This is a genomic window from Pseudomonas floridensis (assembly GCF_002087235.1).
Classification (GTDB): Bacteria; Pseudomonadota; Gammaproteobacteria; order Pseudomonadales; family Pseudomonadaceae; genus Aquipseudomonas; species Aquipseudomonas floridensis.
In genome coordinates, this window is sequence record NZ_MUIO01000021.1 from 55,931 (window position 1) to 111,121 (window position 55,191).

Sequence of the window (55,191 nt, forward strand, 5' to 3'; positions counted from 1 at the left end):
CCCTATATAGGTAGGGGGGGTATAGCGTGGGTCATATCGCATCACACAAAGACGATCTTCTTAAACGTGTAAAACGTATTGCCGGGCAAATTCAAGCTGTTGAACGAGCATTGGAATCGGACTTCGACTGCGCCAAGACACTACATCTTGTTGCGGCCACTCGGGGTGCCATCAACGGGCTGATGGAGGAGATCATCGAGGATCACGCACGAGCACATGTCGCGAACCCCGCGCTCAGCGAAGAAGAGCGTAACAAGGGCGTCGAAGAGCTTCTTGAAGCTATCCGCCGGTACTCCAAGTGAATGCATCCAGGTAAACACGTATGAGCAGGACCGACATCGATTACACACACGACCACGTGTTTCTAGGCTCAGCGCACGATGAGAATGCCAAGCGTACGCTTTGGGTTGTAGCACTCACGGTGGTAATGATGATCGGGGAGATCACCGCCGGCTATATCACGGGTTCGATGGCGTTACTGGCCGATGGCTTCCACATGGCAACCCATGCCGGCGCATTGGGCATCGCGGCGGCCGCTTACGGATACGCAAAACGCCACGCTACCAGCCAGCGCTACAGTTTCGGTACAGGAAAGGTTGGAGACTTGGGCGGGTTCGCCTCGGCGCTGATTCTTGGCATGATTTCGTTGGGCATTGGCGTTGAATCGTTCATGCGTTTGTTGCAGCCAACACCGGTTCAGTTTGGCACCGCGACCCTCATCGCCGTTGTCGGTTTGCTCGTCAACATTGTCAGTGCCCTGCTGCTGGGTCATGGGCATGGGCATGGGCATGGACATGGACATGGGCACGACCACGATCACCCTCATGCCCACAACGGAAACGACAACAACTTGAGGTCCGCCTATGTCCACGTCGTTGCAGACGCGCTGACGTCGATTCTGGCCATCGCTGCCTTGCTTGCCGGTCGATATCTGGGTTGGGTGTGGCTCGACCCGGTCATGGGTATCGTCGGCGCTATCGTTATCGCGCGTTGGGCCTGGACCTTGGTGGGGGTAACTGCGGGCGTGTTGCTCGATCAGACCGACGCGCACGTTGCCGAGGAAATCCGCGAACTCGTTGAGAAACCTGGTGGCGCTACCATTACAGACTTGCACGTTTGGAGGGTGGGACCTCAAGCGTGCGCGGCGATCGTCAGCGTTCTAGGTGAAGCCACTGTGAACGCCGAGAGCATTCGTGAGCGTCTCAAAACAGTTCACGAAGTCAGCCACCTGACCGTCGAGTTCCGGCAGACATGACTCAGCGCCTGTCCAGCACAACCTCTATAGGACACACCGATGCCGCCCGGTAAACGTGAACTGGCTCGGATCGAGCGCCAGTTGATCGTCACGCTCACCGACGCGTGCGAAACAGCAAAGGACGAGATAAAGGGGTTTATTTGGCTCACTCACACCGCTGACCTAAGTGCGTTGGCTGAAACCCTGAAGGTCATCTGGGTGTTCGAAACCCTGGCTGACAGGAAGCGGGCCGAGATTGACGCGAAGGCCCGCATCTTTGAGTTGACGGCGATCGCCTTGAAAGAGGCCAATCTTGACCTGCCTGTTTCAGACCGCAATGTCCGCTTTGACTCGGAGCAAGAGTGCCAACGCACGCACATAGGCGACTGGAAACGTCGCGTGGCTCAACTACATAAAGCTAAGGGGGACTGACCATGGCAAAAGAAATCGAGAATCCTTGTATCTCGGTTTGCCAACTCAGTGGTGATCTGTGTGTGAGCTGCGGGCGGAATAAGGAAGACATCAGAAAGTGGAAGCGCATGAAGCGGCCCGAAAAAATGGCCGCTGTGCAAAGGGCGAATGCGCGCTTAAAGGGATTGAAGAAAGCACATGGATCGCCATTCCCCCCGAGTTAAAACCGCTGCAATTTTGAAGGTCAGTCAACTCGGGTATTCCTCAGCCTCAATGCATTGAAAACTACCGACGCGGAACTGACGCTCATGGCTATGGCAGCGATCATTGGCGACAGGAGGTGCCCCGTCAATGGATAGAGCAAACCAGCGGCAAGAGGTATACCCATTGAGTTGTAGAGAAAAGCAAAGCCCAAATTCTGGCGCATGTTTTTAACTGTGGCGACCGAAAGAGCTCGTGCTCGTAAGATCCCCATCAGGTCACCTTTGACCAGCGTGAGTTGCGCGCTATTCATCGCCACGTCAGTCCCCGTTCCCATGGCTATCCCCACATCTGCTCGCGCCAGGGCCGGAGCATCGTTGATACCGTCACCTGCCATGGCCACTTTTCGCCCGTGTTGCTGTAGGTCTGCCACCAGACGTTCCTTGTCTTGGGGTTTGACTTCACCGTGGACCTCTTCAATCCCCATCTCCCTGGCGACAGCCCGAGCGGTAGTAAGCCCGTCCCCAGTAGCCATGATGATTTTCACGTTGTGAGCCTTAAGCTTGGTGACGGCCTCTTTTGAGGTTGGCTTGATCGGATCTGATACGGCCAACAAACCTGCCAATGCGCCGTCGACGGCGAGGTAGATAATACTGATGCCGTCAAGTCGCAACACCTCAGCGCGCTCTTGTAGGGAGTTGGTGCTCACGCCTGCGGCTTCCATCAACGCTGTGTTCCCCAGCTGGAGCTTCTTGCCATCGACAACGCCACTGACGCCGATACCCGAATCCGACTCAAAGGATTCGGGCTTGGTGAGCTTTATGTTCTCGGCTCGGGCGTGATCGACGATCGCATGTGCTAAAGGATGCTCGCTGCCCTGATCAAGGCTGGCAGCCAGGTGAAGGACGTCGTCGGGATTGAAGGTGGGAGTGGCCTCCACGCTGTGAAACACGGGCCGTCCCTCTGTCAGGGTGCCTGTCTTGTCGACAATCAGCGTGTCGATTCTGCAAAGGCTTTCAATTGCACTGGCATCTCTGAACAAAACACCCATGCTGGCTGCTTTACCTGTCGACACCATGATCGACATAGGCGTAGCAAGTCCCAACGCACAGGGACAAGCGATGATCAGCACGGCGACAGCGTTGATTAGACCAAACACCCAACTGGGCTCAGGGCCGAAAAGCCCCCAACCGATAAATGTCATTATCGCAATCGCGATAACACCCATCACGAAGTAGCCGGCAATCGAGTCGGCCATTCGTTGCATCGGCGCCTTGGAACGCTGAGCTCTCGCGACCATCTGTACGATCTGGGACAGCATGGTTTCGGCACCGACCTTCTGGGCCTCCATCACCAGGCTCCCATGCGTATTCAGCGTGGCGCCGATCAGGCTATCTCCAGCTTTCTTCATTACCGGGACTGGCTCGCCAGTGAGCATCGACTCATCCACCGCACTTTCACCCTCAAGTACCGAACCATCAACTGGCACCTTTTCACCCGGTCTGACCCGTAAGTGGTCTCCCAGGTGCACATGTGTGAGAGGAATGTCTTCCTCCTGGCCATCGGCATTGATCCGGCGTGCAGTTTTGGGCGAAAGGCCGAGAAGAGACTTAATGGCGGCGGAAGTTTGTGATCGGGCTTTGAGCTCAAGGATCTGGCCAAGCAACGTGAGCGAGATGATGACCGCTGCCGCTTCGAAGTAAACGCCGATACGTCCATCTTGCATGAAATTGGAGGGAAAACTTTGGGGGAAGAGCGTTGCTATGACGCTGTACAGATAAGCTGCGGCGGTGCCCAACCCAATCAGAGTCCACATGTTGGGACTGCGATTTTTAACCGAGGCCAGTCCCCTTACAAAAAAAGGCCATCCTGCCCATAAGGTCACGGGTGTCGCCAGAGCGAACTCGATCCAGTTTTGAGCCGAACCATGAAGAAGTTGTAACGAGTGACCCGCCATCGCGAGCACGGTTACGACCACGGTTAAGGGCAGCGACCACCAGAAGCGGCGATTGAAATCCCGGAGTTCAGGATTTTCTTCTTCATCAAGCGCCGGCATGACAGGCTCTAGTGCCATGCCACATTTAGGACAGTTACCGGGGCCGGTCTGCCGTATTTCAGGATGCATCGGGCACGTAAATTCAGTGCCCGTTTGTACCGCAGACTCCGGCGTTGTGCTGCCTGACTCGTTGCGCACCACGTGGCCACTGTAGCGCTCAGGGTCCGCTCGAAACTTCTCCTGACATTTCAGGCTACAGAACCGATACGTCTGTCCCTGGTAAGTCTCAGCAAATTTACTCGACGAAGTGACTGCCATTCCACACACCGGGTCATGTAGATCAGCATCATCCCGGGAAGCAGCATGGGTGTGATTATGGTCGTGATGGCCAGAGGTGGTAGGCATGTCTATTCCCCTTGTAAGGTGCTACTAGAAATGAGCATATTCAGTACAACGCTGATTTGCGGCTCCACAGTGGTGCGGTGATGTTTCCGCACGGACCCCGTCTGAGAAGCGTTGCTATGTTACTTGCGACTTAGCGTAGCCAACTCTTGCGTCGGGCCGGCAGAAACAGCCGACTCCGGTTTATTTCAGATCAAATTCGCCGACCATTCCCGATTGGTAATGCCCCGGCACGTTGCAGGCAAACTGAAGCCCTGCACTGTCGTTGAAGGTCCAGATCAGCTCTTGGGTTGAGCCAGGCTCAATCAGGACACTGTTAGGGTCGTCATGCTCCATTGCGACCATCTTCATTCCGCCCATGCCGTGGCTCATGCCGCTCATCTTCCCGGTACCGGTAGGGCTTAATGTTCCGTTCTTGAACATGCTTGCCATTTCTTTCTGGTGTGCTGCATGAGCAGCGGCTTTGCCGATGTTGAACTCATGCAGCAGCGAACCCTCGTTGCGAAGGACAAAGCGGATTGTTTCACCAGGTTTTACGTCAATGCTTTTAGGCTTGAAAAAAATGTCGCCCACCTCGACCTCTACAGTGCGGGTAACGTCAGAGGCCACACCAGGCTGGCCTATGTCGTCTTGTCCATGCCCAGCATTAGCCATAGCCGTAGCAGCGAAAAAAAGGGTCATTGCTGCGATGAACGGGGTAGCGAGCGTAGTTTTCATGGTGACCTCAGGAATACGTGGGAACATTGGCTATGCTAATGATGCTCAGCTGCCAGCTAACTGACTTGGGCATTACTTCTTTGTCAGTTTTCTAAATAGATACGGCGTCCAATTGACGCCGCAACAAGATGCTGACAAGTACTTATCCTGGGGGCGTTTATTGATGGTTTTCTGAAAGCATCAATTTGTGCTCGCGCTGCATCTGGCGCAAAACGTCGTCAACAATTTTGTCGTGCTTCTCCATCCAGGCTAGATGCTGTTGGGGTGACATTGAGGCATCTGGGTGATCGTTGTGGAGCTGGCTCATGATGTCGCCAAGCATCTTCATGTGTTCTGCCATGTGGACGTGACGCTCTCCTTCAGGGGCTTGTTCAGCTTTCATCAACGTGGCCTCGGCCTTGTCGCGCAAACCTTCCATACGCTCAATCACACGATCTCCGCCGCTTTCAGCCCACACAGAAGCCGAGACCAGTATCGAGCTTACAAAAAACAGCATTTTCAGGTGGTTCATCGGGGTAGCTCCTCATGAGGGAATCCGACTTCCATACGATTCATCGCTCAGAGGTCGGTCGAGCACCAATGAAGTGCTCATGTCTGAACCCTAGCCAGCACTCGCTGACATCTACCTGAAGCCAAGATTACTTTTCTGTCAGTTGCTGGTTGGCTGCCAGTTTTCGTTGCAGACTCCGCTTAACCTTTATCTGAGAACGACCTCATGAGACTTCTTGTCGCTGAAGACGAACCAAAAATAGGTATCTATTTGCAGCAAGGGCTCAACGAGGCCGGGTTCAATGTCGACCGTTTCACGAATGGAAAAGAGGCGCTTCAGCACGCTTTGAGCGAAGCCTATGATCTGCTGATTCTCGACGTCATGATGCCGGGTTTGGATGGCTGGGAAGTCCTGCAGAAGGTGCGCGCTTCCGGGAAAGACGTCCCGGTGCTTTTTCTCACCGCCAGAGACCGCGTTGAAGACCGAGTGAAGGGACTTGAACTCGGTGCGGATGACTATCTGATCAAACCCTTCGCGTTTTCTGAATTGCTTGCTCGAGTCAGAACGCTGCTGCGTCGCGGTAGCAGCGCACCTTCGCAAACCTTTATGAAACTGGCTGACCTTGAAGTGGACCTGCTCAAGCGTCGAGCCATCCGAGGAGGCAAACGCATAGACCTTACGGCCAAAGAGTTCGCGTTGCTTGAGCTTCTGCTGCGTCGTCGAGGGGAGGTGCTGCCAAAGTCTCTTATCGCCTCCCAGGTTTGGGATATGAACTTCGACAGCGATACCAACGTTATCGAGGTTGCAGTGAGACGGCTCAGGGCCAAGATAGACGACGATTTTGAGGTCAAGTTGATTCATACCTCAAGGGGAATGGGTTACATGCTCGATGCACCAGATTCGGAGTCGTGATGAACCGGATGTCCCTGACGACTCGTATGAGTCTGATGTTTATGCTCGCGGTAACGGCCGTGCTCACGGTCGCCGGACTCAGTTTCAATAACCTCAGCCGGCATCATTTCAAGATGCTGGATCAGCAGGCATTGTACGAAAAACTCCACTCGACCCAGCGGATCTTGTCCGGGCTGAGCAACATCGATCAATTCAGCGAGGCTAAACCGGAGTTAGAAGCGCTGCTGGGCGCACACCGTGATTTGACTGCGCTTATCATCGATGGCGACGGCAAGGTGCTGTTTGCGGATCCCGGCCCGGTCGACGTTCCGAAGGCGTTTCGAACAACCACAAACACAACCGTCTGGGAATGGCGGGAGCAAGAGCAGATGTTCCGTGGTGTGACTGCGCAATCCGTAGTGACGGGACAAGAAAGGCCATTAACTGTCATGTTGATTTTTGACGTTACGCAGCATATGTCCTTTTTCGAGACGCTCGAACGATGGTTTTGGATAGGGTTGGTGATCAGCGCATTGGTCAGTGCTGCACTCGGCTGGATGGTAGCTAGCAGTGGCATGCGGCCTATCCGCCAGGTCACACGGGTTGCTGCCTCCATGTCAGCAAAATCACTCAAGGAGCGTATTCCCCTGGCACCCGTTCCGAAAGAGCTTCAACAGATGGTGTTGTCGTTCAACGCCATGTTATCCAGGCTCGACGATGCATTTGTCCGGTTATCCAACTTTTCGGCAGACATTGCCCACGAACTACGGACCCCCGTGAGCAACTTGATGACCCACACTGAAGTGGTGCTTTCGAGAAAAAGAAACATCGAGGACTACGAAGACAATTTGTACTCCAATCTTGATGACTTGAAGCGCATGAGCCGGATGATTGATGACATGCTTTTTCTGGCGAAATCTGACAATGGTCTAATTACGCACGAGAGCAAGCCAATAGACCTGGTGGCTGTCGTGGAAAAATTGCTTGAGTACTACCGCCTGTTGGCTGATGAACGAGGGATCGAGCTCAAGGTTTCAGGACGGGGGAGCGTGCGAGGTGATGTTCTTATGCTCCACCGAGCGATTTCCAATCTGCTCTCAAATGCGCTGCGCTACACCTATGAAGGGACGTCAATCAGTGTCGATATTCAGCACAAGGATGCGTCGGTAACGGTTGTCGTGGAAAACCATGGTGAGCCCATTGCCCCCGAACACCTTGAAAAGCTGTTTGATCGTTTTTATCGCGTGGACCCAGCGCGGCGAGAAGGAAGTCCAAGCAACGCAGGGCTAGGTCTGTCGATTACCCGATCAATTGTCGAAGCGCACGATGGCAAGATCTGGTGTACGTCAGGCGACGGGAAAACGGCTTTTCATCTTGAGTTTCCGGCCGTCGATTCGACGGTTAGCTGAGCGACAAAACATTTGGGACCAACGGCGTCTTGGCGTTGTGCGTTTAGCTACGCCTCTGCGGATTTTTCAGAGTGATTGAGCTCCCCGGTCCTGCGGTACGCCGTCTCTTTTCAGGCCTTGCTACGCTCAACGATTAGATGCCAAACATCGGATCAAGCTGACTGAAATGTAATCGAACAGTTTGTGATCGTGTGGCATCGTGTTCTCGCACTGTGACGTTAGGGCTAGCGAGTTTCTCCTGTTCAACCTGGCGAAGAGGACGGGGGCTCCGAGTTAATCAACAGTGGTTTTTAAAGAAATTAAAAACTAGTTCCTCCCAAAAAACCTCGAATCAACAGCGCTTGCTGTGAGGAGTCTTGCATGTCATTCCTTAAAACTACGTCCGTGGCCGTTGCAATCACTGCTGGTTTGCTTCTGAGTGCAGTGGCCCAGGCACATCCAAAACTTCTTTCTTCCACTCCGGCAGAAGGCTCGGATGCGGCGGCTCCGTCGAAAATCGAACTGCATTTTTCTGAGAATCTCACCACTCAGTTTTCCGGTGCAAAGCTGATCATGACCGACATGCCTGGCATGCCTAACTCCCCCATGGGTGTAAAGGCCGCTGTCGCTGCTGGTGGTGATCCGAAAACGATGGTGATTACGCCGGCTGCACCGCTGACCACCGGTACCTACAAAGTTGAATGGCGTGCAGTGTCTTCGGACACCCACCCGATCACCGGCAACTTTTCATTCAAAGTGAAATGATCCATGAGCGACTCATTAAATATCGTGGTTCGCTTTGCTCTCTATTTTGACCTGATGTTGTTATTTGGACTGGCCATATTCGGCTTGTACAGTCTCAGGGGAAAGGAAAGGGTATCTGGCACGGTCTTGAACTTTGAGTCGCTTCTTTACGGTACTTCTATTGCAGGTGTAGCTCTGTCCCTTGCTGCGATGTTGTTGCTTGCAAAAGCAATGAGCGGTGTATCGGAGCTTATGGAGCTACATCACCACATTTTTGAAATGGTCATCATGGGCACCGATGTTGGGTTGACCTGGATGGTTCGGATAGCCGCCTTGGTGGGGGCAATTCTGGGCGTCGCGTTGAATAAACGATATCCGACACCCAGCCTCTGGATCGTCACCGCCTGTGGAGCAATCGCGTTGGCCACGCTAGCCTGGACAGGGCATGGTGCCATGGACGAAGGCAGCCGCCGCTACTGGCATTTTCTCAGCGACATTTTCCATTTATTAGCGGCAGGTGGCTGGTTGGGTGCTCTAGCGGCCTTCGCTCTACTGCTGCGGTTGAAATCGCTGAAGGGTGAGGAGGAAGCACGTATTCTTGCCCGCGTGCTGACTGGCTTTGAGTCGGCCGGCGGTGTGATTGTTGCGATCATAAGCGTTACGGGAGTAGTAAATTACCTTTTCATCGTCGGTCCCAACCTTGATGAGGTCATGCTCAGTACCTATGGCCAGTTGCTGTTTTTGAAGATCCTGCTCTTTGCCGGGATGATCGTTTTAGCGACGCTGAACCGCTTTCACTTAAGCCCGCTATTGGAGCGCTCGGTTCGCAATGGTCAATACTCTGTAGCGGTCAATGCCTTGCGCCGCAGCATGAAATTCGAATTCCTGATGGCAATCCTCATCATCTGTCTTGTCGCATGGTTAGGCACGCTAAGTCCTGAAATGGAAATGAGCGCGCAATAGAGGTTTCTGGCAGCTAACCAAGAAGCCTAGAACGTGATTGTTAGCACCATTTCTACTGGCTACACTTCAGCCCATGACACGCTATCTACGGCTTTGCCTGATTTTCCTGATTAGCCTGGCGCTTCCCTTCAGCGGGATGGCGGGTGTTCAGGCGCCGACAGAGCCGTGCCCGATGCAAACCATGGGCATGGCGATGATGGACGGCATGGGCCAAGACTGCTGCCATGACATGAAAAGCCCAACCGAGCACGGTAAACCCTGTAAGCCGGGCCAGGAGTGCAAGACCGGCGGCATGCTGCAAGTCTCCATCATCAAGCCTCCGGTGACCCTGTCGAGCCCCCTCGCAGCGTCCATCTCCATAGATTCCCATCCTGTCCAAACTCCATCAGGGGTATGGCGACCTCCCCGCATTTGATTCCTGTACCACACTGAGCCTCATTCCGCGTCAGGCGGTATGGGATATCTGCGTGCATCTCTCATGAAGCACGCAGTGGATCATCACAGGAATCGTGAACATGAAATCCAAGTGCTATTGCACAGGGCGGCCCCTCGTGGCCATCTTGGCGGCAAGCGTATTGGCCACGCCGAGTTTCGCTGCTGCGTTGACACTCGATGATGCTTTGCAGCTGGCTGAAACCAATGCGCCGTCGCTGACTGCACAAGATGCAAAAATTCGTGCCGCCACTAGTGCAGCCATCCCAGCCGGGGAACTACCCGATCCCAAGTTGCTGGTAGGTATACAGAACTATCCCATTGGGGGGCCGGATCGCTGGAGCATCGATCAGGACTTCATGACCATGCAAATGGTCGGTGTCAGTCAGGAAATGCCGAACAGCGCCAAACGAAAAGCCCGAATCGAGGTTGCTGATGCAGCCATTGACCGCGCTGCCGCTGAGCGTCTGGTCGAACGTCTAAAGGTTCGTCAGGCCACGGCGCTGGCCTGGATCAGCAGCTATTCCGTTGAGCGTAAAGACGCGCTGTTCCAGGACTTCTATAGGGAAAACCGCCTGCTGGCCGATACCGTCCGCGCGCAGATTGCCGGTGGCCGCGCTCAACCTGCTGATGCCGTCACGCCCAAACAGGAGGCGGCACAACTGGAAGAGCAGCAGGACGATCTGATTCGCCAGAGATCGCAAGCCCGAGCAGCTTTGAAGAGCTGGATTGGACCAGCCGCAAACGATAAACCTGTGGGCAGCTTGCCTGAATGGCCTGTAGAAGCCTCTGGGTACTCTCACAACGTTCAACATCACCCAGAATTGGCAGCGTTTGCCCCAATGACCCGCGAAGCGCAGGCCAAGGTGCGCGAGGCCGAAGCGGAAAAGCGGTCTGATTGGAGCTGGGAAGTCGACTATCAGCATCGCGGCCGAGAGTTCGGCGACATGGTCAGCGTGCAGTTTTCATGGGATCTACCACTGTTTCCTGACTCGCGACAAAACCCAAAAATCGCAGCCAAGCATGCGGAACTCAATCAGCTTGAGGCTGAGCGTGAGGTCCTTTCACGCGAGCACACCCAGCAATTGGAGGATGACTTAGCGGACTATGAGCGCCTGAACCGCGCCGTTCATCGAGCCCAGACCAGCCTGCTCCCTTTGGCTAAGGAAAAGGTCGAGCTCACTATGGCCAGCTATCGCGCCGGCAAAGGCGATCTGAACTCCGTCGTGGCCGCTCGGCGCGAGCTTATCGAAGCCCGTCTCAAGCAGATTGATGTTGAAGAGCAGCGTGCTCTCACCAGCGCTCGCCTGTATTTCGCCTATGGGGAGTCCGCTCAATGATCTCTCGAACATGGAAAGGGGTTTTTGTTGTCAGCATCTCAATTGCTTTGGGAGTCGCCGGTGGTTACTGGTTGGCTCAACCGAGGGTGAGCGCAGTACCGGATGCAGCATCGGAGCCGAAGCCGGAGTCCTCAGTCGATCGCAAGGTTCTGTATTGGTACGACCCCATGTACCCACAACAGAAATTCGATAAGCCGGGTAAGTCGCCCTTCATGGACATGGAGATGGTCCCTCAGTACGCGGATAGCAAGGGGGACAGCGCCACTGTTCGCATTGATCCAAGCCTGACCCAGAATCTTGGTGTGCGACTGGCTACGGTCAATCGAGGTGTGTTTGCTTCGAGTCTGGACGTTGTAGGTGTATTGACCTTCAACGAGCGTGACGTCGCCGTCATCCAGGCCCGTACGGCGGGTTTCGTCGAGCGCGTGTATGCCCATGCTCCTGGCGATGTGATCAAAGCCAACGCCGCCTTGGCGGATATTCTTGTCCCGGAGTGGTCTGCGGCTCAGGAGGAGTTTCTCGCACTTAAGCGTAGCGGCGATGCGGGCTTGCTGGCAGCGGCTCGCCAGCGTTTGCGGCTTACCGGGATGCCGGCGGCATCGATTACTCAAGTAGAGCGCAGTGGCAAAGTCCAACCGAACCTGACCCTCACCAGCCCTATCAGTGGGGTGTTGCAAGAACTCGATGTGCGCGAAGGTATGACAGTGGCTGCCGGCCAAACACTGGCACGCGTGAATGGGTTGAGTAACGTCTGGCTGGCTCTGGCGGTCCCGGAGACTGAATTCGGGTCGATACAGCTGGGACAAGTGGCTGAGGCGCGTTTGCCCGCGTTCCCAGGCGTCGTGCTCAACGGCGTGGTAAGCGCGATTCTTCCAGAAACCAATCCCGATAGTCGCACCCTTCGCGTGCGCGTCGAATTGCCTAACCCGCAAGGCCGTCTCAGGCCGGGTATGACCGCACGCGTGAGCCTTAATCGCGCGACGGAGCAAAGTGTGCTGTGGGTGCCGAGCGAGGCGGTCATTCGCACCGGTCTACGTGCCCTGGTGATGCTCGCTGAAGACGCCGGTCGCTATCGTCCCGTGGAGGTGCAACTTGGGCAGGAAAGCGATGGCAAGACGGCGATATTGAAAGGGTTGGAAGAGGGCCAAAAAGTGGTTAGCTCTGGCCAGTTCCTGCTCGACTCAGAGGCCAGTCTTAAAGGCATCGTTGCCAAATCAGAGGAACCTTCACCCACCAGTGCAGCCGCCGCCGGTTTGCATGAAGCGGATGGGCAAATCGTTGAGATCAACGATAAAGAAGTCACTCTCGCTCACGGCCCTTTTAAGACGCTGGGCATGCCTGGCATGACGATGACGTTCCCGCTCGCCAATCCCGCTCTGATGCAGGGTCTTAAAACGGGCGACAAGGTCCGGATAGGTGTGAATCAGACCGACGACGGCTTGCGTGTTGAGCGTCTGGACAAATCAGGGGGCCAGCCATGATTGCAGCCCTGATTCGTTGGTCCGTAACCAACCGATTCCTGGTGCTACTGGCGACGCTGTTTATCACGGCGTGGGGCATTTGGTCGGTGCAGAGCACGCCCATTGATGCGCTACCAGACTTGTCCGATGTGCAGGTGATCATCCGCACCCCGTATCCTGGACAAGCACCCCAGATTGTCGAGAACCAGGTCACCTATCCGTTGGCCACCACCATGCTCTCAGTACCAGGTGCCAAGACGGTGCGTGGTTATTCCTTTTTCGGTGACAGCTTTGTCTATGTGCTGTTCGAAGACGGCACTGACTTGTACTGGGCTCGCTCGCGGGTGTTGGAGTACTTGAGCCAAGTACAAAGCCGCTTGCCGGCCAGCGCCAAGCCAGCGTTGGGGCCAGATGCGACAGGCGTAGGATGGATCTTCCAGTACGCGCTGGTGGATCGCACTGGCGGGCATGATCTGGCGCAGCTACGCGCACTTCAGGACTGGTTCCTCAAGTTTGAACTCAAGACCCTGCCCAATGTGGCGGAAGTGGCCACTGTGGGCGGCATGGTCAAGCAGTACCAAGTGCAGCTTGATCCGCTCAAACTGGCCAGTCTTGGTATTACGCAGGCCGAGGTGACCGAAGCGATCGGCAAGGCCAATCAGGAAACGGGTGGCGCGGTGCTGGAGATGGCAGAGACCGAGTTCATCGTGCGTGCATCCGGCTACCTGAAGACGCTCAATGATTTTCGGGCGATCCCCCTCAAGCTGGGATCGGGCGGTGTGCCGGTGAACTTGGGCGATGTCGCCACGATCCAGTTGGGGCCGGAGATGCGCCGTGGCATCACCGAACTCGACGGCGAAGGCGAGACGGTTGGCGGCGTGGTGATTTTGCGCAGCGGTAAGAATGCTCGCGAGACCATTGCGGCGGTCAAAACCAAACTCGACGAACTCAAAAGCAGCCTGTCGGCCGGGGTGGAAATCGTCACCACCTACGATCGCAGCAAGCTGATCGACCGTGCTGTGGAAAATCTCAGCCACAAGCTCATCGAAGAGTTCATCGTTGTCGCATTGGTTTGCGGGATCTTTCTTTGGCACCTGCGCTCGTCCCTGGTGGCGATCATTTCCCTGCCGGTCGGTGTGCTGATGGCCTTTATTGTCATGCGCTACCAAGGGATTAACGCGAACATCATGTCCTTGGGCGGGATAGCCATCGCCATCGGCGCCATGGTCGATGCTGCTGTGGTAATGATCGAAAACGCACACAAGAAGATTGAGGCCTGGCACGTCGCCAATCCTGGTGAGGAACTGAAGGGTGAGCGTCATTGGCATGTAATGACCGAAGCAGCGGCTGAAGTTGGACCAGCTCTATTCTTCTGTTTGTTGATCATCACCCTTTCGTTCATTCCGGTGTTCACCCTGCAAGCGCAAGAGGGGCGGTTGTTCGGCCCGCTGGCTTTTACCAAAACCTACGCCATGGCCGCAGCAGCAGGATTGTCAGTGACCTTGGTGCCGGTGTTGATGGGCTATTGGATTCGGGGACGGATTCCTAGTGAAAAAAACAACCCGCTGAACCGCTGGCTCATCCGGATCTACCAGCCGGCTCTGGATGCAGTGCTGCGGCGACCGAGGGTCACGCTGCTGGTGGCGGCGTTGGTGTTTTTTAGTGCGCTATGGCCACTGTCGCGCTTGGGTGGCGAGTTTCTTCCGCCTTTGAATGAGGGCGACCTGCTCTATATGCCTTCGGCCCTGCCCGGATTATCCGCACAGAAAGCGGCGCAACTGCTGCAACAAACCGACCGTCTGATAAAAACCGTGCCGGAGGTCGAACATGTCTTCGGTAAAGCGGGACGTGCCGAAACTGCCACCGACCCGGCGCCGCTGGAGATGTTCGAAACCACTATCCAGTTCAAGCCGCAGGAGCAATGGCGCCCAGGCATGACTCAGGAAAAACTGGTGGAGGAGCTGGACCGAGTGGTGCGGGTTCCTGGGCTGACCAATATCTGGATACCACCGATTCGCAACCGAATCGACATGCTGGCTACGGGGATCAAAAGTCCAATTGGTGTAAAGATTGCCGGCACCAATCTGACGGAGATTGATTCCGCGACTCAAGCGGTCGAGCGAGTGGCCAAGGGCGTACCCGGTGTCAGTTCGGCTCTGGCCGAGCGATTAACCGGTGGACGTTACATCGATGTGGATATCGACCGAAAAGCCGCCGCCCGATACGGACTGAATATCGCCGATGTGCAGTCAATCGTGGCCGGCGCTATCGGCGGTGAAAATGTCGGCGAGACCATCGAAGGGCTTGCACGCTTCCCAATCAACGTCCGTTACCCTCGGGAATGGCGGGATTCGCTTGGCGCTTTGGAGCAGTTGCCAATTTACACCCCGCTAGGCAGCCAGATCACCCTTGGCACAGTGGCGAAGATCAAGGTCAACGACGGGCCGCCGATGCTCAAAAGTGAAAACGCACGGCCTTCAGGCTGGGTGTACATCGACGTGCGCGGCCGGGACATTGCCTCCGTAGTCGCCGATTTGCGCCGGCTCGTCAGCGAGCAGGTCAAGTTGCAGCCCGGCATGAGCCTGAGCTACTCAGGTCAGTTCGAATTTCTTGAGAGGGCCAACGCACGACTAAAACTGGTGGTCCCTGCCACGCTGCTGATCATCTTCGTGCTGCTTTACCTGACATTTGCCCGCTTTGACGAGGCCCTGCTGATTATGGCCACGCTGCCATTTGCCCTCACGGGCGGTGCATGGTTTCTTTATCTTTTGGGATTCAACCTGTCGGTTGCCACCGGGGTCGGCTTTATCGCCTTGGCCGGCGTTTCTGCCGAATTTGGCGTGATCATGCTGCTCTACCTGAAAAATGCCTGGGCCGAGCGTCAAGACCTCGGTGACAACACAGAACGCGGGTTAATGGCCGCGATTCGTGAAGGCGCTGTGCAGCGCGTTCGACCCAAGGCCATGACCGTGGCGGTGATTATCGCTGGTTTGTTACCTATACTTCTGGGAAGCGGTACCGGCAGCGAGGTGATGAGCCGCATTGCCGCCCCGATGATTGGCGGTATGGTCACGGCGCCCTTGCTGTCGCTGTTTGTCATTCCGGCGGCCTATCAGCTCATGCGCCGCCGAAACCTATCCGCTGAGCTTGGCAGGGACTGACGCGTAGAAAATGGACAAAAGGGGCTGCGCTTGCAGCCTCGTTTGCTCTGCACATCTCGTTTTCATCAGTCCTGTTCGCGATGTGTATTGAAATTAGCGAGTTTATGTCTTTTGCATAAACTCGCTAATTTCGATACATACGCTGTGGTCAGTGCCATGACCCACCAGCACTTGCCTGAAAACGAACGCTGCCACCACTGTGTTTCGATGACCCAGAAAAGCATTCTGACTCAAAGCCGACTCAGCATTCGTCACCCACAGATCTCTCTTGAAATTGAGGCAAATGACCTTAATATGATCTTATCTTGCCATCATCGTTTTCAATCATGGATGTTTCTCGGGGGTAGGTGGGAATGGCAGAACAAGAAGACGCTAAGCCCGCAAGCGGGCGCTTCAACACAAATGATGAGACGAAGCGGATCGTATGGACACAGACCGCTGGTCATTGTGAACTGTGCGGTACGGATCTGACGTTCGACTATCGTGCCGGCAAGCCAATGAGATGGGGCGAAGTGGCGCATATTCTGCCCGCCAGTCCCAAAGGCCCTCGGGGACGCGCCGATCATGATGCTGAGGCGCACACAAACGATACCGCTAATCTGATGCTCCTGTGCCCAGGTTGTCATGACAAAATCGATCGTGATGCAGATGGGTATCCTGAAAATGATTTGAGTGGTTTACACCAAGCGTACCTGGAACGCATCCGACTCGCCGCAACGACCCCCGATGGTGGTAGAGCCATTCCTCTCATCGTCCAAAGTCAGCATTTTCAGACAATCAACGATATTCCCGTTCGCGATCTGTTGACTGCGATGTCCGCCGAGGGATTAACCGCCTTCGATCAAGGCATCAAAATCACTTTTTCTGCGCCCGGACCACGCGGCCGCGACACTACCTATTGGCAGAACGTCAAAGACAGCATCCAGTATGAGCTGGAACAGCAACTCAAGCGTCGCGGCGGCACCTACGGCGACTCGCCCGCGCTGGCAGTAGTCGGCTTGGCCGACATTCCGGCTTTGATGATGCTGGGCCAGAGTATCGGCGACCGTTCCAAGCGCTTGATCTTCTCCTTTCACCGCGAACATCGTTTGCGCTGGCCCGATCAGTCCGCTGAGCCGCCCGCTTTTTTGTTTACACCTCCCCCCGAAGGCGACGGGCCACTGGCGCTAGTGCTTTCTATTTCTGCGCAAGTCCCAGTTCGCGACGTGACTGACGCTCTGCCCGGTGCACGTATTGCAGAGCTGGCGATCCCAGAACCAAGCTATGCGATGGTACAGAACCGTCGAGTGATTCATGCCTTTCGCGACGCACTGCAAATACGGCTGAGCCAGCTTGAAGCTCTGACTCCTGACCCTATCCACGTCTTCGCCGCTATTCCTGCGGCATTGGCCATCGAGTTTGGCGCGTTGCTCACAACGCAGCATCAACATACGTACCTGATCTTCGATCGGGACAAAGAAAACCATGATCGGTTTACGCAAACACTGCAATTGGGCTCGGTGGCCCAGGAGGCTAGGTAAATGCTATTGAGCAACGAACAGACCAAGCGCAGCAGTTGGGAATATTTTCTGCTTCGCGCCGCGCGGGAGATCTCGCTGTCGGAAGCGCAGTACGAAAAAATCAATGACCGCTACTCCCAACTGGAAAAAATCCTCTCGGCTTCCGACAACCCGCTGCTCGCAGAGGCCCACATCTTTGTTCAAGGCTCGATGCGGCTGAAAACGACCATCAAGCCAATCCCCGGCGCGCCTGCGGATCTGGACACCATTGATGCGGACGCGATTATCTGGCTCCCTCACGCTCAAGGCGCTAGTGCGAAGGAAGTTTTAGAAGCGATTGAGCAGCGTTTTAGGGAAGGCTCCCGCGTTCAGGAAGAAGTTAAACAGTTACGTCGTGGCATCCGCATCGTTTATGCCGACGAAAATCCAGGCTTCCACATCGACGTCACGCCTGCCCGCGCAATCAACGGAAATGGCGAAGCAAACGGCGAGGGAAAGCTGGAGGTTCCGGATCGGGTCACAGGGTGGAAAGCAAGCAGCCCTATCCCGTACTCGAATTGGTTACAGGTTGCCTCCGCCCAGGAAATCTCTCTGGAAAGCTTGGTAGTCGCCAAAAGCCAGCGAATGCTCGATGCCGCGACACAAGATCCTTTGCCGCATTATCAGGATTACATCGATCAAGATCCCCTGCGTGCAACCATTAAGCTGCTCAAGCGGCATCGCGATGAGTGGGCCATCAACACAAGGAGCGCTGATACACGCCCCATATCTGCGGTCATCACCACCCTGGCCACTCACGCATATCTGGATGTCGTGAAGGAATCGCAGTCGAAGCCTTTGGCTCCGCTTGATGCAATTTTGGAAATCGTCCGCAGAATGCCGCAGCACATCGCGCATAGAGGAAACGATTGCTTTGTCTGCAACCCTGCCGATAACGGCGAAAACTTTGCAGAAAAGTGGAATCGACCAGGCGAAGGGCAAGGCTATCGCCAAGCATTTGCCAAGTGGCATGCGGACGCCAGTGCATCCGTATCACTGGGTTTGGAAAGTTTTGAATCCAATGATTCCTTTGCCGAGGCAGTGAAAAAGAATTTCGGTATTGCACCGGCACTCATTACGGCAGTGAACAATGAGATCCCTGCGAATTGGACCATGCCCGGCCGACCGGATGGCACTACTCGAAACTCTGCTTCGATGGGTTCGCTCTTCGGAGGGGCCAGCGGTGGCGCAACCTCTCAGTCGAGCGTAAAGCCAGTTGGACGCCTTGGTTGATCCTATTACGACGCCATTGCAGCGCGGAATCGCCGCACTGCGAAATACCCTAGGTCAGGACGCTGCCGATGCATTGCTCCAGCCCGCACCCATGCGGGCTGACGAAGCGGCGTCCTTTTACTTTCCCTTGCCCATCGATTACACGGGGCAGGAGCGGCGACTGCGTATTGGTTTCCCCTCCAATTTTCCCCGTGGGCTCTTGCGGCTGAACGTCGAACCCTCTCCATGGCTGGTTTGGCCGCATGCCACCAGGTCGGGGCTTTGCCTTCATGGCTTTCAGGAACGCCCCATCATGGGCTCCCCGGAGGTTGTGGTAGAGGACAGCCTTGCTCGCTTGGCACAGATCGTTTCGTTGTCCAAGATGGGATCAAGCCAGGCAACGCGCGATATCGAATTTCAGAACGAGATCACTACCTACTGGTCTTTTCAGCACGGTCAGTCATTCCAGAACCTTTTACTGTTGGATCGACCTCAGGCTGCCTCGCAGTTGTTTGCACTCAGCGATCCGCGCCGGGCTGTGCCATCCGGTCAGGAAACGGTTTGGTTAGCATCGAACGTAGCTGCACTCAAAGGGCATTACCGACGGGTTGTCGGGCGTTCCGCTGTTATTCGCGCGGCCGAAACTCCCGGTTTTTACGTCAAGCTTCAGACTTATCCGGATATCCGCACCCCGGATCCAGAAGATTTATTGCCGTGGCTAACGCCCCACCTTAAACCCGACGATGCCGAGCAATTGCTGGCATGGTTTGAGCAGAATGGAACGTTGGCGAGTCGATGGATTGTTCTGGAGCTTCCAGGAGGGGCAGATGCTCCAACATATTGTCTGAATGTGCGCTCGCTCGGCGTACAGCAGGAGCGGGGGGCAAAGTTTGGCCTGCGTACAGCGCGGCGCCGGCCAGCTATCGCAAATGCACATCCACCGGCGCTCGTCCGGGCAACTACCCTGGACGTGCTTGATCGAGCGTCCATTCTGTCCCGCGATATAAGCGGCACAGCACAGCGCCTGGAAAATGCTCGGGTAGTTTGCGTTGGTGTTGGCTCGCTAGGCAGTGCGGTCGCAATACAGTTGGCACGATCCGGTGTCGGCCACCTTACTCTCATCGATCCTGACACCTTGGTGTCAGCCAATCTGGGGAGGCACGTTCTGGGAGCGGATATTCTAGGGAGACTGAAAGCGTCAGCGTTAAGGGACAAGATTCTGTTAGATCTTCCGACGACAGAATGCACCGCATATTCGACTTTTGCCGAAGTGGTAATGAGCAGCAAACCAGAAGTGTTCGATAACGCAGATCTGGTGGTGATCACGACAGCAGACTGGCAGTCGGAAGTCACTGTATGGCGAGTCAAATCCAGCGGTGCTCCTTGGGGGCTTGTACAAGCCTGGAGCGAACCGCATACCCAGGTAGGTCATGCGCTATTTGCACCAGCCGGCACCTTTGATGGCCGTCATCTATTCACGGACGTCGGCGATTTCGTGCATAGATTTACAGAGTGGCCGGGAGGAGGTGTTGTTCCGCTGCCCGCCTGTGGGGAGAGCTTCATCCCAGGCGGCTCACTGGGGATGACCAATATCGCCTCTATGGTGTCGCACACGGCCCTACGCGCATTAACTGGCAACATCGCCACTGCATCTTGGATCAGCAGCATTTACAGACCTGAAGATGTGCTGAGCCTGGGAGGCCAATACCAAGGGCCCAAACTGCCAGAGGGGGCGCAGCAAATCCTACTCGAGCGTGGATGGCCGGAAGATAAGGACGAAACGGTATGACGGATATCGCATGGCGCTGGCGATGGCCGGAGGTGAATTCCGAGCTATTGGTGTCCCAAGCTGTCGCGGACATCTTGGTTAGTCATCGGCAGGGCCTTTTTGGCGTGGAGCGAGGGGGACAGTTATTCGTCAACCCGGTTGATCCGAAAGGGTTGCTGCTGGCCTTGGCCACGGTGCCCCATCGCGCCGATCGATCAGGCTGGTCTTGGCTAGAGTTGGATGCGGAGCGGTGCCGCCAGGAGATCCAGGCTGCCAACGAACAAGGGTTACGTCTGGTAGGGTATTGGCATACGCATCCCCAATCCGTTCCGGTGATCTCTCCGGCAGACATCGGCAGCTTCTCCAAATTTGCTGCACGTTACACGCAGGATCTGCCGCGCCCGATAGCCGTTATTGTCGGCAAGTCCGAAAAACCCGAAGGTATCAAGGCGTGGTCGTTCAGGGACGGCAGATATGTTGAGGCCACCTGGGTCAGATGAGCTTTAAGTCCGTGAGGGTGGAAGGCAGGTCAGCGTTTACCTTTACCCGCTAGCATCAGAGCGAAGAGCTCTGCCTGAAAGCGGGCATCATCCAATGCGTTATGGTTCGGCTCGCTGAGTGGCTTCAGCGCAGCGGTCATTTTGGATGATTTTGTTTCCTGCCAGCTGCAACCTACAGCGCCCATAAAGAAGGCCTTCATGTCGATAGCGGTAAAACCAAAGGGGTTGGTTTCCAAGTATTTATGAAAGTAGTAGTTGACGAATGACCAGTCAAACGGTGCATTTAGTCCTACGAAAATGACCTTTTGCCCCGTTTTGCAGGACGACTTCAGCCACTTATCAAATGTCAGCATCGCCTGTTGCGGAGCGAGGCCATCGCGCTCCAGCTTCTCCAAACTCAGCCCCGATACTGCCAGCGCTTCGGGGTCGTGTTTCGGACTGTCAGGTCGTAGTTCAAGATAAATGGACGTTTCAGGTTGGGCTACAAGGCAAGCTCCAATGGAAAGCAGACTGTATTCGCCTGGTATAGGTCCAGAAGTCTCGACGTCGACCGAAACATAAAGCTCATCAGGGTTCATGTCATATCCTTTCGTGTAGTTGCTAGATCACGCTCAAGCTCTTAACCATGTGACGGTGGTAAGGCGGCGAAGCCATTGACCCATTTTGCTTTTATCCGGCGTTCGAGCAGCGGCAGTGCATGCCTCCTGGGGAATTGCACGTTCCTTTGGTCAGCTTTGCGCCCGAGCATAATGATGTGTGTCATTCTCTAATGGCGGATGAGGGCCGGACGATCATGAGCGAGCGTTGGATAGTCAAGTGCCAGAATACTGAGGACGGTACTGGCGACATCATCATTGATCTGCCTCAAGAGTTGCTTGACCAAATGGGGTTAGGTGTTGGGGACGACCTGGAACTAACGGTAGCGAATGACACATTAGTGCTGACGCCCGTGCACAGCGCAACATCCGTGCGGCCCATGTTTGCTGGCGTCCTGCGTCATGATGTCTATCATGCTTACCGCATGCGTCTGGAGGCGCTTCTTCATATCTCTGTCAATGCTTCGGATCTGGACATTCACGACATGATAGTAGCTGGCTTCTCGGTCAGCCTGATCAAAATGCTTTGTGATGATGGAACCCTAAGCGACGAAGAGCGCGACAGAATCATTCAACCCAAAACGCTGAAAACAAAACTGTCAGCCAACCAGCGCTTAACGCTGCATGAGAGCGATCGCCTGTTCCGGTTCGCACACATTACCGCCATGGCTGAGGTGATCTTCGGTGACAAAGGGAAGGCCAAACAATGGCTTTCCAAACCCAAAGCCCGTTTTTTGGGAGAAAGCCCATTGGCGATGGTCACTACAACCTTTGGCACACATTTAGTCGAAGAAATGCTGACTCAAGTGTCGGAGGGCATGTCATTTTAATCCAGCCGCAGCCGAGTAGAATCAACCCAAGCGAGTACGCGATCGCAGTTGGCATTATTAAGGCGGCGCGCCCCGTTAACTCGGGTGCCCACGGAATTGCTGAATATTTTTCTAACCTATCTTCAGATGGAACGCTGATTCACCCGTTTCGACAGCTCTTCAGCCGACTCTTTGCGTTCCGAGTAACGGTCTACCAGGTAATCCTGACGGTCACGCAGTAGCAGGGTGAACTTCATCAGTTCCTCCATCACGTCGACCAGGCGATCGTAGTAGGACGAAGGCTTCATACGCCCACCCTCGTCGAATTCGGTAAACGCCTTGGGCACTGAGGACTGATTAGGGATTGTCACCATCCGCATCCAGCGACCCAGTACCCGTAACTGATTCACAACGTTGAAAGACTGAGAACCGCCGCAAACCTGCATGACTGCCAATGTTTTACCTTGGGTCGGACGTACCGCGCCCATCGCCAATGGCACCCAGTCGATCTGAGCTTTAAAGACGGCGCTCATCGATCCATGACGCTCCGGAGAACACCACACTTGTCCTTCCGACCACTGCATTAGCTCGCGGAGTTCCGCGACTTTGGGGTGGGTATCCGGAGCATCATCAGGTAGTGGTAATCCTGACGGGTTGAAGATTCGTGTTTCCGCACCGAAATGCTCCAACAACCGCGCGGCTTCTTGGGTTACCAATCGGCTGAACGAACGCTCGCGGGTTGACCCGTAAATCAGAAGGATGCGCGGTTTATGCGTGGACGGCTCACGAGGAGTGAGTCGTTCCATGCTTGGGACGTCGATGAGATCTGCTTCGATGTTTGGAAAATGGTCTTTCATAGTGACTCCTGGCCCCTGCGACGCTGGGCTTACAACGTGCCGATGCGGGTTAGCTCATTTTTAAGGTCTGCCTCGCTCAACGTAGCGATAGGCAACGAAATGAAGGCGTTGACCCGCTCCTGGATTTTGCTCAGGGTTTGCTGGAATGCCGCCTCGATTTGCGCTTCAGATCCCGAAGCTTCGGAAGGATCTGCCAGCCCCCAATGAGCCTTGAGCGCCGGGCCGAAGAAGATCGGGCAGGCTTCGCCGGCAGCCCGATCGCAGACTGTAATCACAATGTCTGGTGGCGACCCTTCAAAGGCATCGGATGCTTTACTGCTAAGGTCGTCAGTAGGGATACCTGCTGCTTTGAGCGTTTGAATCGCTCGCGTGTTTACGCGGCCACTTGGGAAGCTTCCGGAACTGACGGCTTCCATTCCTTCAGGAGCAAGGTGATTGAACACCGCCTCGGACAAGATGCTCCGGCAACTGTTGTGGGTGCACATGAATAGGACTTTCATCGTGATCTCCTGTAATCAAAAGCTGAGGCGCAAAGCCAAGGCGCTCAGAGTGGCAATGAGGATTGGAAGCGTGAGCACCACACCGGTCTTGAAGTAGTAACCCCAACTGATGGTGATGTCTTTTTTAGCCAGCACGTGCAGCCAGAGCAGTGTGGCTAGGCTGCCGATAGGTGTGATTTTAGGACCAAGATCGCAGCCAATGATGTTCGCGTAGACCATGGCTTGATGAACTACACCAGTAGCTTCCGTTGCATGGATCGAGAGCGCGCCGATGAGCACTGTTGGCATGTTGTTCATGATCGAAGAAAGCACGGCGGTCAGGAGTCCTGTACCCAGCGATGCCCCCCAAATGCCATATCCAGCGAATACGTTGAGCAATTGAGCAATGTGGTCAGTCAGCCCGGCGTTTTTCAAGCCATACACCACCAGGTACATGCCCAGCGAGAAGATCACGACTTGCCACGGCGCGCCCTTGAGCACCTTGTTGGTGTTGATGGCGTGACCTTTGGCGGCGATGACGTAGAGCACCAATGCGCAGGCGGCGGCAATGGCACTGATGGGTATACCCAGTGGCTCGACAACGAAAAAGCCGACCAGCAACGCGAGCAACACCCACCATCCAGCCACGAACGTTGCGCGATCTCGAATCGCATCCTCAGGGGAATGGAGCTGTGCTAGGTCATAAGTCTTGGGTAAGTCTTTTCGGAAAAACCACAGGAGCATTCCCAGCGTTGCAGCGATGCTGACCAGGTTGACCGGCACCATGATTGCGGCGTACTCGCTGAAGCCAATGTTGAAGTAATCGGCCGAGACGATATTCACCAGGTTGGAGACCACCAGCGGCAGACTCGCGGTGTCCGCAATGAATCCTGCGGCCATCACAAACGCCAGAGTCGCTGCGGGTGAAAAGCGCAGGGCCAGTAACATGGCGATCACGATAGGAGTAAGGATCAGCGCCGCACCGTCATTGGCGAACAGTGCTGACACAGCTGCTCCCAACAAGATGATGAAGGCAAATAACTTGCGGCTGCTGCCACCTCCCCAGCGAGCGACATGCAAGGCCGCCCACTCGAAGAAACCAGCCTCGTCGAGCAGCAGACTGATGATGATCACGGCGATGAACGTCGCCGTGGCGTTCCACACGATATTCCATACCTCGGGGATATCGCCGAGGCTGACCACGCCGCTCAACAATGCAAGCGCGGCACCCAATGAGGCACTCCAGCCAACACCCAGCCCTTTGGGCTGCCAGATAACCAGAACGATGGTGACAATGAAAATGAGTAAAGCGATTAGCATGCTAGCGACTCGTTTCGAAGGTTGGATCAGTCGCACACGGCCTGATTGACTGGACGATCATTCATTTCATAGAGCCGCTTGGTTTCTGTGTCCAGCCACTGCTGGTTGGCATCGACGACACCTTTAAGCACTTCGGTGACCCAGGTCGGCAGTTCGGGATGGAGTCGGTAGTAAACCCATTGGCCTTGGCGCCGATCCGCCAGTAACCCGGAGGATCTCAGCAGCGCGAGGTGGCGAGATATTTTTGGTTGGCTCTGCTCAAGAGCGGCGGTCAGTTCGCATACACAGAGTTCGCCCTCGCGGACGATGAGTAGCGTTATTTTGGTTCGGGTGTCATCTGCCAGGCTTTTGAACAAAACGGTAGGAGTGATTGGCTCGTTCATGAGGCATCCAGGTGTTTGGTTTCACCAATACAAATAATTTGATGCGTTCGTGGATATGAAGTGTGTGCTTCTTCCGCGTGCGGAAAATTGAATATACGACAATTCGAATATGCGGTAAACCGAATATATATGGAAGATCCCGCGTAATCCTTTCCAAGGTCAGGTGCGAGCTGTTGATTGGTGCGTTGGCTCTGAAACGTCTTCAGCGAAGAGTCGGTGAAAAATTGAGGGAGAGGAGCTACAGCCTATCAATTCAGCAGCATTTGCTTGGCAGAAAGTCGTCACGGCTAAGGTCTTTCAGACCGCAGCGTTGTTCGGTGGCTTTGGCGAAGCGACGAAGCATTTCGATCGCCCCGTCACGTGCTTCTTTCGACAAATCGCAGGCCAGGTTGCGAGCTTCACCCACCAGATCCGACCGAATACTTTCATAAATGGCCGTGCCTTCTGGCGTCACCGTGATCGCCAGGGCGCGGCCGTCAGTTGCGTCGGGCACACGGCGAACCAGCCCTTGTTTGGCAAGCGAATCGACCAGCCGACTGGCGTTGCTCTTATCGAGAAAAAGCTCGCTGGCCAACGATTGAACGCGAACCGGCCCAGCCTTAATCACATGCTCAAGTGCGTAGCATTGAGTGACGGACAAGCCCTCGCAGCAGCTGCGATCTCTGTCACGAAACTGGTAGACGCGAACCAAGTGACTCAGCGCTTCGTAGAGCTGCTCGGCATCCTGGTCGATCTGATCAATCTTTGGCATAGCACTCGGCTCGCAATTCCGGGGAAAACGCTAATACCACCTTAGCAGTCGTAGCGACACATTTTTTTGGGCATAAGAGCCGGCGAAATTGTTCCAAGATATTAGTTGCGGCGCGCAACGTATTTTGCGATTGTGAATTGGAGATGAGGCTTGTAGGTCTCTGAGAGGCGGTTCTGGAAACGCTTGGAGGTACATGGATGTTGGTAGAAGCGCTTAGGACGAAAACAGGCTCCCGGTTACGGAACCTATGGAGCAGCTTTTCCATTCCTCTCCCTGTCGCAATGCTGCTGACTGCAATTCTGATCCCCATTCTTGCCGGGGCTAGCAGCAGTGACGTTTTCCAATCGCTGAGCAAAGGATTCGGAAACAACCTCGGCTATTTCGCCATCGTCATCCTGAGCGCGTTTTTCATTGCTGGCTGGATCTCGACGCAGGGAAGCGCTTCCTTCGGAAAGTTCGGTATATCACTGTCACCTTTGCTCGGTGCCGGCATGGTCTGTCCAGATACCGCCTACGCCTCTATTGCTCCCATCGCAGGACAGCACAGAAAGTACATTGCGATCGGATGCTACTCGGGGTTCAAGCTTCTGATGCCCGCAGGCCCACTGATCATTGGGATCGGGTTGGGGGCCAATACTCATGATCCGAAATTTCTGTATTTAGGGCTGCTGCTTACGGTCGTTACCTGGGTGGCCGGGACGATCTGGACTTACTGGACGACACGCTCAGACTTTTCATCCCCAAGCGATTTTACTGACTCAGCCGCGCCTCAGGACTCGGTTATCAGGGTCATTCTCCCTCTGGCCGTATTTTTCGTGCTCTTGATCACCGGCTACGTCATTCCCAAAAACCAGCATTCCGTAATCGAGTTCTTCACTACTCCCGCCGGTGCGCTGATCGCCACATCGTTATTGATCGCGATTAGCTGCAAACCTGGCGAGGTTCAAGATCTGCTGTCCAAAGCAATGCGTAGAACCAGCTCGTTATTGTTCACCATAGGTTGTGCATCCGCGTTGGGCCAAGCCCTCGGTATGGTGCTTCCCAAGGATCTGATTCAGCAGGCATTCAGCGCGTCGGGCAGCACCACGCATATTTTGGTTGGGGTGTTCCTGCTGGCAGCGGTATTCAAAACACTGAATGGTTCCTCGCTTGCGACCTTTGCTGCCATCCCACCTGTTCTCTCGCCAATCTTGGCGTCGAGCGGAGTGGATTTGATGAGCGTCACGTTCGCCGTATGCCTGGGATCCTTCGTCGCCATTCTCCCTAACGACAGCTATTACTGGTTGGTCAAAACCGACGCCTTTCCCGAATACAGCACCGGCAGGTACATGCGCCTAGTGACCGCCGGCTCAGTTCTACAAGCATTGATAGGCTTGGCCGTCCTTCTGCTGATCTCGCTTTAACTTCGAATTCCTACAAAACCATCAGTGACTCCAGTCACCGAATCGTCGTGCCTGAGCTCAAGGAGAAAGAGAATGAAGTACCTGGTCGCCAGTACATTCGAAGGGGGGTATCAACCGCTCAACGCGATATCTGCAACCACAGCTCTACTCGATGCAGATATCGACGCGCAGCTGATCGATATCTACGTCGAGGGACTTTCTCTGGAGAGATTCAGTGACGCAGATTTGGTCTTCATCTGCGTACCGCTTTTTGACTCTCTGACTGCGGGAACGCAGCTAGCCAAGCAGCTTAAAGAAGCGAAGCCCTCCCAGGAAATTTGCTACTTCGGTCAATACGCGACCATCAATGCAAAAAGCCTGGCCTCCAAATACGGTGACTATGCGATCGCCGGCGAGTGGGAAAAACCCATTGTCAGCTTGGCTAAACACCTGAGTGGCGAACAGGGACAAGATCTGCGCGGAGTGATCGATCGGACTCGCGGCCTTTCCAGCGAGATTGTTGTGCCTCAGTTGATCCGTGACGGGTTCCGCCTGCCGCGCAGGGACTTGGCACCGCCTCTACACAAATACCCGCAACCTCAGCTGGAGAAGCTGCTCGGCGAAAAGAAAGTTGTGGGTGGAGTCGAAGGGTCACGCGGATGCCACCACAAGTGCTCCTATTGTTCCGTGTATGCAGCCTACGACGGCAAGGTGCTTTTGGTCTCCGACGATCTTGTAGAGCGCGACGTGGCGAACCTCGTCGCACAGGGAATGACTCACCTCACCTTCACGGATGCCGATTTTTTCAATGCCAAGAAGCATGGTTTGAAAATCATCCGGACTCTGCATTCGCAATTCCCCGACCTCACGTACGACTTCACCACTCGCGTGGATCATATTCTGGAGAACAAAGACGCCATTAAGGAAATGGGGCAGCTAGGGCTTGCTTTCATCACCACCGCGTTGGAGTTCCCCAAGCAGGAGGTTCTCGACCAGGTCTTCAAGGAAATGAACGTGCCCATGATCGAGGAGGCGTTGGCGTTTCTGAAGGAGGCCGGCGTCAAGGTCAACCCGACCTTCATCACGTTTAACCCGTGGGTGAGCCTTGAAGACATGGCTGAGCTGCACGACTTCATTGCTCGCAATGAGCTGGAGAGCATCGTCGATCCCATTCAGTTTGAAACCCGGCTGCACCTCTACAAAGGCTCACCGCTGCTCAACAACGACACGGTGAAGGAGTTGCAGTTGGAGGAACACGAGTTTCACTTCGACTGGCAGCATTCGGACTCCCGCCTGGACAAGCTCTTCATGGACTCGGTCACACCGCCAGAAGAAGGTGTGTTCAAACGTTGCTGCCTGAAATGCTAAGGAGATAACAGATGTCGTCACTTACTTTGTTGCAGGCAGCTCTCAGGCTGGCCAACCAAACTGATGGTCTCCAAGTGCCGGGCCATATTGCTTGGCGTACGCATAACGAGGCGTTGAACAGGTCGCTGAAGGATGGCAAGGACACTCTTTTCATCTGCTCCGCGAGCCGAAATGACGAACTCACAGCCCAGTATGGGCAGGCTCAGAGCAAAGCGTTCAGCTCGAACGTGCACGATGCCGACGCGACCTTGTTCGCGAACATTTATTGGGAAGGGTTCAATGCTGAGCCCGAGTTTGGCCGAATCGCGCAGTCGCTCTACGAGCGACTGCAACGTCATGGTCGCCTGGTATTTCCGGCGATTCTGTCTGATGAGGAAGCCGTTTCTATCCGGGCCTTTACTGTGGAAGGTTTGGAGTGCAAGCACGCGCTAACTGAGCCGGCTATTGCCGAGCAACTCTGCGAGGCGGGCTTCCATGGCATCACATATGAGCTCGCATCCGAGGTGCCTGTGTCCATTCAGGACGGCATTGAGTTCCGCCTGTTCACCGTGAGCGCATACAAGGGTAAGGCCGGCGTGTGCCTCGACCAAGGGCATGCCGTTATCTACAAGGGGCCTTGGAAGCATACGGTCGACGACGACGGCCATACCTACCAACGCGGCGTCCGTATAGCGGTGTGCGAGAAGACCTTCAATCTCTTGATGTCAGCGCCTTACCAAGGTCAATTCATACCAGTGCGCTGCTATGTCGAGCCGGCCTTGGACAAGAGCGGTTTATTCGACTGCAACACGCCTTCAGTTCGAGATCCCAAGGTCACCAAAGGGCTTGTGCCCATCGCAGGCTCTGCCGATGAATCGTGCTGCGCTGATGGTAGTTCGTGCTGCTAAACGGGAGATGTGAGTAATGACTTCTGCAATTGAAAACACAATCATCGCGGACTACACCGAAGCGTTGAGCAACGGCAACGTCGTCCTTGAATCGCAACTCACTGAGAGCTGCTGCAGCCACGCTTATGGCGCTCAGTACCTGAAGAACATTCCAAAGCGGATCATCGAAGCCAACTTCGGATGCGGCAACCCGACCAAGTATGTGCGCGAAGGTGATGTCGTTTTGGACTTGGGCTCAGGGGCCGGTCTGAATTGCTACGTCGCTGCCCAAATCGCCGGCGGGAACGGTGCGGTCTTTGGTATCGACATCAACCCAAGCATGTTGCAGATCGCTCGTGAAGAAGCGAATGCGTTTCAGAAGGCAACAGATAGCGCACCTTTGCGTTTCTACAAGGCCTCCGCGAGCAACTTGAAAATCGATCATGAGCTGGCCGAGGAACGCCTGCGTACGGAGCCTTGTGCTGATTGGGCATCGTGGAAAAACTTCGAGCAGTTCATCAGCGATAGCTCTCAGTCCAAACCTCTTATCGACAGCCAGTCTGTCGATCTGGTGATCTCGAACTGCGTGATCAATCTGGTTGGTGAAACCGAAAAGCAGAATGTTTTCGCCGAAATTTATCGGGTACTGAAACCAGGTGGCCGTTTTGCAATTTCTGACAACGTCTCAGATATCGCCATTCCTGACGAATTGAAACGAGACACCAAGCTGTGGTCGGCCTGCTACTCAGGCGTACTTCAGGAGCAGGAGTTCTACAAGCAGCTTCAGGAGGTCGGTCTCACGGGATTAAAGATTGAGGCCCGGACCGACGCCTCAACCAAGCGAATTGGCTCTGTCCGGTTCTACTCCGTCACTGTCACTGGTACCAAGCCTGAAGTTCAGACCGGGAAGTCCGTGACGGTGATCTACCGAGGGCCTGGGCTTGAACTAACCGGCGATAGCGGCAGGGTTTACAAGCGCGGTGTACCCACGGAATTGGGCTCACAGGATGCCTACCTTTCCACAGACGATGCGCTGTATGTCGTGGAGGGAAGTCAGCCCGTTAAGCCCAAGTCCTGCTGCTCGTAACAGCGTCTGCGGCTACGAGCCAGCTCAGTAGCCACTTCCCCTAAAATCTCTCCTCATAGAGCCTATCCAATGAGTACTTCACGGAAGATCTTGGCTGAGTTTCTCGGTACAGCAGTTCTGCTGTGCACCGTAGTTGGTTCTGGAATCATGGGTCAGCGCCTGGCGAACGGTAACGATGTGCTAGCGCTTCTTGCCAATGCGCTGGCAACTGGCGCGAGCTTGTATGTACTGATCGTGTGCTTCTCCACTTTTTCCGGTGCGCACTTCAACCCGGTGGTCTCTGTAGTCGATTATTTGCGCGGAGGACTAAGCGATAAGCAATTGGGGCCCTACGTGGCGGCTCAAACCACGGGTGCAATCTTCGGAGTATTCGCTGCGCATTTCATGTTCGAGCTGCCTGTGGTCGAATTTTCCCATCATGTTCGCACCGGGCCGTCGCAGTGGTTCAGTGAGTACCTGGCAACGTCGGGATTGGTGCTGGCAATTCTGCTGTGCGATAAATATCACAAAGCAAAAGTGCCTCAGGTGGTTGCCGCGTATGTTGTCGCAGCCTACTGGTTCACGTCCTCTACGAGCTTTGCGAATCCGGCGGTGACGATTGCTCGCGGGTTCACCGATACGTTCTCGGGGATACGGATATCAGACGTACCGCCGTTCATCATTGCGCAGTTTTTCGGTGGGTTGACGGCGCTGTTCCTGGCGAAGTTTCTCGGAGGTAAAGAGGTTGTCGTGGATATCCCGCAGCCTGGTCTCCACGAGCAGAAGCTCCCAATTCAGTGAACGGTGCTCTCTGCGCTACGTGGATGCGGAGAGTTCGTTTGAGGGAAAGTACACGGTTTTATCGCGACATTCTGAAGGGCTGAGCCTTGCATGGGTCAGCCCTTCAAACACAATTCTTCACAGGGGCAGCAAGGAAAGAAATGAATTACAACGTGAGGGTTGCCACACCCGCTGATGCCTCTGCCATCCAGGCTATCTACGCGCCAGTGGTTTTGGACACGGTCATCTCGTTCGAGCTGATACCACCGACTGTTGATGAGATGGCCGCACGAATAGCCGCAACACTGCCGACGCATCCCTATCTGGTAGCCGAGGTGGAAGGCAAGGTCGTTGGATACGCTTATGCAAGCCAGCATCGAGCGAGGGAAGCCTATCGTTGGTCGGTGGATGTCACCGTGTATGTCGACCCGGTTGTGCACCGAAACGGGGTAGGTCGTGCGCTTTATCAGCAGCTTTTACCACTTCTAGAGAAACAGGGGTTTCATGCCGCCTATGCCGGCATTGCCTTACCCAACGCGGGAAGCATAGGCATCCATGAAGCGCTCGGCTTCACCCACATTGGCACATACCCTGAGGTTGGGTTCAAGCACGGCCAGTGGCATAGCGTGGGTTATTGGCGTAAACCGCTTTGTGCTGTGACTCCGCCAATAGAAATCATCCCGTTCAGTGAGGTGGAGGGATTGTAAACGTGCAGACTGTGAGGTGACGTTGCTGCTATTCGTCGGCATTGGAACCAAGCGACCCACTGGAAGCTATGCTGATGGATGATTCTCATTCGAGTCGGTGTTTTGATCGACTGGAGGAACGAATGAATTTGGCTGGGTTTATTTCACTTCTTTCCGCGGGTGAGGAAATAGGCGGGTGCCAACTCGCGCCCTCAGATGCTGTGGCACTCGCCCATCTGCATTTTCCTTCACGTGCATATTGTCTTGTTGCTGATTGGGCAATATTGGATATGGAAGTTACAGCACGTCAGAGAAAAGCCATCGCCGATAGAGGGTTAATCCCTGCTCTGGTTTACGCTTTGACCGTTATCCAAGATAGCAAAGGCCGCTTCCCGCGTGGTGATTGGGTCAGAACAACGCTCGGGGTTTCGTTCACCCACGCTTGCTTATTTGAGACGAAAAATACGGTTTATGTGCTTATGGGAACCGGACGTAGGTTGCGCACAGATATAGACATCGCATTGAGCTTGTGCTGAAGATCGCATCTTATGCGCTCCGTCTTCATGACTGCTGCCTCTAACTGTTCGTGTCAAACTATGTTGTGAGCAGCCGGGCCCTATATTTGAAGCTCAGCCCATCTGTGTCAATCTATGTTGATGTATCTTCATCCCGAATCATCCTACAGACCCCGGTTTACGGGAGGGGTTGTGTCAAACTATGTTGTTGATAACCAGATGAACGCACAGCATAATGCTTACGTCCTGCCACTTGAGTTGCATCGAGTGCTCACAGTTGAGCGCATCTCCGTAAGCCCTACAGGAGAGCAGCCAGGGCAAGGCGCGGATTTCTATGCGTTCGTGTTCGATCTGGGCCAAGAGGACGCTGTGAACGCTTTTGGCGGCACTCCTACTGAGGCAGTAGCTAATGTCCTCTCGTTACTGGGTAAGCCCTATATGCTTGTCGATGCCGATGAGTTGAATTCGGACGCCGCTGTAGCCGCGATTCAGTTCGCCCTAAACAACGACGAAGGCATGCAGTTTTTGCGACTCTGGAACCAGGGTGATTTCGATGTGATTCACCGCGAATGGCCCGAGGCTCCCGAGGAAGTTTTCATCGGTGCCGATCCGCTGCACAGGCGTTTGAAGTAAGTAGAATGACTGGGGCATTGTAGCGCTAGAAAAGGCCATTGATTACATGCAGCGAGCCTTGGAGTGACGTGCCGAAGTGTAGTGGGTCTTCAACAGAGCCGGACGCGGTACTGCGTTCGCGAGAACCAAGAAAGGATCGGATTGCATGCAAATTAAACGGAAGTCTCTAATCATTCTACGTGCGGTAGCCCTGCTGGCTGCTTTGATGTATTTCCTTATCCCTGGCGCAGGTTACAACACACTTTTCTTAAGTGTTGTGTGGTTGTGCATAGGCGTAAATCTTTCAACAATGCTTCCCATTTGGGAAAAGTCACCCGAGCAAGGACCAAATTCAAGGTTCAAGGGTTGAGCCAGGGAGAAGTGACGGAATTCCGCGATGCGGGATGGGAAATCGAGACCGTTGTGCCTGGTACTAAACCTGGAGGTCAAGCTTACTTCCTGCACCTCATGGCTCACTACTCTGAAGGCGAGAACTGATCGAGGAAAAATTATGGACTTCAAAAATTCATCGAATGTAGCCGTGTTCACCACACTAGATGGTGTCGGCCACACGATGATCGTTGGTGGTAGTGGCAATGCCAAAAGCGCTTTGCTGATGGCAGAGGCACGCAGACGCGGAATTTCTTACGAAGAGCTGGAGAAGCAAATGCAACCTAGTCCAGAACAGATCGAAGCAGCTCGCGAGCGTGAATCGTTGGTCGAGGCTCAGGAAGCAAAATGTTTGGCTGCCGTTTGTGAAGCCTATTGGGCGAACACTCCGCTGGAGTCTTCCAGCTTGCAGCAATTGCACGACATTTTGGTTGTTACCGAGCTGGCCGAAGAGCCGACACCTGCACAGGTAAAAGCGTTGCTGTTGCATCTGCCGGCTCATGTCATCGGTCAAGGGATTGCATGGGGTTTTGAGGACACCGACGTTCGGAGTCATGTCTACGAGCACATCGAAGAAAACATGGAGGCTATTTCCGCCGCCATTCTGGCCGCAGTGCAAGAGGTCGAGAGTTGAACGAAAGCGCCATGAATCACGAAACCAATGACCTTGTGCAGCGTGCTTTGAACAGTTCCGCCAAAGCCAGCTCCCTGTTCCGCAAGCTGGCAACGAACTCGCCGCATGCCTCCCTGGAAGCCTTGGAAGAGCGTATTGCTGAGTTACAGGCTATCCGTAACGAACTGGCTGACCGTACCGGTCGCAGCGCATTGGAATAGGTACGACCAGGTACACACCAAGCCCCGGCCCTCAAAATCCGGGGCCGAGGTCGTAGAGAGAGGCGCGATTCCCGCGCCCAGTATCGAGCAGGGAAAGCGATGAAAGCTCCCATGAAACACGTACCGCTAGTTTTGGCTCTCGCATTTGCGTTGTCAGGCTGCGCCGCGTCCGTGCCGGTTGAACCTGTCCGAGTGAAGTTGCTGACTGACAATCTTGATCCCGCCAAAGGTGATCAATTGGCCTTCGAAATGCCGGGTGGGTGCGTTTTAGCTGGCTCTGTAAATGACACAAGGTTGGTGGTCATCAACCGCAAGGTTTGCCCGAGTGGGACAACGAACGTGACTATGGTCGTTCCCCTCGACAGGCAGGCCAGTTTCACGGAGGCGCAGGCCCGAAAAAACGGGGCGGCTCTTAAATGGCTCACCCAGTCGAGCCGGAACTATTACCTTTTTCCGGTTGAAGCGGCATCCGATGCCGCGTCTTTCGGGCGCTAGGAAAACGACCATGGCAACGAAAGTACAGTTCGATGAAGCAGCCCAGCGCCTGCTGGGTGAAGAGAAATTCTCCAACCTGCTCGGGTCTGGCTACTCCCGCCCGGACTTCTGTCGGGAAATTGCTCAAGACGAATTCGTCGACAATCTGTTCAGTCCGTCGACCAAACAGGCTGACCTCGATCTGATTCGCCGGGTTGCTAATCGCCTCTGGAAGGGTGATGGCGTCACTGGCCTGGACGACTGAGAAAACGCGGCGGATCTGCCGCCCAGGTACGCCCAAGCCCCGCCGTCAAAACGTGGGGCCGAGGCAGTAGAGAGGCATGGTAATCGTGCCCAGGATCGAGCAGAGAAAATGACAATGAACAACCTTCCAAACGTCGCGCCGAAATACGGCACACGGCTTGTCACTGTTACCCAGACCTTGACCGATATGGAGTGTCTCGAAGTGCCGTCCCCCGCTGCAAGCAAATTCATGTCGAGCTTGCTGCAAGAAGCAACAAGCATTTACCTTGATGAATCGCAGACTCAGCAGCTCGACCAGGTGCTGAAAAACCAGCCAGCAAAATCTGGCCTTGGCGAGTTGGACGCGGCGCTGGTCAGGTATGAAGCGTTGGCACCGTTTCGCACGGCGCTGTTAAAGGCGAGCAACCAGGGCCGCTTTGGCGCGCTGTTTGAAGGTGCTGATAGCGCTGAAAACATCGTCGGTCAGGCTCAAACCCACGTCTTTCTAAAAGACACTGAGTAGTCACGGAAAACCGGTGGTGTTCCACTTCGAAAACCGTGGGATCGATGCCCCACGGCCAAACGTAGGAAAAAACTGTGAACGACAAATTAACTATCGTAGCTTTGCTGGTCTATTGCGTGTTTGTTGCGGTGCTCGTTGTGAGAGGAGAGCTGCGGATTTGGGGGGCTGCTGTCGGTCTCTCTTTAGCCCTAGGCGTGTTTGTACTCATTTTTATCTATCCTACGAATCCCGTGTAGGTAAGAGCCGATGTCTTCCAGGCTGCGTTTTCGCTGTCCGCTTTGCTGAGGGACGGCAGATATCTGAACGCAAATTTGCGTGATCCCAGAGGGTTGCAGGGTCCCCTGTAAATAGGCATCATGGTCCTACCGAAAGGTGCGTAAGCTGCGCGCTATTGCAGCTCAAGAACCCTCACAGCCCCGATCGGGGCTGTTCAAGTAAGCATAAGTCCGTTTGACCTATGCTGCCCCCCAGAATCAACCATCCACGCATGAGCGTTGATGTTTGTCCGTGCCTTGCACGGGTCGTTAGCTGCGACTCTAATCAGCTTAAAAACCTACCCATGCGGGGAAACCCGTATGGGCTTTCTCCGCTCTGAAACTGGAGTTGAGAATATGAGCAATGCCAACGAAGTCGTTAATCTGACCAAGTTTAAAACCACCCGTGAACTCGAAGCCTTCGGGGTTCGTGATCTTACGAGCTGGAAGGAGTTTCAGGAGATTCGTAATCTTCTTTTCTTCCCGGTGTTGCCGACCAAGGAAAGTGTTGCTAAGCGCGTTGAGCGTCTTGGCGAGATTGCCCTTGCTGAAGCAACGAAGTCAGGCGCAACTACAGTTCTGGTCAGTTGCCCGCCATGGATGATGCACTCGCTGTGTGCCGAGTTGGTTTATCTCGGACTTACACCAGTCGTAAGCTTCACCAAAAAAACCAGTGAAGACAGCTTGTCTGTAATCGATCTGGTAGTTGCTGCGTAAAACCTGCACAAAATAAACCGCCCACTGGGGGAGTCTTCCCCTATGGGGATTCTCCTTTTCTTGGGCAACTGCTTTCGAGAACGGAGAATTTAAAATGCAATTCAATGCACAAGTTGAGATGAAAGAGTTCGGCTTCAATACCAACGCGAAAGCGCCTGGTTTTGCAGAAGGACACCAGTGGATGCATCACGTCGCGCCAAAGAAGAAGTATTTCTTTCGCGAGATGCTGGTCAAGCCGTTCATGAGCTGGCTCTACGCTCCGTTTGGGGATAGCTGCATGCTCCTCGGCCCGACTGGTTCGGGTAAGTCTTCGCTCGTAGAGCAAGTCACTGCCCATCTTAATTGGCCCTGCATCACCGTTTCGGCACATAGTCGGATGGAAATGCCAGAGCTTACTGGTTACAACCTGCCTGTCACTGATCCGGTGAGCGGTGACCTGAACACGAAATTTGTGGATGGGCCGCTGACCCAAGCAATGCGTAATGGGTTTGTGTTCGTGCTCGATGAGTACGACACGCTTGATCCGGCGGTAACTGTAGGTCTGCACGCTGTCATGGAGGGGAGACCCTTGGTGATTGCGGAAAACAATGGTGAGGTTGTGAAGCCTCATGCCAACTTCCGGTTTGTCGCTTGCGGCAATACGGCGGGACAGGGTGATGCATCGGGAGTACATGCTGGAACCATGCAGCAGAACCTGGCATCACTGGATCGCTTCCGAGTGTTTGAGGTTCCGTACCTTGAGGCTGATAACGAAGTAGCAACTTTGATATCTGCTTTGCCAATGCTTCCCGAAGACATGGCGAAAAATATGGTGAAGGTTGCGAACTCCATTCGTAATCAACATCAAGGGTTAGGTGGTAATTACCTAAGCGTCACGATGTCCACTCGGACATTGCTTCGTTGGGGACGTATCTCTTGTGGATACACTCACCAGGGCGCAGCTAATCCTCTTCAACTTTCACTGGATGAATCGCTGCTCAATCGCTGCGATTTAGTTCAGAAGACTGCAATTCGTAAGATCGCCCAAAGTGTCTTTGGTGGCGATTGGAAAGTTGCCGCGTAAAAAACCCTAAGGGGGAATCTCCCCCCACGGGCGCGATTCCCCCTTTTTCATGCATGTGAGAAAGGAGAATCGTGAAATGTCCATTCAACAGAATGAGATCAAAATCCTAGACCAACTGTTGTTGGTCGATCTTTCTGGTATCCACCTGTGGACTGCTCGGAAAAAGCTTAAACCTGAAATGTTGGAGGGGAAGATTCCTCCCGCAATTTTGGCTTCGCTCGGATCGATGCGTGTAATCGACCCGGAGAAGCTGAAACCGTTTGAGAAGATCAAGCGTCAGGCTACAAAGGTGGTGGAAGAGTGTGGTGTGCGGTTCCTGGGTGGTTATGCAGTTTCTCAGGACAAGATCCAAGAGGTTGTTGACCGACTGGAAGCACTCAAATCGCAATTCTACGACTTGAAACACAACTTTCTCCCCAACTACGAACGCTGGATCACAGAGTGGATCGACAAGGGCTGGGAGAAGCAAGAATGGCGTGATGCTATCCGCACCTCCGTGACACCGAAGGCGCAGGTAGATGCAGGTATGCATTTTGGGTACGCGGCATGCCGTGTTTCCCCTGATGGCGACAAGCACCTCTCTAACACGCTGGGTACGCAGGTCCGTGGTTTGTCAGATCAGCTGTACGCTGAAACGGCAGATACAGCCGAGCGCTTGCTTGAAACGGGCTTGGCTACTCGTGGCCATGTCACACAAACGACGCTGAACACTGTTCGGAAAATCAACGCCAAGCTGCGCGGCCTGATGTTCCTGTCCAGTGAGGTCAAAGCCCTAACCGAACACATTGAGGAAGTCCTTGCGGCTCTCCCCAAGTCCGGGGTGGTTAATGGCTCTCAGTACAACAGCGTTGTAGCCCTTGTGTCGGCTCTCTCTGATGAGGACTCGATCAAGCGGCTGATCAAAAACCTGAACATTGCCAACGGTCATGAAGATGCATCGATGGCCTTCGTTCCAGCATTGCCTTCAGTCGAAACAGAGGCCCAGGCCAGTGTTGAAACAGAGGCTCCAGCAGTTGAGATCGAGGCTACGGCCGAGACAGTCGCTGCTGTTGCTGTACCTGCTGCTGAAGTACCCGCGGATGCCGTAACGATGGTCGAGGAAGAGCTGAGCGCAAGCGTGGCTACTTCGAGTTGTCACGACAGCATCAACGAAGTACCAGCAACACCCGAGGTTGTTGAACCAGCTGAATCCGTTCCAGTGGAGCAGTCTGAAGAACCCCTCGTAATCAATCCGTCCGAACCCGATATGCCCTTCGGCACCTTCTGGTTCTGACATCACAAACAAACCCCGCGTGGGAGTAACCCTCCTCGCGGGGTTACTCCTTTTCGCGGTGGCGAGAAAGGAGATAAACGATGAGCAATCAATCCCTGGTCGGCACTCTGCCGATCTACGCACAGCACCTTGCCGAGCTAACTGGCGTCAAAGTGCATGTTGAGGGTATCCAGGCTAAGACAGATGGAAAAAACGTATTTGTCCCCTTCACCGAGGACGATCTGCCGCTGTCCTTCGGGTACATCGCACATGAATGCTCCCATGTCCGCAACACAGACATGGGCTGCTTTCGCGACTCAAGCCCGACACCCTTCCGCAAGAATCTTCTGAATATTCTTGAGGACATCCGCATTGAACGATTGAGCATGGATCAGTACCCAGGTACTGAGTCGGACATACGCTACCTGAACCGCAAGGTTCTGCTTGAGCCGTTCCGGCCTGAGCAGGTGGATGACTGCCCGGCGCTTCATGTGATTCATAACGGAATTCTCTACGGTGGTTACTGGCTACTTCAGGAACCGCAGCTTGAGGTTCCAGCAAAAGCCTACCTGGCCCGTATGGAGACGCTTCTTGGGGCTGACCTTACGGATCAGATCCTGACCCTGGTAAAGAACACCCTGACGTGCGCTAGCACAACAGATGTTCTCGCTCTGGTGGACGCGATTATCGACCTGCTGCCTTCGCAAGAGGATGAGCAGGAAGATGCGCAACCGCAGCCCGAGCAAGGCTCGGAGGATGCTCCCCAGGACTCGCAAGAGTCGGGTGGAGGCGACCAGGAGCAGGAGCAGAAGCAAGACGGTAGTGCGGGTCCAGGTGATGATGGCAAAGAGGAGGGGCAACCCGAATCCAAGCAGGAAACATCTGATGGAGGCCAGTCCGGCTCCGAGCCGCAAGACCAATCCCAACCAAGCGGCGGCAGCAATGCCGGCGACGATGGGCAAGAAATCTCGCAGTCCAGCAATGGCAGCGGCAAACCTTCCCCAGAAGCCAGCAACCTGCGCGAGCAGGCCAAGGATGCAACCGAAGCCGACCTGAAAGGGTTGATCTCGGAAGTAGGCGACAAAGCGGGTGAGTTGCTAGGCCGTAAGGCAGTGCGCGACGGCAATCCGATCCGACCATTCTCCCTGGATGGGAGGGGTAGGAACCGATCCGATCAAGCGAGCGTCCGCCGTGTGCAATTGGGCATCGAGCAATCGGCCGGTCTGCGACAGTGCCTTAATGGGCTGTTACAGGCGCAGGTTGACTGCCGTGTTCGGCTGAAGCGGCAGGGCAAGCGGATCGACACTGGCCGTATCGCCATGATGAAAGGCGGCGAAACGCGGGTGTTTAGAAGTAAGTCTCGAGCAGAGCGTCAGTCAGCATCTATCCAGATTCTTCTCGACAAGTCGGGGAGCATGAAAAATGCGATGGATCAGGCCGAAGCCGCAGTCTATGCGGTTCTAAGCGCGCTGGAGGGACTTCCGCTAGTGACAACTGGCGCGATGTCGTTTCCCAACAAGACGAACGATGGTGTTGAGCGCTGCGCACTGATCAAGAGCCCGAAAGAGCGATTGATCAGGGCGGTGAGCGAAGGTGGCTTTGGTGCGATGTCGGAGGGCGGTACGCCTCTTGCGCAAGCACTGTGGCCGGCTGCCGTTGAAGTTCTTCGTGCGAAGGGCGAGAAGAAGATTCTTTTCGTCATTACGGATGGTGGACCGAACGCAGGCACTACTCATGCAGCGAAAGAGTTTATTCAGCGGTGTGAGATCAGCGGCATCGATGTAATTGGGCTTGGTTTCGGAGATGCTAACGAGCAAATCCTGAAGCTGCTGTTCAATCAATACTGTGCTGTCGGGGAGGTTGCGAATCTCAAGAACTCGCTCTTTGGGCTTGTTCGCGAAGCATTAGCCGCCTGATAAATAACCATTCAACCCACTAGGGGCTTTCCCTAGTGGGAGGCCTCTGTCGGTTTGATGAGGTCTGAAATGGAAAATACTGCGACTGCATTGCCCCTACTAGATTTGTTCGGGGAGCAAGTAATTATTCAGCGCCGCTCATTTGAGCGGAGACCACGGAGAAAGGTGAGCCCTGCGCGAATCTTTCAACTTGGATTTCTCGACATCTTAGAGATGTCTGACGCTGAGTTAGAGGCCCTGCGGACACGAGACGAAATCACAGATGATTACGTTGAGTGGATGCGCGAGTACCTGCTGAAAATCACGCTGAGGCAGATCATTCACCCTCAGGTCAGTGAGCAGAATTGGCGCGAAGCAATGGATTGGGTGCTTTCGGACGAAATTCATCCGTTCAGCTTCCGAGTCTGCTGCGAAGCAATGATGTGCGACTTCGAAGATGTTCGCGCTACTACATTGAAAATCGCAGCCAAAGAACTGTTTAAGTAAATAGAAGCCCGATAGGGGGAAAGCCCCCTACGGGCTTTCTCCCTTTCTACGTTTCGTGGAAAAGGAGAATCAGATGAATGCATATAGGGATGCCCAGGCAGGCGAAGCCAGGACGTTCGTTACTCGCAACGATCAGTGGGTCAAGTTAGTTGAGAGGCTGCTGAAGCGCGCTGCTGGAGTTCTCGTCGAGAAGGTTTGCCGCAAAGCTATGGCGGAAAATGAACTCCTGGTTGTGAAGCATGCGGTTGAGCGTAACGAACTGTACAACGTGTTCAGTATTGTTCGTCCAGCTGCTGATCAGATGCTACGTGTAGATAGCACGAGCATTTACTGGGACTGGATAGTCGCCTTCGGCAGCTATTCGGACGCGGTTGGCTCTTGCTGGCCATACATGAGCCAAGAGCGTAGAGCTTACGCTCTGATTCGCGCTGAAGAGCTGGCCAACGAAATCTGCAAATAACCCTACCGGGGGAACCCCGGCGGGGTTTCTCCATGCCAATGGAGATGAAAAATGCACCGATTTGTTGAAGAAAAGATGGCAAAAGTCGCGCCTGTTCCATGCGACTTCATCCTTGGCGATACCGTCACGGTCACAAATGGGTACGCAGTCGAGATCCAGGGTAAGAAGATCTTGGGATTCGTCCGCGAGATCGATCCTGAGTTTCGACCTGAAGCTTTCATTTACCTGGACTGGGACTGCTATTGGTTCCCGGTATCAGCGGATAAATTGAAGCTCGAAGGCCGAGACTTCACGGTTTAATCAAACCACCCAAAGGGGGAGAAATCCCCCTCGGGGCTTCTTCCTGCACGCATGTATGGAGAAGTTGATGAACGCGATCCTCGAAGCTGCTCGTTTGCAAGGTCAGGCCTCGATAAACCGCAAAGCCTGGGTAACCAAAGGGAGCACAAAGGTTCACCTATGGGAGCTGTCATCAGGGGGAGTCATCCTCCTGAAGCACTCGCAGGGCGAAGGTTTTTACCAGCCGATAAAGCTGGAGGAACCAATGGAGATGGTTGTTGACCGCTTCCGAAATAAACGCGGCCACAGGGTGTTCTCACCTAGTGGGCTATGAGTGTGAAAGGGTGGCCTACGGGTCACCCTTTTTTTGTTTCAGCGTCTTGTTAAAGGGCGTCGGTTTGGTATCATCGCCGGCATAGAGCGGGCTTCAGGTCGAGCTCTCAAGAACCCTTCCAGCACAGAGACCTCTGTGCTTAGAACTTAGCGCCATGCATGAGCATGTCCGCCAAGACCTGAAACGTGTATGCGTTCAGGCAGTGTTCTCATCATGTCTGTGATGAGTCACAAAAAAGCAGAGCCACGCTTTCAAACCGGCTTAAAAATAGCACTCAAATAATCGGCGTCCAGGCAACTGGATATCGGTCTTTTTGCGTGCATAAAAACCCGCAGCGGGGAGATTACTTCCCGCCAGGGTGGCTCTCCGTCTGCATCCTTTGCTATCGGAGAACACCATGAAAACTCTTATCGTCCTTACCGCTCTTGTTGTTGGTGGCATTCAACTTGGCTTAAAGGCTTTCGATTCCGGCGTTGCAACTGCTCAGCAGTCTCACACCGCAGAAATGATCAAGGCGCGTCATTCGCTTTGATTCAATAAGGCTCTTGGCAAACTACTTTCAGTTCACTGGAGGTCATTGCTCCATAAGAGGTCTTTCCGATGTTTCATGTAAACGCAATTGACGCTGTTCGCAGCGCAACATCGTTGGCAGAAGAATCGAAATGTGCCTATGCGATTTATTCGCAGGCAAATGGCTTTATTGTTGTTCTACTGACTCAGCCGAACGGCTTGGAGTTGGAAATAATTAAACCCTGACGGGGAATCCCGTTGGGGCTCCTCGTCTTTTTGAGGAGTAAAAAAGATGTACAAAAAAATTCTATTCGACTGGATTAAGGCTTCACTTATGGGCGTTGGCTGTAGCTTGTTGGCAGCCGCTTTTGTCTCCATCGTTACACCAGGAACGCATCCGCTTGTCGTATCGTTCTGTCTGGTGCTTGGCGTGGTAATGATGATCGCCGATTTGGTGGTATCCTTGATTACAGCGATGAGCAATCCGAAAGGAGAATGAAATGGACTCGATGCAGATGCTTGTTTACGCAATCGTAGGCGTGGTCAGCGTTTTGGCCCTAACCGGCGTTATCGGTTATGTGGTTGCTGATCGTCTCGACAAGAAGCACGGCACCAACATCAAGGCCCACTGAGCCATCCCTTAGGGGTTTGCCCAGTGAACGGATTCAAGTCTAGCTTCGGCTAGGCCGCTGCGTGGTCACCCTCCGTGGGTGATCCACCAGAGCCCTTCCGTGTGAAGGGCTCTGGGGATCACCCACACCAGGAGAGTTGAACATGACCGCAGCAAACGCACTATTCTGCCAAGAACTCAAAGAACTCATGGTTGAGTCTGGTCGGGTGTTCAAGGTCCCCGAGCAGATCGCCAGAACTGTTTCATCCTCTGATCCGGATACCCGGTTCGTCAAATCATGGGCGGTGATTCATCGCTTGATCCCGAGTGATGGCCAGGTCTTAGTAGTGCCTCAGGCATGATCAAAAACATAGCGAGCCCCGGCCGGTGTCACCACCAGCCGGGGCTTTGCTTTTTCAGGCGGTTTTATTGCCTGAAACCGCGCCATCGTGTTTGCCCCTTGCCATAGCATCGAAGCATCCCTATTTCTGGACATGCGATCGATGCGACAACCACTCAAAACCACGCTCATGCGCCTGGTCAACGCGACCGTCATAGGCCTATATCTCAACAGCATGACCTTCACTGCTTGGGCCGACGCGGTGACCGCAGGTTCGGCTGCTGGCCAGTCGGTTGGCCAGCAGGCACTTCAGGTGTTTGACGGTGGGAATGCCTCCGTAACTCTCCAGGACCTTTTTCCTGACGCCGGCGATACAGTCTCGCTAGAGAAGGTCTACGGCGACGATTCGAAGACGATTGATCTCGGGTTGCAGGCCAATACCCGCCTCAAATCGGAATCTTCATCTGAGGGGGAGGCATACAGAACGCTTATCGACAGCGGAAATCGCATGTCTGTAGATCTGTCAAAAGACCCTATGCTCAACCAGGCCGATAAGGTCCGCTCGCCCGACTTCATGGATGGGTTTAAGCAAAACTTCTCAGATTGCAAATCCACCGATGTATTCGAGAACGTTACTAAAAACGCTCACGTTGCCAACTACAAAACGTGCGAGCGTGTGGTGGATCAAGGCGGTAATGTTGAGTTTCGTCATGACTACAAGGTGGGGGTAATCGAGTACGTTTCCGGGCAGCCTAACTTTCAGTCCTGTGGCCGCGGCTGTTTGTATGTCTGGGTTGGCACGGTCGGCGACAACTACTGGGGCGGGAACTGCAAAATCTACGAGGAATACACCCGGTTCCGCGTAATAGCCAAGGACGCCATCATCTCAGCCACGATTGACAGGGCTGTGTTCGATGACTATTTCCAAATCCTGTTCAATGACCAGATGCTGTGGACGCACTCACCTGGTGTTTTTCCTCCAGAGACACCTGGAGCGTGTGAGCGCGGAACAAGCTGGAACGTAGCTCCAAACACGGTGATCACTGACAAGTTTGGAAGTAATGACGATGTTATCACCTTCAAAACCCGTACCTCGGTCACCGGTGGTGGTGAAGGTTACGCCCGCATCAAAATCATCTATGACCCGGCAAAGGCATTCGTCGATAACGGTTGGGGGCCGGAAGAACGCCTGCCTATGTTCGACATGATCGAGGATGGATTCTGCACCAACGCCCAGATGTCGTGCACGTCTATGCCGGCAGTCGATGCTAGTGGCTGTACAGAAACCAATGGAGTTCGTCTCTGTCGCTCAGACATGCCGCCATCCCCGCATTCGAGTATCGATCCGCTTTGCCTGAAGGCGCAGGTAAGCGCCGAGTGCTCCTACTACAAGGGAAATATGGATTGCTACACGGACGCCAAGGGCGTTCAGCGGTGCCCTTCAAATGATGGCGGGAACCTGAACACCTGCACCCAGTACGAGAAAAATCCCAGCTGCGGTTTTATCTCCCAAGGCTGTATTAATGGCGCAAAAGGGGAAACTGGATCTTGCTACGCCTTCGAGGAGGTCTGGGACTGCGGTTATGACACCAGCTACGAAACCATCGTGAACACAGGAGCGCAGATTGAGTGTCCTGGTGGGGCGCGCTGCATGGGTAGCGAGTGCTTCGATACGTCGAACACGAAGAGCGGCGATTTTGCCTACGCCGTGGCCATGCTTCAGGTCGCCCAGTTTGCTGAGCACGATTTGGACTGCGGTGGTGATGGTACCGATATCAATCAGGCCAATGACTGCAAAGTGTTCAAGGGAGAGGCTATGGAGTGCAAGAAAGCACTCGGAGGCTACGTCGATTGCTGTGAAGCGCCAGAAAGCGTATCCATCTTCGACTATGTGAACCTGACGATGAACACGCTCAAGATGACCAGCTCGCTGGAAGCGCTGAACAGAACGGGTAGCCTGTTTGCGCCCGGATACTGGGCTGCGGGAAGTAACGCTGTGATGGCTGCTGGTACTTCGGTCGTGAAGGGGCAGTGGGGGTCAATCGTGGATGCTGCGACAGGTGCATTCGAGAAGACGCTCAGCGGCACCCTTGAGCAGACAGCCTTGAGCAAGTTGCAAACCTGGCTCATGCAACAGGCATATGACGCCATGGTGGATATGGGAGCAACCGCGGCAGCTGATGCTGTGTTTGCAACGGGGGCCGATGGCGCAGTAACTGGTCTTGGTGCAAACGCTGCGATGGTGGTCAATATCATCGGCTGGGTTTATATGGTCTACGTGATCGTAGATCTGCTGATCAATATCATTTGGGAATGCGAAGAGAAAGAATTCGAGCTGGGGGCGAAAAAGGAAACCCGACAATGCCATTTTGTTGGCAGCTACTGCGCTTCCGAAGTGCTTGGCTCTTGCGTTGAAAAGCGCGAGTCGTATTGCTGCTTTGGCTCAGTTGTAGCGAGGATCATTCAGGAGTCGGCTCGTGAACAGCTAGGGTTGGGATGGGGAGAGGTGAAAACCCCGACTTGCGAGGGGATTACACCGGATCAGCTGGGCAAAATGGACTGGGCGCGTGTGGATCTGTCCGAGTGGATTGGCATGTTGAATCTCGCAGGCCGGCTACCCACTGCTTCGACTGTTTCTCTTGAAGATGTAACGGGAAGCGGTAGCGGCTTGGGACAGTTTTCTGAAGGAACCAAACGCCTGAACACGCTGGATCGCAACCTGGAGCGATTGGAAGGTTTCGACGTCGACGCGGTGAAGAAACAGTATGAACTCGATATGAAGTGATCAAGCAATAAAAAGCCCCGCAGTGCGGGGCTTTTTTTATTGCTGACTTATTTGCCGACGAAGTATTTGGCCTCGCCCCGGTTGAAAATTGCCGCGGGAATTGAGTTCTTCCGGAGCTTCTGGCCTGGATGGTAGATGTAGACCCAATCCGGTAGGTAGCGTGATGCGAGCAGCATGGCTTCAGATGCCGTCATGTCGTTTTTTGAGGCATCGAGGATGAATTGATTGTCCCGAATAAAGATAGGCCCGTATGCAGTGGCCGACTTCACAAAGTCAGGTGCTGGGGCGGCGTTGTCAGTGAACGGGATAGGACGTTCAGCGTAGCTATCAGCCAACGAAGCATAGGCACGGGAATGGCCATCTGGGTACTTACCAACATGCATTGGTAGCTTCGACATCCCTTTTCCAAACGCCTTCTTGCGTGCTTCCTCTACCTTCTTGAGGGCGAGTGCAGATGCCTCTTCAGGGGAGGACGCCTTATCAGCCGGCACCCAAGCCACGACCTGAGTTGCGTGCGCAGGGTCACTTGACCCGCCAAGCATCATAAGGCCGAGGCTTACGCTTGCAGCAGCTCCACCACTAAAGCCGCTTGGCGGTGCCGCGAGACTGACGCCGGCAATCGCAGCATCAGCGCCTGCTGTCCCGCTGGTGCGGCCTGGTGCTGAATTGGCGAATGTCTCAGCCATTTCACGCGGCACGTCGCGCTGGCCAGAAATCTTCATGGCAGTCAAAACTTGCATCGCATCGGACCATTTTTCTTTCGGTACAGTCTGCGGATCAGGCAGCTGCACGGAGGGGGCCTTGGGCGAAGAAGAGCACCCAACCAAAAGGGCAACAGCTGCGGCGAGAAGCCCGGTGCGGATCGTGATACTGCGGTTCTTCATGGTGAAACTCCTTTTTTCCGATAGCCATAGGTTACCGTCTTCGGCGGTGATCCCAAGCGAAGTCGAACGACTTACTATGTGATCAGGGTGTTTTTTCGATCTGCATGCGCTGGTAGATCTCTTCGCGGTAGATCTTCACCTCTTTCGGCGCTTCAAACGCCAATCTGACTGTACCGTTTGCAGCCTTTGTGACGATCACCTGTATGTCGTTGCCGAGACGAATCGACTCCCCTACCTTGCGCTCAATGTGCAGCATTACCGCCTCCTCAGGCTTCAGCCGTGTTCTGACTGGCCTCATACTTCTCCAGGATCTTCAGCAGCGACTCCGCCGCCTTCGAGTCAAGCCGCAACTCATGCTGCGCATCGCCCCCGGACTTGAGTTGATCACGCAGGCTTCCTGTAAGGCCGCTCAGTGCGCTGAACGCACTCATTGCCTCCTTAGGTGTCACCTTGAACTTGCCCAGGGCCTTATTGGCGTCCGAGCCCGTTGCGCGGGTACGGCCGGAGGCCTTAGCCCCCTCGATCATCCCCAGCAGCTTTGGATACGGGTCTTGCCCAGTTCCTCGCAGCTCCACCAGAACATCGATGACGGGAGACGCTTTAATTGCCCCCTCGCGAACGAGTTGTTTGACGTTCTCCTCTGCGTTGGCGAGAAGCAGCAGTCGCTCAACATGAGTGATGCTTTTGTTCATGCGATCGGCGATCTGGGCTGGACTCCAGTTTTGCCCGGCCAGGCGCTTGTAGCCTTCTCCACGTTCCAGCGGCAGCAGCTCTTTGCCTTCGCTGGTCTTGATCATCATCACAACAGCGTCGGACTGATTTCCTTTGAACTCGTTGACCATCAGGCCTGGAAGATTTGCACCGCGCCCATCTGCGATGCGCGCGCCAGTAAGGCGATGGTGACCTTCTCGGATCACGAGGCGAGGGTTGCCGTCGATGATCTTCAGTTCTGCTACGACTGGAGGCACATACAGGCCCTGCTCATAAGACTTGGCGAAGCCTTCGGCGTGGTCTGGGTCGATGGGCCTCAGATTGAAGCCTTCTTCAATTGCAAACCAGTCAAGCGGTGCAATGTAGATGTTGTTGCGAATCATCTGTTCGTCGCGTGGAACACCAGTTTTCTTCAGGTGTTCGTCCAACTGGCGAAACGATGCAATGCGTGGTAGATCGGTCATGGTGTATCTCCCTGATACGTTCGTTGAGGTCGTGCTCAGTTCATCACTGCTCTGGAATATCCCAAGCACAAGAAAAACCCCGCCGGGGCGGGGTTGGAGTTATCGACTCACGGGTGGTGAATTCGGGAAACGACCAAGCCTTTCCTCAAATACGAGCCGGCTATGACCACAATCCCAGAGGGAGAACATAAGTCCTGTACTCATGTCCGCGGCCATAAAATCCTCTCCGTTTGGAATGAGGCTGTATCCGTTGGCTGAGATGAGATCGAAAACCTCATCCCAGGTACTGGCCCCGCGAAGCGCCTGGAAAAGGCCGGCTCTACCTTCAAGCTGCTGGGTCATAGCCACGCGAGCGCTATAAAGCGAACGACAGCCGCCGGAATCTAGCTGGTCGGCCCATTCACCAAGCCTATTGAGCACCGATCTCATTGACCGCGCCCTCAGCAGGGGTATCTAGCTTGTCTTGGTTGGGAGCCTCGTCGCGCATTTTGACCAACTGCTGCATGGTCTGGAGTAGCACCTGTGTGCTTTGCGCACCCTTCACCAGCAGTTTGTTGCCTGTGAGGTTGTCGACTACAACCGTTGCTGGCGTGCCGGTGACGCCCATGTTCGTGCCTTTCTTCACCTGACCCTCGATCAGGGCTTGGTATTTACCGCTTTCCATACACTGGCGATAGGCATCAAGGGGAGCACCGACCTCCTGAGCAAGACGCTCTACATCTTCGACACCTTGGCCATTGAGTTGAGTGCGTGCAAACCATTCGCCAGTAAACGCCCAGAAGGCTTTGTTGCCGGCGACCTCTCCCACGCACTCAGATGCGTGAGCTGCCACTTCGGCGACAGGGTTGTGGAAAGCTAGGGGGTAGTGCTGCCATTCCCAGTTAATACGTCCTTCGGACTTGTCAGCCATCTGCTTTGGGGTGTCATGGAAGCGCTTGCAATACGGGCATTCCAGGTCGCTGAACTCGACCAGGGTAAATTGTGCATCCATGCTGCCGTAGATATGCCGCCCTTCAATGCTGGTGTCAGCTGCACCGCTCCAATTCGAGAGGATTTTCGCTTTCGCTGCGTTGATCTTCGCGATCTCGCGATCCTTGAGAGTTTTGTCGACGGCTCCTGGCAGCTGCTCAACGAGGGCTTTATTCACTGCCATGTCGGTGTAGCTCTGACCCATGTAGACAGAGGCGCCCACAGCAACGGCAGAGGTCAAGATGGAAACACCAATGGCTGTGGCAAGGGTGGGATTGAATTTAGGCATGGCTGATCACTTATAGGAGGGGGGAAGAGACGGTTTCAGGTGAAGAGGGACATCCTTCGGGGTGCCTTCGACGAGAATCACCCACTCCTCGTAGCTCAAACGCTGAGCCCCTTTGCAGAGCTTGTTCCGAACGGCGATATAGTCGTCGACCGTACCGGCCGCGTTGGCCAAGGTGACGATGCGCTCGCTTGCCGCGGGTTGGCCGATAGCGAACGCCTGCGCCACATTTGTAGAATCAGCACAGTTATCCTGGAACATGGCCGAGGGGACCGCAACGCTATCGTTCGTTGGAGGACGTGCTTGCAGCTCTGGATGCAGCTTGCCGGCAGGTGTCTCGAGAACATCGAGGCTGCCAAGAACATGTTGATAGGTTGGCTTTCGCAACGCTGCACCGCCTCGGCCCGTATGTCCCCAGCTGGTGTGGTATTCACGCATGTCGGGCTCGTAGCTTGCGACCTCGAATGGTGTGCCTGGGTTAGGGGGTTCTGGCTTGTTGGCACAACCCGCTGTGATCGCCAAGCCAATGGCCAGGCTTAGCGGCAGGAGAGATTTAAGGTGGTGCATGGTTGATCCTCTGAGGCTGGTAAGGATCATTTTCCTCCGTACAGATGAGGGGATGGCCCGTTTTCAGGACGAAAAAGCGACTGAAAAAACGTTGGTAAAAAACACGCTTGCCAATGGATTCTGCTTGTTGCAGACTTCCTATCACGTCGAGTAGCTCGGCGTTATAAATTCGGATTGCAGGCCTTGCAGTCCATCTCTCAGGCCCAGCGCCTCATGGTTGAATCTCAACCATCATGAATTCCCAGATTAAGTCAGCCCACATGTGTGGACTGATTTAGTCATGCGCTTCGTCGCATGGTCGGCTTGTTGGCCGTCTCAAAAGTACAACCAAAAACCCATGAAAAACCAAACCCCAACGGGGCTGCTATTGCCCCCGTATTGGGGTAATGCCGCCCCGTAGTTCTATCTAAAAGGAGAAATACTATGGCCCGCGGCGTAAATAAAGTGATCTTGGTTGGTACCTGTGGTCAAGATCCAGAAACTCGCTACTTACCTAACGGTAATGCAGTAACCAATCTCAGCCTTGCAACAAGTGAGCAGTGGACAGACAAACAGACGGGACAGAAAGTCGAAAAGACCGAATGGCACCGTGTTTCATTGTTTGGGAAAGTCGCTGAAATCGCTGGTGAGTATTTGCGGAAAGGATCGCAGGTATACATCGAAGGTAAGCTTCAAACACGAGAGTGGGAAAAAGACGGTATCAAACGGTACACCACCGAAATTATCGTCGACATGCAGGGCAAAATGCAGCTCCTGGGTGGTAGGCCAGAGCGCGACACCTCTCAAGGGCAACCCCGTGAGCAGCGTCCGCAACAGCAACAACAACGTCCTAGTCAGTCACCACGCGATCCTGCTCCACAGCATGATCAGCATTTTGACAGCTTCGACGACGACATCCCTTTTGCCCCTATTAGCCGTTTGCTTCTAAACATCATCTAATCAGGCAGAAGTCAGTCAAGAATTAACGCACCTCCGGGTGCGTTTTCTTTTTAGAAAGGAAAAAGAAATGAGCGATAACTTCCAAAACGCAGTTGCAATTATTGCGAAGCAAGAAGAAAAGTTCATCAAGCTAGTGGAGTCGTCGAAGACTGACGTGATGTTCAAAAATGAACTGCTGTTTGCATCGCAGGCCATGATGAACAACGACTATCTGTGCAAGTGCGCTACGACTAACCCGCTAAGCCTTAGAAATGCGTTTAGCCAGGTTGCGGCATACGGATTGACTCTTAATCAATCCCGACAGCTCGCGTACTTGGTGCCCCGAGACGGGCAGGTGGTTTTGGACGTGTCCTGGAGGGGCATGGTCAAGGTCGCTGTGAACGACGGTGCGATCCGTGATTGCATCGTTGAATTGGTCTACTCGAAAGACAAGTTCGAGTACAGAGGGAAGCGACAAAGCCCGACCCATACGTTCAACCCCTTCGATAAGAAGGCTGATCGTGGGGAGTTTGTAGGTTGCTACGTCGAAGCTCTTCTGCCTGATGGCCGTGTTCACGTTGAGGCGGTTACCGCTGATGAAATCAATGCTGCTCGCGATGCTTCGGAGCTGTGGAAACGTAAGAAGAAAGGCCCTTGGGTCGACTTCGAAGATTCCATGCGCAAGAAGTCGGCCATCAAGATCGCAAGGAAATACTGGCCTCAGACTGGCTCAAAGCTGGACGGAGTGATTCAGTATCTCAATACAGACGCTGGTGAAGGGTTCTCTTCAAACGATGTACCAGTTGAGGTTGTTGAGCGATACATGGGCACTGCTGATGTCGTGGAACCTGAACCGTTGCCTACCTCTAACCAGGTTGATCAGGAGCCGGCACCAGCCGCTCAGCCCGAACAGGCGGCTAATCCAAAGGTTGCAGATCCTGCCCCGGCAGGTGACGTGATTGAAGGTGAAGTTGTTCGTGACGGTAGCCAAGTTCCGCCCCCTGCTGATCTGCCTAAGAAGACGATCAACAAGGTTGCGGAAGTCGTTCGGCGTGCCCGTGCTGCCAATTGCTGGGAACCTGCTTTCGAGTACGTCTCTACATGGCCTGTAGTTGCTCGGGATTACGCTGTAACTCAGTTGAAATCTGCGCAGTACGTTGCTCAGTCGCAAGGCGAGTGACGGTAAAAAACGCTTTGAGGGGCCTTTTTTGCATAGGGCGCTTCGAACTGACCACAACCCTACGGGGCTTCCCCGTAAGGGGGCTCCGTCAGTTTAAAAGGAACCAATCAGATGGCTGACTTGATCGTCTTCATTCTGACTCTGCTGCTGCCATAAGCATCAGCAAACAAACTCCCTGACGGGGCATATCCCGCCAGGTGATTGCCCTTGTCGCTCTCTGAAAGGAAAACGATATGGCAACTCATACCCAAGATGCAGAAAGCCTAGATCCCCCTGTTGAACAACAGAGGGATCTATTGGCCTCCGCAATCGGAGAAGCTTTGGTGAAGGCCGGAATGATCGGCCCAAACACGCCCCTCACAGGGCCTCAGCTTCTCTACTTCCTCGATCAGCTGGTTGATCACTACAACGAGCTGTGCCGCTCGGTCGACGTTGTTTACTGAGACTTAGCCGCAATACACACCACCCTGAGGGGGCATCGCCCCTACAGGGAAGGTGCCTCTTTTTCAGGGCTAAAAATCTGAGAAGGAGATACACCATGCGGACTTACATCCTATCGATGACCATCCTGCATACACGGCAGAAGGCTACCTACCGTTGTGAAGCAACCACCTTCGGCGAAGCGATCGACAAAGCAGAAAAAGCTCATCCGGGCTTCTTTTCCGTTCTGACCAACTCCCTGCCAGGAGAGCAGAACAATGCGACCGTCAACCGTTGAGCGCCTGAAGGAATCCCTTGCTAGCTGGGGGGAGATGAAAGAGGAGGGTGGTGCGTTCGCGGAATACGCTGACGAAATGATCGAGCAATTTCAGGTGAAGCTCATTCTCCTGGAATACCTGCTCTGTCAGTTCGCTATCCATGGACTTGGCTTGACGCTGAAGCATCGGAGCCGGGATGCCTGGGGTGTTCTTATCCCAGACGCATCTCAGCAAGGGCGCTTTCGGTGGCAGGCGTTTCAACGTGATGGCTTCACCGGCCATTGCACGCATGACACGCCGGAGCTCTGCATTGGCGACATGCTTGACGATGGATACGCGCTTCTCGATATGGGGGCGCTTGATCGATTGTCGGGTACCGTTGAATGGCAGCGCGGCATGGAGATCGTCGCTGTGATTCAGGCTTGCAATGCAGGTCAGTTGAGCTTCGAGGATGCCATGCGCAAGCGAGAAGAAATTTACTCCCGCTATGCGAAGGTTGCGTAAGCGTGAGCATCACTGGAACACCAGAGAAAGAATATCCCCCAGGGGGCGAAAGCCCTCAGGGGATTTCGCCTTTTTGGGGGTGCCACTTGGGTTTTCGAGCCAGGGTGGTGAACTTGAGAAAAGGAGAAATCAGATGAAGACCTTTGAATCCAGCCGCTTGCTGGAGTTCTATGGGGGTGTCAGCAATGAAGATCGTTGACATCGCACAGCGGACTCCCGAGTGGCATGAGTGGCGAAGGGAAGGCATCAGTGCAACCAGTTGCGCGGTCATCATGGGTGAGAACCCAGATAAAACGCCCCTGGAACTGTGGAAAGAACTGGTCGGAATTGTCGAGCCAGCTGACTTGTCGGTAATCCCGCAGGTTAGGAGGGGAGTCAAGTTCGAACCGCTAGCGCTACAAGCCTTTGAGGACAAGTACGGCAAGATGGCTTTGCCGTTCTGTGCAGAGTCGACCGCATACCCTTTCATTAGGGCATCGTTCGATGGAGTTCTGGATGACAAGTCTCCGGTAGAGATCAAGAATCTCTCCGAAACCAACCATCTGGAGGTGCTGCAACTCAGGGAGCATAGCAAGGCATTTAAGCTGTACCGCTGGCAAGTGATGCATCAAATGATCGTCAGTGGAGCACGGCGCGGCTACCTGTGGTTTTGGTCGCCGAAGCATGAACCCTGCTGTTTGATCGTTGACTGGGATGACCTCCTGGTGAGGCGAATCATTCAGGCAGAAGAAATCTTCTGGGGGCTGGTGATGCGCGGTGTGCCGCCTGAGGCCGATCCGAAGCGGGACGTTATTCCGCTGGATAGGCTGGACCTGGCTGCATGGCGTCCGCTAGCAAATGCCAGGAGGGCGAAGGAGAGCAAGATTGCTGAGCTGAAGGCCCAGTTGAAAGTGCTCACGATGGAAGCAAAAGACCTTGAGGCCGAGATCCTGCCGTTGCTGGGGGAGTTCCGCCGGGCCGATGCTCTGGGTGTGAAAGTCACGAACTACGAAGTGGCTGGCACTGTGGATTGGAAAGGTGTTGCGCACGAGCTGGAGGCGGTTATTCCGCCCGATGTGATCGCGAGACACCAGACCGGTTCGTCAATGGCTACGCGGGTCTCTGTGGATGCCTCCTACGATGAAAGTAAGGCCAAGCCTGAGCCGTTGCCCCGCATACGGCAAAAGGTGGACGTAATAAATGAGACGGTCGAAGAGCCGTCGCAGTTTTTCGGAACCTTCTG

Annotated in this window: 63 protein-coding genes (1 of these 63 running past the window's edge); 49 read left to right on the plus strand and 14 right to left on the minus strand. The window is 54.4% G+C overall.

Annotated elements, in window-relative coordinates; genetic code table 11:
* Positions 1-26: 26 nt before the first annotated feature.
* From BZK31_RS07495 to BZK31_RS07510, 4 genes are read left to right on the plus strand one after another with little or no spacing between them, the layout of a single operon-like run.
* Entirely contained in the window at positions 27-302 is a 276-nt protein-coding gene (locus BZK31_RS07495) for a metal/formaldehyde-sensitive transcriptional repressor (RefSeq protein ID WP_019816892.1), read from the plus strand.
* Between the two features lie 20 nt (positions 303-322).
* Positions 323-1,255, plus strand: coding sequence for a CDF family Co(II)/Ni(II) efflux transporter DmeF (gene dmeF / locus BZK31_RS07500; RefSeq protein WP_083182133.1), 933 nt, complete (start codon positions 323-325; stop codon positions 1,253-1,255).
* A gap of 39 nt (positions 1,256-1,294) precedes the next feature.
* Positions 1,295-1,666, plus strand: a complete 372-nt coding sequence (locus tag BZK31_RS07505; RefSeq protein ID WP_045061253.1) for a hypothetical protein — start codon at positions 1,295-1,297, stop codon at positions 1,664-1,666.
* Positions 1,667-1,668: 2 nt separating this feature from the next.
* On the plus strand, positions 1,669-1,869 hold the full coding sequence (locus tag BZK31_RS07510; protein WP_019816980.1) for a DUF1289 domain-containing protein: 201 nt from the start codon (positions 1,669-1,671) through the stop codon (positions 1,867-1,869).
* Positions 1,870-1,889: 20 nt separating this feature from the next.
* Here BZK31_RS07510 and BZK31_RS07515 read toward each other — a convergent pair whose 3' ends face one another.
* The 3 genes from BZK31_RS07515 to BZK31_RS07525 all read right to left on the minus strand — a co-directional run bounded on the left by BZK31_RS07515 (position 1,890) and on the right by BZK31_RS07525 (position 5,472).
* Positions 1,890-4,247, minus strand: a complete 2,358-nt coding sequence (locus BZK31_RS07515; RefSeq protein ID WP_024014913.1) for a heavy metal translocating P-type ATPase — start codon at positions 4,245-4,247, stop codon at positions 1,890-1,892.
* A 180-nt stretch (positions 4,248-4,427) separates the two neighbouring features.
* A complete protein-coding gene (locus BZK31_RS07520; RefSeq protein WP_083182134.1) occupies positions 4,428-4,961 on the minus strand; it encodes a cupredoxin domain-containing protein in 534 nt (177 codons plus the stop codon).
* 157 nt (positions 4,962-5,118) lie between these two features.
* The gene (locus BZK31_RS07525) at positions 5,119-5,472 is read right to left on the minus strand and encodes a co-regulatory protein PtrA N-terminal domain-containing protein (RefSeq protein ID WP_024014911.1); all 354 of its coding nucleotides are present in this window, start codon (positions 5,470-5,472) and stop codon (positions 5,119-5,121) included.
* Between the two features lie 204 nt (positions 5,473-5,676).
* Here BZK31_RS07525 and BZK31_RS07530 point away from each other — a divergent pair, with 204 nt between their 5' ends.
* From BZK31_RS07530 to BZK31_RS07585, 12 genes are all read left to right on the plus strand, one after another.
* Positions 5,677-6,363: a heavy metal response regulator transcription factor gene (locus BZK31_RS07530; RefSeq protein WP_019816984.1), complete on the plus strand. Its 687-nt coding sequence runs from the start codon at positions 5,677-5,679 to the stop codon at positions 6,361-6,363.
* The gene (locus tag BZK31_RS07535; RefSeq protein WP_024014910.1) at positions 6,363-7,751 is read left to right on the plus strand and encodes a heavy metal sensor histidine kinase; all 1,389 of its coding nucleotides are present in this window, start codon (positions 6,363-6,365) and stop codon (positions 7,749-7,751) included. Before BZK31_RS07530 ends, BZK31_RS07535 begins: the two co-directional genes overlap by 1 nt.
* Positions 7,752-8,111: 360 nt before the next feature.
* Positions 8,112-8,495 (plus strand): copper homeostasis periplasmic binding protein CopC, encoded by a 384-nt coding sequence (gene copC, locus BZK31_RS07540; RefSeq protein ID WP_024014909.1) that lies wholly within the window; start codon positions 8,112-8,114, stop codon positions 8,493-8,495.
* Positions 8,496-8,498: 3 nt separating this feature from the next.
* Positions 8,499-9,437 carry a copper homeostasis membrane protein CopD gene (copD, locus tag BZK31_RS07545; protein ID WP_024014908.1) on the plus strand — a complete coding sequence of 313 codons (939 nt, stop codon included), beginning with the start codon at positions 8,499-8,501 and terminating at the stop codon, positions 9,435-9,437.
* Positions 9,438-9,510: 73 nt separating this feature from the next.
* A complete protein-coding gene (locus BZK31_RS30035; RefSeq protein WP_080377434.1) occupies positions 9,511-9,852 on the plus strand; it encodes a hypothetical protein in 342 nt (113 codons plus the stop codon).
* Between the two features lie 100 nt (positions 9,853-9,952).
* Positions 9,953-11,209 carry a TolC family protein gene (locus BZK31_RS07555; RefSeq protein WP_024014906.1) on the plus strand — a complete coding sequence of 419 codons (1,257 nt, stop codon included), beginning with the start codon at positions 9,953-9,955 and terminating at the stop codon, positions 11,207-11,209.
* Positions 11,206-12,690, plus strand: a complete 1,485-nt coding sequence (locus tag BZK31_RS07560; RefSeq protein WP_039593196.1) for an efflux RND transporter periplasmic adaptor subunit — start codon at positions 11,206-11,208, stop codon at positions 12,688-12,690. The genes BZK31_RS07555 and BZK31_RS07560 overlap by 4 nt, the downstream gene beginning before the upstream one ends.
* Entirely contained in the window at positions 12,687-15,830 is a 3,144-nt protein-coding gene (locus BZK31_RS07565; protein WP_083182135.1) for an efflux RND transporter permease subunit, read from the plus strand. Before BZK31_RS07560 ends, BZK31_RS07565 begins: the two co-directional genes overlap by 4 nt.
* Positions 15,831-16,183: 353 nt before the next feature.
* Positions 16,184-17,350 carry an SAVED domain-containing protein gene (locus BZK31_RS07570; RefSeq protein ID WP_054068362.1) on the plus strand — a complete coding sequence of 389 codons (1,167 nt, stop codon included), beginning with the start codon at positions 16,184-16,186 and terminating at the stop codon, positions 17,348-17,350.
* Complete coding sequence (locus tag BZK31_RS07575) at positions 17,351-18,601, plus strand: nucleotidyltransferase domain-containing protein (RefSeq protein ID WP_033897209.1); 1,251 nt, start codon at positions 17,351-17,353, stop codon at positions 18,599-18,601.
* The gene (locus tag BZK31_RS07580) at positions 18,585-20,369 is read left to right on the plus strand and encodes a HesA/MoeB/ThiF family protein (RefSeq protein WP_083182136.1); all 1,785 of its coding nucleotides are present in this window, start codon (positions 18,585-18,587) and stop codon (positions 20,367-20,369) included. Before BZK31_RS07575 ends, BZK31_RS07580 begins: the two co-directional genes overlap by 17 nt.
* Complete coding sequence (locus BZK31_RS07585) at positions 20,366-20,848, plus strand: Mov34/MPN/PAD-1 family protein (protein ID WP_054068364.1); 483 nt, start codon at positions 20,366-20,368, stop codon at positions 20,846-20,848. The genes BZK31_RS07580 and BZK31_RS07585 overlap by 4 nt, the downstream gene beginning before the upstream one ends.
* Before the next feature lie 29 nt (positions 20,849-20,877).
* Here BZK31_RS07585 and BZK31_RS07590 read toward each other — a convergent pair whose 3' ends face one another.
* The gene (locus tag BZK31_RS07590) at positions 20,878-21,426 is read right to left on the minus strand and encodes a 3'-5' exonuclease (protein ID WP_054068365.1); all 549 of its coding nucleotides are present in this window, start codon (positions 21,424-21,426) and stop codon (positions 20,878-20,880) included.
* Positions 21,427-21,641: 215 nt separating this feature from the next.
* Between BZK31_RS07590 and BZK31_RS07595 the strand changes: the two genes are divergently transcribed.
* A complete protein-coding gene (locus BZK31_RS07595; protein ID WP_230082022.1) occupies positions 21,642-22,274 on the plus strand; it encodes an antitoxin Xre/MbcA/ParS toxin-binding domain-containing protein in 633 nt (210 codons plus the stop codon).
* Between the two features lie 122 nt (positions 22,275-22,396).
* On the opposite strand, the gene arsH is transcribed toward BZK31_RS07595, so the two are convergent.
* The 5 genes from arsH to BZK31_RS07620 form a co-directional block, all read right to left on the minus strand.
* Complete coding sequence (gene arsH, locus BZK31_RS07600) at positions 22,397-23,110, minus strand: arsenical resistance protein ArsH (RefSeq protein WP_054068366.1); 714 nt, start codon at positions 23,108-23,110, stop codon at positions 22,397-22,399.
* Between the two features lie 29 nt (positions 23,111-23,139).
* Positions 23,140-23,610, minus strand: coding sequence for an arsenate reductase ArsC (locus BZK31_RS07605; RefSeq protein WP_083182137.1), 471 nt, complete (start codon positions 23,608-23,610; stop codon positions 23,140-23,142).
* Between the two features lie 15 nt (positions 23,611-23,625).
* On the minus strand, positions 23,626-24,909 hold the full coding sequence (locus tag BZK31_RS07610) for an arsenic transporter (protein WP_054068368.1): 1,284 nt from the start codon (positions 24,907-24,909) through the stop codon (positions 23,626-23,628).
* Positions 24,910-24,935: 26 nt separating this feature from the next.
* Positions 24,936-25,292 carry a metalloregulator ArsR/SmtB family transcription factor gene (locus BZK31_RS07615; RefSeq protein WP_054068369.1) on the minus strand — a complete coding sequence of 119 codons (357 nt, stop codon included), beginning with the start codon at positions 25,290-25,292 and terminating at the stop codon, positions 24,936-24,938.
* 253 nt (positions 25,293-25,545) lie between these two features.
* On the minus strand, positions 25,546-26,043 hold the full coding sequence (locus BZK31_RS07620; protein ID WP_054068370.1) for a MarR family winged helix-turn-helix transcriptional regulator: 498 nt from the start codon (positions 26,041-26,043) through the stop codon (positions 25,546-25,548).
* A 197-nt stretch (positions 26,044-26,240) separates the two neighbouring features.
* Between BZK31_RS07620 and arsQ the strand changes: the two genes are divergently transcribed.
* The 26 genes from arsQ to traN all read left to right on the plus strand — a co-directional run bounded on the left by arsQ (position 26,241) and on the right by traN (position 46,788).
* Positions 26,241-27,446, plus strand: a complete 1,206-nt coding sequence (gene arsQ, locus BZK31_RS07625) for an arsinothricin export permease ArsQ (protein ID WP_083182138.1) — start codon at positions 26,241-26,243, stop codon at positions 27,444-27,446.
* A gap of 72 nt (positions 27,447-27,518) precedes the next feature.
* Positions 27,519-28,793 (plus strand): arsinothricin biosynthesis radical SAM protein ArsL, encoded by a 1,275-nt coding sequence (gene arsL / locus BZK31_RS07630; RefSeq protein WP_054068372.1) that lies wholly within the window; start codon positions 27,519-27,521, stop codon positions 28,791-28,793.
* An 11-nt stretch (positions 28,794-28,804) separates the two neighbouring features.
* Entirely contained in the window at positions 28,805-29,680 is an 876-nt protein-coding gene (locus BZK31_RS07635; RefSeq protein WP_054082277.1) for a hypothetical protein, read from the plus strand.
* Between the two features lie 16 nt (positions 29,681-29,696).
* Complete coding sequence (gene arsM / locus BZK31_RS07640) at positions 29,697-30,746, plus strand: arsinothricin biosynthesis methyltransferase ArsM (protein ID WP_083182139.1); 1,050 nt, start codon at positions 29,697-29,699, stop codon at positions 30,744-30,746.
* Between the two features lie 69 nt (positions 30,747-30,815).
* Positions 30,816-31,526 carry an aquaporin gene (locus tag BZK31_RS07645; RefSeq protein WP_083182140.1) on the plus strand — a complete coding sequence of 237 codons (711 nt, stop codon included), beginning with the start codon at positions 30,816-30,818 and terminating at the stop codon, positions 31,524-31,526.
* 140 nt (positions 31,527-31,666) lie between these two features.
* Positions 31,667-32,212, plus strand: coding sequence for an arsinothricin resistance N-acetyltransferase ArsN1 family B (locus BZK31_RS07650; protein ID WP_054068375.1), 546 nt, complete (start codon positions 31,667-31,669; stop codon positions 32,210-32,212).
* 74 nt (positions 32,213-32,286) lie between these two features.
* Complete coding sequence (locus tag BZK31_RS07655; protein WP_144439846.1) at positions 32,287-32,727, plus strand: DUF6957 family protein; 441 nt, start codon at positions 32,287-32,289, stop codon at positions 32,725-32,727.
* A 171-nt stretch (positions 32,728-32,898) separates the two neighbouring features.
* Positions 32,899-33,339: a hypothetical protein gene (locus tag BZK31_RS07660; protein ID WP_157900711.1), complete on the plus strand. Its 441-nt coding sequence runs from the start codon at positions 32,899-32,901 to the stop codon at positions 33,337-33,339.
* A 490-nt stretch (positions 33,340-33,829) separates the two neighbouring features.
* On the plus strand, positions 33,830-34,342 hold the full coding sequence (locus BZK31_RS07665; RefSeq protein ID WP_083182142.1) for a hypothetical protein: 513 nt from the start codon (positions 33,830-33,832) through the stop codon (positions 34,340-34,342).
* Between the two features lie 11 nt (positions 34,343-34,353).
* Positions 34,354-34,542 carry a hypothetical protein gene (locus tag BZK31_RS07670; RefSeq protein ID WP_157900712.1) on the plus strand — a complete coding sequence of 63 codons (189 nt, stop codon included), beginning with the start codon at positions 34,354-34,356 and terminating at the stop codon, positions 34,540-34,542.
* A gap of 111 nt (positions 34,543-34,653) precedes the next feature.
* Entirely contained in the window at positions 34,654-35,037 is a 384-nt protein-coding gene (locus tag BZK31_RS07675) for a hypothetical protein (RefSeq protein ID WP_157900713.1), read from the plus strand.
* Positions 35,038-35,047: 10 nt separating this feature from the next.
* Positions 35,048-35,281, plus strand: a complete 234-nt coding sequence (locus tag BZK31_RS07680) for a hypothetical protein (RefSeq protein WP_083182145.1) — start codon at positions 35,048-35,050, stop codon at positions 35,279-35,281.
* Positions 35,282-35,395: 114 nt separating this feature from the next.
* A complete protein-coding gene (locus BZK31_RS07685) occupies positions 35,396-35,782 on the plus strand; it encodes a hypothetical protein (RefSeq protein ID WP_157900714.1) in 387 nt (128 codons plus the stop codon).
* 611 nt (positions 35,783-36,393) lie between these two features.
* Positions 36,394-36,753, plus strand: a complete 360-nt coding sequence (locus BZK31_RS07690; protein WP_083182243.1) for a hypothetical protein — start codon at positions 36,394-36,396, stop codon at positions 36,751-36,753.
* A gap of 94 nt (positions 36,754-36,847) precedes the next feature.
* Positions 36,848-37,816 (plus strand): AAA family ATPase, encoded by a 969-nt coding sequence (locus BZK31_RS07695; protein ID WP_083182147.1) that lies wholly within the window; start codon positions 36,848-36,850, stop codon positions 37,814-37,816.
* 76 nt (positions 37,817-37,892) lie between these two features.
* Complete coding sequence (locus BZK31_RS07700; protein WP_083182148.1) at positions 37,893-39,089, plus strand: DUF3150 domain-containing protein; 1,197 nt, start codon at positions 37,893-37,895, stop codon at positions 39,087-39,089.
* Positions 39,090-39,169: 80 nt separating this feature from the next.
* Positions 39,170-40,984, plus strand: a complete 1,815-nt coding sequence (locus BZK31_RS07705; RefSeq protein ID WP_083182149.1) for a VWA domain-containing protein — start codon at positions 39,170-39,172, stop codon at positions 40,982-40,984.
* Between the two features lie 69 nt (positions 40,985-41,053).
* Complete coding sequence (locus tag BZK31_RS07710; protein WP_083182150.1) at positions 41,054-41,470, plus strand: hypothetical protein; 417 nt, start codon at positions 41,054-41,056, stop codon at positions 41,468-41,470.
* A gap of 73 nt (positions 41,471-41,543) precedes the next feature.
* Positions 41,544-41,930, plus strand: coding sequence for a hypothetical protein (locus BZK31_RS07715; protein WP_083182151.1), 387 nt, complete (start codon positions 41,544-41,546; stop codon positions 41,928-41,930).
* Positions 41,931-41,981: 51 nt separating this feature from the next.
* A complete protein-coding gene (locus tag BZK31_RS07720; RefSeq protein ID WP_083182152.1) occupies positions 41,982-42,230 on the plus strand; it encodes a hypothetical protein in 249 nt (82 codons plus the stop codon).
* A 67-nt stretch (positions 42,231-42,297) separates the two neighbouring features.
* Positions 42,298-42,543 carry a hypothetical protein gene (locus BZK31_RS07725; RefSeq protein WP_083182153.1) on the plus strand — a complete coding sequence of 82 codons (246 nt, stop codon included), beginning with the start codon at positions 42,298-42,300 and terminating at the stop codon, positions 42,541-42,543.
* Positions 42,544-42,940: 397 nt separating this feature from the next.
* The gene (locus BZK31_RS30280; RefSeq protein ID WP_256203872.1) at positions 42,941-43,075 is read left to right on the plus strand and encodes a hypothetical protein; all 135 of its coding nucleotides are present in this window, start codon (positions 42,941-42,943) and stop codon (positions 43,073-43,075) included.
* 270 nt (positions 43,076-43,345) lie between these two features.
* Entirely contained in the window at positions 43,346-43,552 is a 207-nt protein-coding gene (locus BZK31_RS07730) for a hypothetical protein (RefSeq protein WP_011077965.1), read from the plus strand.
* Between the two features lies 1 nt (position 43,553).
* On the plus strand, positions 43,554-43,685 hold the full coding sequence (locus tag BZK31_RS30285) for a hypothetical protein (protein WP_011077966.1): 132 nt from the start codon (positions 43,554-43,556) through the stop codon (positions 43,683-43,685).
* Between the two features lie 142 nt (positions 43,686-43,827).
* A complete protein-coding gene (locus tag BZK31_RS07735; RefSeq protein ID WP_011077967.1) occupies positions 43,828-44,025 on the plus strand; it encodes a hypothetical protein in 198 nt (65 codons plus the stop codon).
* Between the two features lie 141 nt (positions 44,026-44,166).
* On the plus strand, positions 44,167-46,788 hold the full coding sequence (traN, locus tag BZK31_RS07740) for a conjugal transfer mating pair stabilization protein TraN (RefSeq protein ID WP_083182154.1): 2,622 nt from the start codon (positions 44,167-44,169) through the stop codon (positions 46,786-46,788).
* A 47-nt stretch (positions 46,789-46,835) separates the two neighbouring features.
* On the opposite strand, the gene BZK31_RS07745 is transcribed toward traN, so the two are convergent.
* The 5 genes from BZK31_RS07745 to BZK31_RS07770 form a co-directional block, all read right to left on the minus strand.
* Entirely contained in the window at positions 46,836-47,672 is an 837-nt protein-coding gene (locus BZK31_RS07745) for a hypothetical protein (RefSeq protein ID WP_083182155.1), read from the minus strand.
* Between the two features lie 82 nt (positions 47,673-47,754).
* On the minus strand, positions 47,755-47,928 hold the full coding sequence (locus BZK31_RS07750) for a carbon storage regulator (protein ID WP_083182156.1): 174 nt from the start codon (positions 47,926-47,928) through the stop codon (positions 47,755-47,757).
* A gap of 10 nt (positions 47,929-47,938) precedes the next feature.
* Entirely contained in the window at positions 47,939-48,847 is a 909-nt protein-coding gene (locus BZK31_RS07755) for a ParB/RepB/Spo0J family partition protein (protein ID WP_083182157.1), read from the minus strand.
* A gap of 409 nt (positions 48,848-49,256) precedes the next feature.
* Positions 49,257-50,105, minus strand: coding sequence for a DsbA family protein (locus BZK31_RS07765; RefSeq protein ID WP_083182159.1), 849 nt, complete (start codon positions 50,103-50,105; stop codon positions 49,257-49,259).
* 6 nt (positions 50,106-50,111) lie between these two features.
* Positions 50,112-50,669 (minus strand): hypothetical protein, encoded by a 558-nt coding sequence (locus BZK31_RS07770; RefSeq protein WP_016971278.1) that lies wholly within the window; start codon positions 50,667-50,669, stop codon positions 50,112-50,114.
* Between the two features lie 423 nt (positions 50,670-51,092).
* Here BZK31_RS07770 and BZK31_RS07775 point away from each other — a divergent pair, with 423 nt between their 5' ends.
* From BZK31_RS07775 to BZK31_RS07800, 6 genes are all read left to right on the plus strand, one after another.
* The gene (locus tag BZK31_RS07775) at positions 51,093-51,608 is read left to right on the plus strand and encodes a single-stranded DNA-binding protein (RefSeq protein ID WP_083182160.1); all 516 of its coding nucleotides are present in this window, start codon (positions 51,093-51,095) and stop codon (positions 51,606-51,608) included.
* Between the two features lie 67 nt (positions 51,609-51,675).
* Positions 51,676-52,767, plus strand: a complete 1,092-nt coding sequence (locus BZK31_RS07780) for a RecT family recombinase (RefSeq protein WP_083182161.1) — start codon at positions 51,676-51,678, stop codon at positions 52,765-52,767.
* Positions 52,768-53,000: 233 nt separating this feature from the next.
* Positions 53,001-53,210, plus strand: coding sequence for a hypothetical protein (locus BZK31_RS07785; protein ID WP_016971495.1), 210 nt, complete (start codon positions 53,001-53,003; stop codon positions 53,208-53,210).
* Between the two features lie 95 nt (positions 53,211-53,305).
* Positions 53,306-53,485, plus strand: coding sequence for a hypothetical protein (locus BZK31_RS07790; RefSeq protein ID WP_083182162.1), 180 nt, complete (start codon positions 53,306-53,308; stop codon positions 53,483-53,485).
* Positions 53,466-53,969: a hypothetical protein gene (locus BZK31_RS07795; protein WP_083182163.1), complete on the plus strand. Its 504-nt coding sequence runs from the start codon at positions 53,466-53,468 to the stop codon at positions 53,967-53,969. Before BZK31_RS07790 ends, BZK31_RS07795 begins: the two co-directional genes overlap by 20 nt.
* Before the next feature lie 185 nt (positions 53,970-54,154).
* On the plus strand, positions 54,155-55,191 hold the 5' portion of the coding sequence (locus BZK31_RS07800; protein WP_244182648.1) for a YqaJ viral recombinase family protein. 7 nt of this gene lie beyond the right edge of the window; only the first 1,037 of its 1,044 coding nucleotides appear in the window; it begins with the start codon at positions 54,155-54,157; the stop codon falls past the right edge of the window.

Bases quoted from the DNA above. Each gene is read 5' to 3' on its own strand.
- BZK31_RS07745 (WP_083182155.1), bottom strand. From the start codon at position 47,672: ATGAAGAACCGCAGTATCACGATCCGCACCGGGCTTCTCGCCGCAGCT.
- BZK31_RS07655 (WP_144439846.1), top strand. From the start codon at position 32,287: ATGGATGATTCTCATTCGAGTCGGTGTTTTGATCGACTGGAGGAACGA.
- BZK31_RS07665 (WP_083182142.1), top strand. From the start codon at position 33,830: ATGGACTTCAAAAATTCATCGAATGTAGCCGTGTTCACCACACTAGAT.
- BZK31_RS07705 (WP_083182149.1), top strand. From the start codon at position 39,170: ATGAGCAATCAATCCCTGGTCGGCACTCTGCCGATCTACGCACAGCAC.
- BZK31_RS07520 (WP_083182134.1), bottom strand. From the start codon at position 4,961: ATGAAAACTACGCTCGCTACCCCGTTCATCGCAGCAATGACCCTTTTT.
- BZK31_RS07605 (WP_083182137.1), bottom strand. From the start codon at position 23,610: ATGAAAGTCCTATTCATGTGCACCCACAACAGTTGCCGGAGCATCTTG.
- BZK31_RS07610 (WP_054068368.1), bottom strand. From the start codon at position 24,909: ATGCTAATCGCTTTACTCATTTTCATTGTCACCATCGTTCTGGTTATC.
- BZK31_RS07645 (WP_083182140.1), top strand. From the start codon at position 30,816: ATGAGTACTTCACGGAAGATCTTGGCTGAGTTTCTCGGTACAGCAGTT.
- BZK31_RS07695 (WP_083182147.1), top strand. From the start codon at position 36,848: ATGCAATTCAATGCACAAGTTGAGATGAAAGAGTTCGGCTTCAATACC.
- BZK31_RS07595 (WP_230082022.1), top strand. From the start codon at position 21,642: ATGAGCGAGCGTTGGATAGTCAAGTGCCAGAATACTGAGGACGGTACT.
- traN (WP_083182154.1), top strand. From the start codon at position 44,167: ATGCGACAACCACTCAAAACCACGCTCATGCGCCTGGTCAACGCGACC.
- BZK31_RS30280 (WP_256203872.1), top strand. From the start codon at position 42,941: ATGAAAACTCTTATCGTCCTTACCGCTCTTGTTGTTGGTGGCATTCAA.
- BZK31_RS07795 (WP_083182163.1), top strand. From the start codon at position 53,466: ATGCGACCGTCAACCGTTGAGCGCCTGAAGGAATCCCTTGCTAGCTGG.
- BZK31_RS07780 (WP_083182161.1), top strand. From the start codon at position 51,676: ATGAGCGATAACTTCCAAAACGCAGTTGCAATTATTGCGAAGCAAGAA.
- arsL (WP_054068372.1), top strand. From the start codon at position 27,519: ATGAAGTACCTGGTCGCCAGTACATTCGAAGGGGGGTATCAACCGCTC.
- BZK31_RS07535 (WP_024014910.1), top strand. From the start codon at position 6,363: ATGAACCGGATGTCCCTGACGACTCGTATGAGTCTGATGTTTATGCTC.
- BZK31_RS07710 (WP_083182150.1), top strand. From the start codon at position 41,054: ATGGAAAATACTGCGACTGCATTGCCCCTACTAGATTTGTTCGGGGAG.
- BZK31_RS07615 (WP_054068369.1), bottom strand. From the start codon at position 25,292: ATGAACGAGCCAATCACTCCTACCGTTTTGTTCAAAAGCCTGGCAGAT.
- BZK31_RS07720 (WP_083182152.1), top strand. From the start codon at position 41,982: ATGCACCGATTTGTTGAAGAAAAGATGGCAAAAGTCGCGCCTGTTCCA.
- BZK31_RS07620 (WP_054068370.1), bottom strand. From the start codon at position 26,043: ATGCCAAAGATTGATCAGATCGACCAGGATGCCGAGCAGCTCTACGAA.
- BZK31_RS07735 (WP_011077967.1), top strand. From the start codon at position 43,828: ATGACCGCAGCAAACGCACTATTCTGCCAAGAACTCAAAGAACTCATG.
- BZK31_RS07715 (WP_083182151.1), top strand. From the start codon at position 41,544: ATGAATGCATATAGGGATGCCCAGGCAGGCGAAGCCAGGACGTTCGTT.
- BZK31_RS07555 (WP_024014906.1), top strand. From the start codon at position 9,953: ATGAAATCCAAGTGCTATTGCACAGGGCGGCCCCTCGTGGCCATCTTG.
- BZK31_RS07650 (WP_054068375.1), top strand. From the start codon at position 31,667: ATGAATTACAACGTGAGGGTTGCCACACCCGCTGATGCCTCTGCCATC.
- BZK31_RS07590 (WP_054068365.1), bottom strand. From the start codon at position 21,426: ATGAACCCTGATGAGCTTTATGTTTCGGTCGACGTCGAGACTTCTGGA.
- arsH (WP_054068366.1), bottom strand. From the start codon at position 23,110: ATGAAAGACCATTTTCCAAACATCGAAGCAGATCTCATCGACGTCCCA.
- BZK31_RS07730 (WP_011077965.1), top strand. From the start codon at position 43,346: ATGTACAAAAAAATTCTATTCGACTGGATTAAGGCTTCACTTATGGGC.
- BZK31_RS07770 (WP_016971278.1), bottom strand. From the start codon at position 50,669: ATGCACCACCTTAAATCTCTCCTGCCGCTAAGCCTGGCCATTGGCTTG.
- BZK31_RS07785 (WP_016971495.1), top strand. From the start codon at position 53,001: ATGGCAACTCATACCCAAGATGCAGAAAGCCTAGATCCCCCTGTTGAA.
- BZK31_RS07575 (WP_033897209.1), top strand. From the start codon at position 17,351: ATGCTATTGAGCAACGAACAGACCAAGCGCAGCAGTTGGGAATATTTT.
- BZK31_RS07585 (WP_054068364.1), top strand. From the start codon at position 20,366: ATGACGGATATCGCATGGCGCTGGCGATGGCCGGAGGTGAATTCCGAG.
- BZK31_RS07635 (WP_054082277.1), top strand. From the start codon at position 28,805: ATGTCGTCACTTACTTTGTTGCAGGCAGCTCTCAGGCTGGCCAACCAA.
- BZK31_RS07565 (WP_083182135.1), top strand. From the start codon at position 12,687: ATGATTGCAGCCCTGATTCGTTGGTCCGTAACCAACCGATTCCTGGTG.
- BZK31_RS07505 (WP_045061253.1), top strand. From the start codon at position 1,295: ATGCCGCCCGGTAAACGTGAACTGGCTCGGATCGAGCGCCAGTTGATC.
- BZK31_RS07700 (WP_083182148.1), top strand. From the start codon at position 37,893: ATGTCCATTCAACAGAATGAGATCAAAATCCTAGACCAACTGTTGTTG.
- BZK31_RS07515 (WP_024014913.1), bottom strand. From the start codon at position 4,247: ATGCCTACCACCTCTGGCCATCACGACCATAATCACACCCATGCTGCT.
- BZK31_RS07690 (WP_083182243.1), top strand. From the start codon at position 36,394: ATGAGCAATGCCAACGAAGTCGTTAATCTGACCAAGTTTAAAACCACC.
- BZK31_RS07670 (WP_157900712.1), top strand. From the start codon at position 34,354: ATGAATCACGAAACCAATGACCTTGTGCAGCGTGCTTTGAACAGTTCC.
- BZK31_RS07680 (WP_083182145.1), top strand. From the start codon at position 35,048: ATGGCAACGAAAGTACAGTTCGATGAAGCAGCCCAGCGCCTGCTGGGT.
- BZK31_RS07525 (WP_024014911.1), bottom strand. From the start codon at position 5,472: ATGAACCACCTGAAAATGCTGTTTTTTGTAAGCTCGATACTGGTCTCG.
- BZK31_RS07530 (WP_019816984.1), top strand. From the start codon at position 5,677: ATGAGACTTCTTGTCGCTGAAGACGAACCAAAAATAGGTATCTATTTG.
- BZK31_RS07725 (WP_083182153.1), top strand. From the start codon at position 42,298: ATGAACGCGATCCTCGAAGCTGCTCGTTTGCAAGGTCAGGCCTCGATA.
- copC (WP_024014909.1), top strand. From the start codon at position 8,112: ATGTCATTCCTTAAAACTACGTCCGTGGCCGTTGCAATCACTGCTGGT.
- BZK31_RS07570 (WP_054068362.1), top strand. From the start codon at position 16,184: ATGGCAGAACAAGAAGACGCTAAGCCCGCAAGCGGGCGCTTCAACACA.
- copD (WP_024014908.1), top strand. From the start codon at position 8,499: ATGAGCGACTCATTAAATATCGTGGTTCGCTTTGCTCTCTATTTTGAC.
- BZK31_RS07510 (WP_019816980.1), top strand. From the start codon at position 1,669: ATGGCAAAAGAAATCGAGAATCCTTGTATCTCGGTTTGCCAACTCAGT.
- BZK31_RS30035 (WP_080377434.1), top strand. From the start codon at position 9,511: ATGACACGCTATCTACGGCTTTGCCTGATTTTCCTGATTAGCCTGGCG.
- BZK31_RS07750 (WP_083182156.1), bottom strand. From the start codon at position 47,928: ATGCTGCACATTGAGCGCAAGGTAGGGGAGTCGATTCGTCTCGGCAAC.
- arsQ (WP_083182138.1), top strand. From the start codon at position 26,241: ATGTTGGTAGAAGCGCTTAGGACGAAAACAGGCTCCCGGTTACGGAAC.
- dmeF (WP_083182133.1), top strand. From the start codon at position 323: ATGAGCAGGACCGACATCGATTACACACACGACCACGTGTTTCTAGGC.
- BZK31_RS07685 (WP_157900714.1), top strand. From the start codon at position 35,396: ATGAACAACCTTCCAAACGTCGCGCCGAAATACGGCACACGGCTTGTC.
- BZK31_RS07775 (WP_083182160.1), top strand. From the start codon at position 51,093: ATGGCCCGCGGCGTAAATAAAGTGATCTTGGTTGGTACCTGTGGTCAA.
- BZK31_RS07755 (WP_083182157.1), bottom strand. From the start codon at position 48,847: ATGACCGATCTACCACGCATTGCATCGTTTCGCCAGTTGGACGAACAC.
- BZK31_RS07675 (WP_157900713.1), top strand. From the start codon at position 34,654: ATGAAACACGTACCGCTAGTTTTGGCTCTCGCATTTGCGTTGTCAGGC.
- arsM (WP_083182139.1), top strand. From the start codon at position 29,697: ATGACTTCTGCAATTGAAAACACAATCATCGCGGACTACACCGAAGCG.
- BZK31_RS07790 (WP_083182162.1), top strand. From the start codon at position 53,306: ATGCGGACTTACATCCTATCGATGACCATCCTGCATACACGGCAGAAG.
- BZK31_RS07560 (WP_039593196.1), top strand. From the start codon at position 11,206: ATGATCTCTCGAACATGGAAAGGGGTTTTTGTTGTCAGCATCTCAATT.
- BZK31_RS07765 (WP_083182159.1), bottom strand. From the start codon at position 50,105: ATGCCTAAATTCAATCCCACCCTTGCCACAGCCATTGGTGTTTCCATC.
- BZK31_RS30285 (WP_011077966.1), top strand. From the start codon at position 43,554: ATGGACTCGATGCAGATGCTTGTTTACGCAATCGTAGGCGTGGTCAGC.